Below are 56,503 nucleotides of genomic sequence, written 5' to 3' on the forward strand. Positions count from 1 at the left end.
CCCCCCGCCAAACGGGCAACACCGACGAATGCCTGCGCAACATCGAATCCATGGTTCTGGAGGCGAGTCAACGCGCCCAGATGGAGGCGGAATGCCGAAACCTGGTCAGCCCGCAGCCGGTTTATGCCCCCGTCGGCGTCCCCGCCTATCCGCAACGCCAGCACCTGCATCCGCAGCCCATGCCAGCGCCGGTGCCCAAGGTCGTGCCGCCCAGCGCACCGACAATTGCGATACAGCCCTTGAAAAAATAAGCGGACCAGTCCAGCACCACCGCTTTTCCGGGAACTGACCGGACTTCCACGGTCAACCGGAAATAACGGCCAATATTGAAATACCGAGCGGCGTCAGCCGTCGCCCCTACGCTCCCCAAGGCACACCATGACCGAGCTTCTCAAGCCCTACCCCGACACCGCCGCCAGCGAGAAAATCATTGCCCGCACGCAAACCTGGCTGGAGCGCGCCGTCATCGGGCTGAACCTGTGCCCGTTCGCCAAAAGCGTCTTCGTCAAAAAGCAGGTCCGCTACGCCCTGACCGCGGCGAGCACACCCGATGAATTGCTGGCCGAACTGGAGCACGAACTGGCGCTGATGGTCGACACCGACCCGGCCAAGCTGGATACGACATTGCTCATTCACCCGCTGGCAATGACGGATTTTCTCGACTTCCATTTTTTCCTCGGCGAAGTCGATGCACTGATCCGCAACCTCGGCTACGAAGGCGTTTTCCAGATCGCCAGCCTGCACCCGCAATACGAATTTGCCGGCAGCACCCCGGACGATATCGCCAACTACACCAACCGCTCACCCTACCCGACCCTGCACCTGCTCCGCGAAAGCAGCATCGACCGGGCGGTGGCAGCCTTCCCTGATGCCGAAGCGATTTTCGAGCGCAATATCGAAACGATGGAACGACTCGGCCATGAGGGCTGGAAGAAGCTCTGGCTGAGCTGAGCTATCGTTCGAAAAGGCTGCTGGTCAGTGCGACAGCTATGTACAGCCATACCAATTGCGGTATAGCCTAAGCTTTCAGGCAAACACGTCAATAGCCAGACAGGGATCCTCCGGGGAGGAGAAGACAAATGTCAATCAACAATAGTCATTCGCTAGCCAACGAACAGGGTGTTGGCATACAGCAGGAAAACGCGGCAAAACGGCCCACCGGCATCGTCAAGAGCGATGGCAATTGGCAGTTGCTCGATGAAGTCTTGCAAGGCAGCCCGGTTGCCACCTTCGTCATCGACACCAATTTCAAAGTCACCCACTGGAACCGGGCCTGCGAATACCTCACGGGGATCAACGCCAGCGAGATGGTCGGCAGCTCGGAACAATGGAAGGGCTTTTACCCTGCCCCGCGTCCCGTCCTGGCTGATCTGATCATTGCCGGCGAAATCGAAAAAGCCATGGCCCGCTATGAAGCCGGGCATTGCAAGCGTTCGCCGATCATCGAGGACGCCTACGAGGCCGAGGGCTATTTCCCCCATGCCGGCGGCGATGGACGCTGGCTTTACTTCACCGCCGCCCCCATTCGCAACAGCCAAGGCGAAATCGTCGCAGCGATTGAAACGCTGCAGGACATCACCGCCCGCAAGCTGGCCGAAGAGGCGCTGCAGGACCAGTTCGCCAATCTGGAAAAAGTAGTCGATCAACGCACGCTGGAGTTGCGCCAGCGCAACGACGAATTGCTTGAACTCAACGAGGTGCGCAGCCAGCTTGAAGAACGCGTCAGCTTTGCCAGCACGACGGCCATGACCGCCATGAGCAGCATGGGGGAAATGGGCGTTCTTCTGCAGGCATTGCAAAACTTCAACAACTGCCACACTCCGCGCGACATCGCTGAATCAATCATCAACAGCCTGGCCAATTTCTACATGAGCGGCGTGGCGCAGGTTCGCACTGCTGACGAAACAATCGAAGTCGGCAGTGCCGGCAAGGCATCGCCACACGACTCCGCCGTCTTCGCCCGCCTGGTCGACATGGGCCGAATCGTGCATTTCCACAGCCGGATGATCATCAACTACGACGGCGTATCGCTGCTCATACACGACATCCCGAAAGACGACAGCGAGAAAGTCGGCCGCATCCGCGACAACCTGGCAATCTTGGTCGAAGCCGCCGATGTTCGCCTGGCCGCCATCCTGGCCAACGCCGACATGCAACGTCAGCAAGCCATCATTGTCAGCACGATGCAGCAGATGAGCACCGTCCTCGGCGGCGTCGAAAAGAAACAACATGACTCGCTTGAGGCCAGCAGCCACGCCATCCACAACATGGTGCGCAATCTGGAGAAGCTTTTCGTACACCTCGGCCTGACGCAAACGCAGGAAGAAGAGTTGCTTGCCCTGATCGACGCCAGCATTGCTGAAATCTCCCAAGCACAGGCCGGACAGCTCAATTTCCAGGCTGAGCTATCGGAAATAACCGGCAAGCTGGAGCGCTTTTTACAACACCGATAGCCTGAACCGAGCGGTCAGCAGGCGCGACATTGCGCGCCTGCCACGGTCAACCGGGAAAAACGGCCAAAAATGAAATGCTGATCAGGCCGTTTCGTGCCCGGCGCCGTCCTTTTCCTGGCGACCCAGCGTCAGTTCGGTATTTTCGCTAAGGGCGAAGAAGAAGGCTTCGACGGCTTTCGGCTCGCCGGAGGCGGCGAAGGTGGTCTGGCCGCACTCGCACTGGCCGACCCAGATCGCTTCGATGCCGCGCAGGCCGCGCGTGCTGACCGGGTTGATGGTCGTCACATCACCGCCACAGCCATTGCAGACCAGCTTTTCCGGGCGCGTCGACTCGAGTTTGGCTTGCGCCAGAGCGATGCGTTCTGCCTGCGAACCCCGATTTTTAGCCTGTCCCATGTCTGTTCCCCGCGCTTTTAAAAGGCTGGCAGGATACAGGAATTCAAACCCGGCCGGCCAGCTCACTGGGCCAGGTGATAGCGCCGCTTGCCGGCCGCCTTGGCACGGTACATGGACTGGTCGGCGCAGCGGATGATAGCCTCGGACGTGCTTTGCTGGCCAACCTGCGGAAACAGGCAGATGCCGATGCTGGCGCTTATCGGCGGCATATCGGGAAGGCCGGTAACAGGTTCCTCGATGATCCGGATCAGCTTTTCAGCCAGATGGACAGCCGCATCGCAGGAGCCGATGTCCTGCACGAGCAGGAAGAACTCATCACCACCGAGGCGCGAAATGGTGTCCGTTTCACGCGTTGCGGCGACCAGGCGGCGGGCGATTTCACGCAGCACGGTGTCGCCGATTTCGTGCCCGAGTTGGTCGTTAACGTTCTTGAATCCATCGAGATCGACAAAAAATCCGGCATGCCGCTCGGAATCGCGCCGGGCCAGCGCCAACGCCTGATTCATCCGGTCATCGAGCAGATCGCGATTGGGCAGGCCGGTCAGCCGGTCATGCAGTGACCGCTGGAGGTGCAGCCGGCGCTCCCGATCGAGCTGCATCTCGCGCAGGAAAAGCTGGCGCCGCTGGTATTCGACCAGATAACCGGCAGCGCCGCCGATCAGGTTGGCCGAGATCATGAAAAAATTCTGGCTGAGCAACATCGGGGCGGGATAGACATGCACGTAGGCAAATAACAGGTTGTAGAGCAGCAGGACAAAAACGTTGATGGCCAGCGCCTGGATGAAACGGGTGCCGATCAGGTTGTAGGTATAAAACGTCGCCAGCATGAGCCCGGGGTAGTAGTAAGCGCTGCTTTCAACCGGCAGATGCCAGAGCATGGCGATCAGGCCAAGCGCCGCCGACAGACCGACCAGCGCCAGCAGGAACTGGTTGGCCTTCTCGAACCACGCGGTAAAGGTCAGGACAAGCACAGCCAGGGGCACGGCCAGCGCCAGCATGCGGATCAGCCAGACCAACCCGAGCTGACTGGGCGGCACGAAAAGGTGGTCCAGTGCGCCATAGACAAAGTACACAAAAACGCCCACGACGATGGCCGCCCGGCCTTGCAGACGCAGGCGCGGCAATAGCTGGCGGAGAAAGACACGCTCGGTTTCCGGATCATGGAAACGCAAAGTGAGCGGATGCATTCTGTTCATCGATGAAACGCCTCGAGAAAGCTTCACGTCGGCCATAACGAAGAACCCGGTAATGCAACCCAAGTATGATTTTAAGCATATGACAAGGTTCCGGTCGCCGACAACAAGGGTTTACACGGTGTCGCAAGCCCGATCGGCTATGGCAATATGCTTGGATGCATGCCTTGCCGCACCTCTCTCTCATCGACTGGATCTCACTGGCCATTTTCTTTGCCAGCTGGGCCGGCTACGCTTGGTATTCCGAACATAGCCAACGGGGCGCCAACGGCCTGATCCGCACCGCCCAGCGCTACCGCCTGGAATGGGCCTACCGCATGCTGGAGCGCGACTTGCGGGTGGCCGATTCGACGCTGATCGGCAACCTGGTGACCAGCGTTTCCTTCTACGCCAACACCACGATCTACATCATCGCCGGCCTCGTCGCGGCGCTCGGCGCCTCCGACAAGCTGCTCAGCTTCACCTCCGAACTGCCTTTCGGCGGCGCCGGCAACCGTGAACTGCTCGAAATCAAGCTAATGCTGCTGCTCGCCTCATTTGTCTTCGCCTATTTCAAATTCACCTGGTCGCTGCGCCAGTTCAATCTGCTCTCCATCCTCGTCGGCGCAGCGCCCCTGGGCAAACCCGGCGAGCCCAACATCGACACCTACGCCCAGCGCGTCGCCGGCGCCAACAACTTGGCCGGCGACGACTTCAACCGCGGCATCCGCGCCTATTATTTCGGCCTCGCCGCCTCCGGCTGGCTGCTCAACCCGGTCATCCTCGGCACCTTTGCCGTCGTCGTTCTGGTTGTGCTCTTCCGTCGCGACTACCGCTCGCCGGCACTGCAACTGCTGCGCGACTAAGCACATGCAACCGAAAAGCCAATTGGCCGGCATCGGATTCGGCCTGCTCGCCTACGGCATCTGGGGCTTCTTCCCGCTCTTCTTCCGCCAGCTGGCGCACGTTTCGCCGATGGACGTGCTGTCCAATCGCGCCGTCTGGGCCTTTGTCTTCGTCGGCCTCCTGCTCACCCTGCGCGGCAGTTGGGGCAAGGTGCTGGCCGTTTTCCACCGGCCGCGCCAGGTGGCCATGCTGGCACTCGCTGCGCTGCTTGTCGGCAGCAACTGGCTGGTGTTCCTGTGGGCCGTCGCCCACCAACAGGTCGTCGCCTCCAGCCTCGGCTATTTCCTGACGCCGCTGGTCAATGTGCTGCTCGGCCTGATCGTCCTCAAGGAAAAGCTCAACCGGCTGGAATGGATATCGGTCGGCCTCGCCGTCGCCGGTCTGGCCAACGAAGTCATTTCGCTCGGCAGCCTGCCCTGGGTATCGCTCTTTCTCGCTGCCACCTTCGGCACCTACGGTCTGGTCCGCAAGCAGGTGCCGGTCGATGCGCTGTCCGGCCTGTGGCTGGAAACCCTCGCCATGCTGCCGGTGTGCGGCATCTACGCGCTATGGATGGCGCAGAGCGGGCACCTGGTTTTTGCCGCCGAGGACACGTCGACCGCAGCATGGCTGATCGGTGCCGGCATCATCACTGCCCTGCCGCTCATGGCTTTCGCCGCCGCCACCCAACGCCTCGACTTGGCCACTGTCGGCATGCTGATGTACATCAACCCGACCATGCAGTTCGCCACGGCCATCTGGATTTTTGGCGAACCGCTGCAGATTGAGCGACTGGTCAGTTTCGGGCTGATCTGGCTCGGGCTCGGTTTCTTCAGCCTCAGCATGTGGCAGAAGCTGCACCGGACAGACCCCGGCTGAGGCCAACCTACCCGGCAGACGGCGCTGATTTTTCCTTTTTCTTGCGCTCGCTTGCCTTGCGGGCGCGCTGCATGCGCATCAGCCGCCGGTGGATTTCATCGGAATCCATCCAGAGATCGGACCCCTTGAGGATGTTGGTGATCTCGGTTTCCGTCAGGAAGGGCGAACAGAGCCGGCTCATCACCTTCTCGAACCAGTTGCCGAGGGCCAGCACTTCGGCCTGCTGTTCGTTGCCCTTGCCGGCAAAGATCCCCGAGTAGATGTGGAACATCAACTGACAGTTGTCGTGCACCACGAGTTCGTCACCGGACAGGAAAATCAGGGCCGCCATCGAATAGGCCCGCGCCTCGAGGATGGTCACCACCCGGGCATTCGAGGCCCGCACGTTGTTGATGATCTGCAGGCCGGTATTGAAGTCGCCGCCCGATGAATTGAGGTGGATATAGACCAGATCCGTCTCGGCGGCCGAGCGCAGGGTGTAGAACAGCTCGGTGTAATACTGCGGCTCGTGGATGTCGCCACACAGGTAGTACGACACCTGGCGAACCGGCAACTGCTGTTCGTAGCGGATCAAGCCGCGAAAGGATGCTGCCTCTTCAGCGATCATCTCGTCATCTCGACCGGTCGATTCTCGGTGCATGATCTCTCCTCAGCTGTTTCGGCTCATTATGAGCCTGTTTTTCACCTTCTGGATGGATTGCCGCGACCGGTATCATGAGGGTGTTGAATCCATCGTCCGGCACGACAGGGAGAGAACATGCGAATAGGCGTTCCCAGGGAAATCAAGAACCACGAATACCGGGTTGGTCTGACCCCGGGCAGCGTCCGGGAGGCTGTCGCCCACGGTCATCAGGTCATCGTCGAGAAGGGCGCCGGCCAGGCCATCGGGCTGAGCGACGAACTTTATCTGGCGGCCGGGGCTGACCTGGCCGATAGCGCCACGGAAGTCTTTGCCCGGGCCGACCTGATCGTCAAGGTCAAGGAACCGCAAGCCGAAGAGTGTCGCCTGCTGCGCCCGGATCAGGCCCTGTTCACCTATCTGCACCTGGCGCCGGATCGTCACCTGACTGAACTGCTCATGGCCTCCGGCGTTACCGCCATTGCCTACGAAACGGTCAGCGATGCCGGGGGTCGCCTGCCCTTGCTGGCACCGATGAGCGAAGTCGCCGGCCGGATGTCGATCCAGGTCGGGGCGGCCTGCCTGGAAAAACCGAAAGGCGGCTCAGGCGTGCTACTGGGCGGCGTGCCGGGCGTTGCGCCGGGCAAGGTCGTCATCCTCGGCGCCGGCGTTGTTGGCGCCAATGCGGCCATGATCGCCGTCGGCATGGGGGCCGAGGTGACCGTCATCAACCGCTCGCTCGACCGCCTGCGCTGGCTCGATGCGCATTTCGGCAACCGGATCAGGACGCTGCTGGCCACTGGCGAAGCGATCGAAACCAGCCTGCTCGATGCCGACCTGATCATCGGCGCCGCGCTGATTCCCGGCGCCACGACGCCGCACCTTCTGCGCCGCGAACAGCTCCGCCAGCTCCGTCCCGGCTCGGTGCTGGTCGATGTCTCGATCGACCAGGGCGGCTGTTTCGAGAGCAGCCGTCCGACCACCCATGCCGAGCCGACCTACATCGTCGACGACGTCATCCATTACTGCGTCGCCAACATGCCCGGCGCCGTGCCGCGCACCTCGACCTTCGCCCTGAACAACGCCACCCTGCCCTTTGTCCTGGCCATCGCCGACAAAGGCTGGCGGCAGGCCCTGCTCGACGACCGCCATTTGCGCGATGGCCTCAATATCCACCAGGGAAAAATCACCTGCGCCGCCGTCGCAGCAGTACACGGGTTTGCTACGGTCGACCCGGAAAATGTGCTGAAAATGAAAGACTGACATAGAAAATGGATGGCGCCGTTACCGCCACGCCGCGCATCACGATGGGACGGATTCTCCTGTTCCTGCTGCTGACCGTGCTCAACGGCTGCGCCAGCATGCGAAACACGCCTGCCGACACAACCTATCAGGATCGCCTCGGTCAGGTTACGGTCATTGCCATCGAGCAAGCACCCGAGCTCAAATTCGAAGGTTTCGTTCGCAGCAAGGGAGGCGGTGCCGCCTTCGCCGGCGGCGGCACATTCACCGCCTGCATGACCGGGATTGGCCACTGCAGCGGATCGATGTGCGGTGCGGCATTGCTCCTGATGCTGGGAGTCTGCGGCGTGGCTGGCCTGGTTGGCGGTGTCGCAGGCGCCGTCACGGCGCCCAGCGCTGAGCAGGTGGCGGCCAGCGAAGCGGCCATGGCGCGGGTATTCGAGGTACGGACGATTCAGGAATCGGTACGTCATTCCGTTGAAGAAGCGGCCCTCGCTGCCGGAATAGAGCTGCGTCAATTGCCCGAGCAGGAAATTCGTGCCGCTGCGGCGACCAAAGACTATCGGCTACTGGCGGCTCTTGGCATAGATACCGTTCTTGAAACTACGCTGCGCAAAGCGGGGACGACAGGCTCAGGTCTCAATGATCCCGTCACCGCCTACATGGAAGTGCATGTGCGCCTTGTCGATACCGCCAGCAATAGCGAGAGGTATTCAACCGACTACCTCTACCAAGGACGACGTCTTGACCTTGCGTCCTGGTCAGCCAATCAGGCGAAACCACTGATCGATGAACTGAACAGGGGCTACCGGACGCTCGGCAACCATATAAGCGAGAGCATTTTCAGCCTTTACACCTTTCCCGATCGAGCCTGGCGTTCGGCCGGTGGCCTGTTGTCCTCGTCATTTGGCCTGGCGCCGATTTATCCACCGACCCGCGGCACGCTGACCGGGGATCGATTCATTGGCGCAAAGTTCGAATGGTTTGCCGTCGAGGGATTACGACCACGGTTCAAATGGGAGGCCTTTCCCCGTCCGGGAGATGTTGCTGCTGCGCCAGAGGAGATGGCGCGGATCAGCAATGTCCGTTACGACCTGCTGATCTCGCGCGAAGAAAACATGGGCCCCGGGGAGCTGGTCTATCGCAGGGAAGGCTTGCCTAAACCCGAACACACGATCGCTATCAGCCTGCAACCGGACCGTCGCTACTTCTGGACGGTGCGAGCCCGGTTTGAACTCGATGGAAGAACAAGACTGACCGAGTGGGGTTCGACGCATTTTGCCGTGCGTGAAAAAATAACGGCACCGTCGCAGCATTCCTATCGTTTCAGGACGCCTGGCCTGGATTGAGGAAAGATCCAGCGATGTCGCGCCGGCTGCTCGACCTTATCGCCTTCAGCAAAGACCTCTGCTCACTCGGCGCCGACATCATCACCGCCCTGCCGCTCATGGCCTTTGCCACCGCCATCCGGACTTTCGGCCAAGCACTGCCCACGGCGCGACTCGTCAGTTTCGGGCTGATCTGGCTCTGACCGGGAATCTTCAGCGTCAGCATGAGGCACAACTTGCACCGCGCCTGAGCGACAAAGGGGGATAATTCCCTGACCGGATAAGCCGAGACACCGCATGCTCGAGAGTACCCTGATCATTCTGCTGCTGATCGCCGCCAGCGCCTTTTTTGCCACCTCCGAGATCGCCTTGGCCGCCGCCCGCCGGCTCAAGCTGCAACAACTGGCCGACGACGGCGAGGCGCGAGCCAAGCAGGCCCTGGCCTTGCAGGCGCAGCCCGGCCATTTCTTCACGACCATCCAGATCGGCCTCAACGCCGTTGCCATCCTTGCCGGCATCCTCGGCGAAGGCGCTTACGCGCCCCACTTCGCCGCCCTGCTCGCCCCGCATTTCGCCAGCACCGACACTGCCGGCACGCTGGCTACTGTGCTTTCCTTCCTGCTCGTCACCTCGGTCTTCATCCTTTTCGCCGACCTTGTGCCGAAGCGTATTGCCATCGTCGCCCCCGAGCGCATCGCGTTGCGCATTGCCGGGCCGATGACGTTGTGCATCCGCCTTCTGTCGCCGCTGATCTGGGCCTTCAACGGCATTGCCAGCCGCATCCTGGCGGCGCTCGGCCTGCCCCAGAAGCGCCCGGACGACGTCACGGCCGAGGATATCGTCGCCCTCGCCCAGGCCGGCGCCGATGCCGGCGTAGTTGCCGAGCAGGAGCAGCAGATGATCGAGAACGTGCTCGAACTCGACACGCGGACGGCGCCGTCGTCGATGACGCCGCGCGACGGTATCGTCTGGCTCGCGGTCGACGAGGACGAGGCCAGCCTGCGCGCCAAGCTGGCGACGCATCCGCACTCGAAATATCCGGTCTGCCGCGACGAGATCGACCAGCCCCTCGGCTATGTGGACGCCAAGGACCTGCTCAGCCGCATCATCGCTGGCCAGCCGCTGGCGCTCGACGCGCCGCTGCTCAATCCGGCCCTGATCCTGCCCGACACCCTGACGCTCTCCGAAATCCTCGGCCACTTTCGCGCCGGTCGCGAAGATTTCGCGCTGATCATCAACGAATACGCGCTGATCGTCGGCCTGATCACCCTCAACGACCTGACCAGCACGCTGGTAGGCGACCCGCTGATCGACAGCGACGAAGCCCAGATCGTCCGCCGCGACGCCGATTCGTGGCTGATCGACGGCCTGACGCCGATTGGCGATGTCGAGACCGAACTCGACCTGCCGCCCTTCCCGGACGATAGCCAGTACGAGACGGTCGCCGGTTTCATGATGTACATGCTGCGCAAGCTGCCCAAGCGCACCGACAGCGTGATCCACGGCGGCCTCAAGTTCGAGGTCATCGACGTCGACCGCAACCGCATCGACCAGCTACTCGTCACCCGCCTGCCGCCGACCGCGTAAAACCTGCCGCCGCGGGCGATAATCGGGTGATGTCCCGTTTCCTGATCTACGCCATCGTCTTCATCGAAGGCTTCTGCTCGCTCGGCGCCGAAGTCATCGCCCTGCGCCGACTGGTGCCGCACATCGGCAGTTCCATCGTCGTCACGGCGCCGACCATCGGCTTCTTCCTGCTCGCCCTGGCGCTCGGTTACGCCTCGGGCGCCAAGGTCGCCGGCAACTACCTCGCCATCGTCGCCCGCAACTTCCTGATCGCCGCCACGCTGGCCGGCATCGGGCTGGCCGGCATCAGCGTGGACTGGATGTTCGCCCACCTGCAGCCGGTGCTCGTCGCCTACCTCGTCTTCATCGGCGGCGTGCTTTGTCCGCTGGCCTGGCTGCTCGGTCAGACCGTGCCAATCCTGACCAACCTCATGAAAGCCGAACGCACCGGCGAGGCGAGCGGCCTGGCGCTTTACTGGTCGACGCTCGGTTCCTTCCTCGGGTCGATCAGCCTGTCGCTGCTCGTCATGCAATGGCTCGGGGTTTCGGCGGCCGTCTTCGCCTGCGCGCTGGGCCTGCTTGTCGGCGCCCTGTTGCTCGCCCGACGCAATTTCAAATTTTGGCTTTTTTCCGGGTTGACCGTGGCAATTGCCGCCGGACTCAATCTGCAGCACGAGGTCACCGCCGACACGGCCTACGCCGAATATGTCATCGGCGCTGTCGATCTCCCGGGCCAAAACAACCCGCGCGCCTTCTGGGTCAACAAGTCAGTCGCCTCGCTCATCGACGACAGCGACCCGCCCAACTACACGCGCTACATCAAACACCTGCGCCAGATTCTGCTCGACGACCTCGGCTTCACGGGCAAGGACATCCTCGTCCTCGGCGCCGGCGGCTTCACGCTGTCGCACCACGAACCGCTCAACCGCTACACCTACGTCGATATCGACCCGGCCATCAAGGCCATCGCCGAAAAGCACTTCCTGCGCGAACCAACCCGTGGCGAATTCATCGCCGACGATGCCCGCCGTTTCGTGGCGACCAGCGAACGTCGCTTCGACGCCGTCGTCGTCGACGTTTACAGCTCGCACACCTCGATTCCCAGCCACCTCGTCACCCGCGAATTCTGGGCTGGCACCCGCCGCGTGCTCAAGCCGGACGGCGTCCTGCTCGCCAACCTGATCCTCGACGGCAAGCTCGAAACGCCCTACGCCCGCAACCTGCTGGCCACCATCGACAGCGTTTTCGGCCGCTGCGCGGTCGACGTGCTGCACAAGGCCAGGACACAGGCCAACGTCGAGGTCAGCTGCTTTGCCAGCAGTCGCCCGGGCGAAACGGGCATTTACGTCGATGAAAGAAACCGGGCCGACCTCGACCGGGTTAGATAGTTTCAGGCATCCCCTGGCAACTGCGCTTTCGTTTCATCAAGGGCTACCGGCACGGCACGCCGGAGAACGCCGTTGCCATGCCAGAACAACAGCGCCCAGATCAACGAACCGAGAGGCAGGACCACGCCAACGCCGAAAAGGCCTATCTTGACCGAGCGCCCGAGTGAAGAGCGGGCAGCAAACATCTTTCCCGTCGCCTGCGGCAACTGGCGCATCCAACTGGCATAGGCGCGCAGCCATGCTGCGGCAGTTCGTGTCATGACGGGCATCCTCATCTGGTCGTGCCCGATTATCGAAGACGCGCATTGCCGCCAGATGACCGTATCGCGAATTGCTGAGCCCGGCCCTGAAGTATCTGCAGAAGTTGGCGCCCGCTATTCCGGGCTTGCCGTGCCATCCGGCTGCCTGCCGCGCACCGGCAGCATGACGCGGAAGGTCGTGCCAACGCCGACTTCGCTGCTCACCTCGATGCGGCCATCGTGCTTCCTGACGATGTCGTAGGACAGCGAAAGCCCCAGCCCGGTGCCCTTGCCCACCGGCTTGGTGGTGTAGAACGGCTCGAAAATGCGCTTCATGACGGCTGGCGTCATGCCCTTGCCGGTATCGGCCACCTCGATCCAGACCCAGGTATCGTCGTGGCCACTGCGCACCGTGATCGAGCCGTGGATCTCGATGGCATGAACCGCATTGACCAGCAGATTCATCACCACCTGGTTGATCTGCGCCGCAACACAAGGCACCGGCGGCAGGTCGCCGAGTTCGCGGATGACATCGGCCTTGTATTTCAGCTCGTTCCAGGCCACGTTGAGCGTACTTTCGATGGCGCTGTTGAGGTCGGCATCCTGCCAGGCGGATTCGTCGATGCGCGAATAATTCTTGAGATCGACGACGATCTTCTTGACCCGCTCGAGGCCTTCGCGCGATTCATCAAGCAGATCACCCAGGTCATCCTTCAGGTAATCAAAATCAATAGCCGCAAAATCGGCCTCACTGGCCTGGCCCTTGCGGCAACGCTCAAGCAGGGAAATTATCTGCTCGCTGTATTTCTTCAGCGACCCGAGGTTGGAATTGACGAAGCCGACCGGATTGTTGATTTCATGCGCCACGCCGGCCGCCAGTTGGCCGATGGAAGCCATTTTTTCCGACTGCAGCAACTGGCTCTGCGAGGCCTCCAGTTCATCCACCTTGCCAGCCAGATCAAACCAGCGGCGACGCAGAACTTCAAGCAGAAGCCAGCCGGCGGCAAGCACCAGCACAAAACCGATGCCATGAGAAATCAGCGCCTTGCGCACACCGGCGTGCACCACCTCCTCAATCGGCTCGTAGCGCTGCGAGACACTGAGGCCACCGCGCACATCGCCGACCTGATAACCCTGTTTGGCATGACAATCCATACAACTCCGCTTGACCGGCAACGGCGCCATGTAACGCAGCATCGCCCCCTGGGGACCGCGCTCGACGCCGGTCAATTCCTTCTTGCCTTGCTCAAAGGCCAACAGCGCCTGGCGCTCCCAGTCATCCGGCCCATTCCCCGGGCGGATCGGGCGCAGGCTGCTCAGGCGAAAGATCGCACCGGAAGCGGACTCGGCAGTCTCGCCAATCAGGCGCGTCATGTAAGCCGGGTTGATCATCGTCAAGGCCACACCATCCGTCGTCACAAGGTCACGACGAGGGTGCTCCAGATAGGGATTTGGCTGCGTCGTCTCAGTCACCGGCACATACACCCCGCCGTGGCTTGAATTCCAGTTGCGGGTCAGCAGAACCATCCGGAACATATTGCGGGCGCCTTCGATAGCCACCGCCGTCGCCTGCCGGCGAGTCTGTTCGATCTGCAACTGCAGAGAAAACCCGACAGCGACACCCCAGACAACAACCAGCAGCAACCACCAGCGACGCTCGCGAACAACACGCGGAATGGTTCGACCGGAAGCAGAGGCGACGAAAGCATCCAAAGGCTGAACTCCTGAACACGCAGGAATCCACAATACCGCAAGAGAGCGCCAAGTGCATCAGACCTAAATCAACGAAATTGGACCGTAAGCTTGGCGCTGAGGCGAGCCGAGGTCGATGCGTCCTGAACGCCGACTTAGCCCCGGCGGCGCAGCGCCATGTGCATCGTGATCATCGCCGGAATCCGCTTGTCGAGGTCCGAGCCCTTCTGGCAACCGAGCATCAGGTGCAGCAGACCGCTGGTGAAGGCCCAGGTATCGCGCGCCGTTGCTTCGGGGTCGAGGCCTTCACGCAACTTGCCCTTGTCCGCAGCCTTGCGGTAGAAGCGTTCCATTTTTTCGAGAAACTCGTAAGCCGGACGACCGGCCTCTTCCTGAACGGCGGCGAATTCATCAACGTACTCGCAGCGTGAAATCATGATTTCGAAAACTTCGCGCACCACCGGACAATCGTCGAGAACACGGAAAAACTCCTGCAGCGAGGCTTCGATCGCATCAAGGGGGTTGTCGTAGACTTCGGAAAAGAGCAAGGAGTCGGTCCGCTCCACCATCGGCGCGAAAACATCCTCGCGCATGGCGAAAAACAGCTCGGCCTTATCCTTGAAATGCCAGTAGATCGCGCCGCGCGTGACGCCGGCCTCTTTGGCAATTTTATCGAGCGTCGAGCGACTGACGCCGCACTCGTGAAACACCGTGCGCGCCGATTCGATGATGTCTTGACGGGTTTTTTCCGCGTCTTCCTTGGTTTTTCTGACCACTTTGTCCTCTCCCGGCCTGGCAACTTTCTGGCTTGGCCGCTGCCAATGTTAAGCCATCGACTTCGACATCGAAAATATTTTACATACATTCGTGTTTGTATATAATAGCCCAAACTTTTCTAAAATTGGAGTCCTTCCCCATGATTTCCGGAAATCTGCTGCGGCGTACCACGCTTTCGACCCTTCTCGGTGCAACGGTTCTTGGCACCGCCCTGCTCACCGGCTGCTCGGACAACAAGCCGGCTGGCGGCCCGCCAATGGGGCCGATGCCGGTCACCGTGCTGGAAGTTCAGCCGCAGAAAGTGCCCAGTTCCGTCGAGGTCATGGCGCAGACCGAAGGGGCGCGCGAAACAGAAGTACGCGCCCGCGTCGCCGGCATTCTGGTCAAGCGCCTCTATCAGGAAGGCGAGACGGTCAAGGCCGGCCAGCCGCTGTTCCAGATCGACCGCTCGAGCTACGAAATTGCCCTGGCCGAAGCCAAGGCCAAGGCCGAGCAGACCAGCCGCGAAATGAATCGCCTGAAAGGCCTGATCGAAGCCAAGGCGATCAGCCAGAAGGAATACGACGACTCCGCGTCAAACAACGCCATCGCCCAGGCCGCGCTACGTCAGGCCGAGCTGAATCTGTCATGGACGACGGTCACCGCGCCGGTTTCCGGCACCACTGGCCGCGCCGCCAAGTCCGAAGGCAACCTGATCACCGCCGGCGCCGACAGCCTGCTCACCTCGATCTACCAGAGCAACCCGATCTGGGTCCGTTTCAGCCTTGGCGACAGCGATCTGGCCAAGCTGGCCGGCGGTCGCGTGACCAACAAGAATGTCAGCGGCGTCGAGTTGATCCTGGCTGATGGCACGGTTTATCCGAAGACCGGCAAGCTCAATTTCCTGGCCAGCAACATTGACACCACACTCGGCACCCAGGCCCTGCGCGCCGAGTTCGACAACCACGACAACCAGTTGCTGCCCGGCCAGTTCGTCCGCATCCGCCTGCTTACCGGCGAACGCGATGGCGTTTTCCTGGTGCCGCAATCGGCCGTCGTGCAGACCGAACAAGGCCCGCTCGTCATGCTCGCCGGCGAAGGCGACAAGGTTACGCCGCGCCCGGTGCAAGCCGGCGAATGGCGCGGCAAGGACTGGGTCATTCTCGGCGGCCTGAAGGCGGGCGACAAGGTCATCATCGACAACCTGATCAAGCTGCGCCCCGGTGCGCCGGTCGCCCCGCACGGCCCTGGCGAAAAGCCGGGTGCTCCGGCCCCGGCCAAGGAAGGCGCCGCCGCGCCGGCGAAGGAAGCTGCGCCCGCCCCGGCCAAGCAGGGTTAAGGAGCAGCCATGTCCAAATTCTTCATCAACCGGCCGATTTTTGCGTCGGTCATCTCGATCATCATCGTTATCGCCGGGCTGGTTGCCTCGCAGGTGCTGCCCATCGCGCAGTATCCGCAGATCGCCCCGCCGACCGTGCTGATCACCGCAACCTACCCGGGCGCTTCGGCTGAAACGCTGGCCAAGACGGTCGCTGCACCGATCGAGGAGCAGTTGAACGGGGTCGAGAATCTGTCCTATTTCACCTCGTCGGCGGCCGCCAACGGCGTCGTCACCATCACGGCGACCTTCGATGTCGGCACCAATGTCGACATCGCTGCGGTCAACGTCAATAACCGGGTAAAAGCGGCCGAACCGCGCTTGCCAGCCGAAGTGCGGACCAATGGCGTGCTCGTCCAGAAGCGCTCGAACGACATTCTGCAGGTCGTCGCCCTGGAGTCCGAAAAGGGCAAGTACAGCACCCTCTACCTCTCCAACTACGCCAGCTTGAACATTGCCGACGAGTTGAAGCGGGTCAAGGGGGTTGGTGACGTGACCATTTTCGGCGCCCAGGACTATTCGATGCGCGTCTGGCTCAAGCCTGACCGCATGGCGCAACTGGGCCTGACGACCAATGACATTTCGACCGCCATCAAGGCCCAGAATGCCCAGAATGCGGCCGGCAAGATCGGCCAGGAGCCGGCGCCGAGCGACCAGCAACTGGTCTACACGGTGACCGCCAAGGGCCGCCTGCTGACGCCGGAGGAATTCGGCAATATTGTCATCCGCGCCAGCGGCCCGGGCGGCCTGCTGCGCCTCAAGGACGTCGCCCGCATCGAGCTTGGCGCCTACAGTTACGAGCAGAGCGTGACGCTGGACGGCCAGCCGACCATCGCCATGGGCGTTTTCCTGCAGACCGGCGCCAACGCGCTGGAAGTGGCAGAAAAAGTGCGTCAGAAAATGGACGAGCTCAAGAAGAAGTTCCCGGAAGGCATGGGCTACGTCATCCCCTTCGACACGACGCGCTTCGTTTCGGCCTCGATCAATGAAGTGGTCAAGACGCTGATCGAAGCCATGATCCTGGTGCTGGCAGTCGTCTATATCTTCCTGCAAAGCTGGCGCGCCACCCTGATTCCGATGGTCGCCGTTCCGATTTCGCTGATCGGTACCTTCGCCGGCCTGTGGCTGTTCGGTTTCTCGATCAACACGTTGACGCTGTTTGCCATGGTGCTGGCCATCGGTATCGTCGTCGATGACGCCATCGTCGTGCTCGAGAACGTCGAACGCCTGATGGCCGAAGAAAAGCTGTCGCCCAAGGATGCGGCAATCAAGGCCATGCAGCAGGTGCAGGGCGCGCTGATCGCCATCGTCCTCGTGCTGGTCTCGGTCTTCGTCCCGGTCGCCTTCCTCGGCGGCATTGCCGGCCAGCTTTACAAGCAGTTCGCCGTTACCGTCGCCGTCGCCGTGGTGCTCTCCGGCGTCGTCGCGCTGACCCTGACGCCGGCGCTGTGCGCCCTGCTGCTCAAGGCGCAGCACACCGAGCACAAGCTTTTCCGCCCCTTTAACCGCCTGTTCGAGAAATTCACCCGCTCCTACACGACGACGGTCGGCTTCACGCTCAAGCACGGTATCGTCGGCGGCCTGATTTTCGCGCTGGTGATCGGCATCACCGTCTTTTTCTTCCGCACCCTTCCGGGCAGTTTCGTGCCGGCCGAAGACCAGGGCTACCTGATTTCGGCCCTGATGCTGCCGGACGGCGCGACGCTCAAGCGGACGGCCGCCACCGGCGAAAACATGCGCCAGATGCTGAGCCACGACGAGGCGGTCAAGCACACCTTCGTCGTTTCCGGTTTCGACCTGATCGGCGGCGGCAGCAAGCCGAATGCCGGCACCATCTTCATTCCGCTCAAGGACTGGAGCGAACGCCAGGGCAAGGCGCAGGATCTGGCCGGCAAGTTCATGGGCATGGGCATGATGCAGTCGGATGGCATGGCGCTCGTTTTCAACCCGCCGCCGATCATGGGCCTGGGCACCGCCGGTGGTTTCGAGGTGTATTTGCAAAACCGCCTCGATGGCGACACCCGAAAGCTCAATGAAGTCACCCAGCTGTTCATCGCCGAACTGCAGAAGCACCCGGAATTCACCCGGATCAGCACCTTCTTCCGGCCAACCGTGCCGCAACTGTTCGTTGAGGTCGACGAGCCGAAGGCGCTGGCGCTTGGCATCCCGCTTGCCCACATTTACGAAACCCTGCAGAGCACGATGGGCGCCTTGTACGTCAATGACTTCAACAAGTCCGGCCGGGTCTATCGCGTCCAGTTGCAGGCCGAGGCCAACTACCGGACCAAGCCGGAAGATCTCGGCAAGGTCTATGTGCGCAGCTCGACGACCAATGCCATGATCCCGCTGTCGGCGATCAGCAAGGTCAAGAACGTCGTCGGTCCGGAACAGGTTGAACGCTTCAACGGCTTCGTCGCCGCCAAGGTGATGGGCGATAGCAAGCCGGGGATCAGCTCGGGCGACGCCATCAAGATCGTCGAGGAAGTTGCGGCAGCCACCCTGCCCAGCGGCTTCGAGATTTCCTGGACCGGCCAGGCCTTCCAGGAAAAGCGCAGCTCCGGCTCGTCGATGCAGGCTTTCGTCTTCGCCATCATCATGGTCTTCCTGATCCTCGCCGCCCAGTATGAAAAATGGTCGCTGCCGCTGGCCGTCGTCATGGCCGTGCCCTTCGCATTGATGGGCGCCCTGACGGCGATCTGGCTGCGCGGCATGCCGAACGACATCTACTTCCAGATCGGCCTCGTCGTGCTCATTGGTCTGGCGTCGAAAAACGCCATCCTGATCGTCGAGTTCGCCGCCCAGAAATACGCCGAAGGCATGAACGTGGTCGATGCCGCTATGGAAGCCGCCCGCCTGCGTCTGCGCCCCATCGTCATGACCTCGCTCGCCTTCGTGCTCGGCGTCTTCCCGCTCGTCAAGGCGACCGGCGCCGGCGCCGCGGCCCGCCAGTCGATGGGAACCGGCGTCTTCGCCGGCATGATCGCGGCGACTTTCATCGCCACCATATTCATCCCGCTCTTCTTCATGTGGCTGGAGCGCGGCAAACAGATGCGGCCGGCCGGCGACGCCGATGACCACCAGTCGGAGGAAAACCAACATGCGTAAGCTCCCCCCCAAACATTTCAAATTTGGCCCAATTTTCGGGTTGACCGTAGCAATCGCCCTGAGCGGCTGTGCCATCGGCCCCAACTACTTCCGCCCGGCGTCAACGCTGCCGGAAGCGGCGCCGGCCGTCGCCACGGCTGAAGCACCGGTCAACCCGACGTGGTGGACGCTGTTCGGCGATGCTGACCTGAATACGCTGGTCGACCAGACACTGGCCGCCAACCAGGATCTGCAAGCCGCCATCGCCCGCCTCGACGCGGCCGAAGCGGCGGCCCGCGAAGCCGGTGCCGACTACTTGCCGCGCATCGGTCTGGAAGCCAGCACCGGGCGCAGCAAAAGCAGCGGCGATACCTTCAACGGCCGCAAACAGGGTGGCGCCACCTACGACAACAACCGGATTGCCGCGATACTGAGCTACGAGCTCGACCTCTGGGGCCGCATCCGGCGCAACAACGAAGCGGTGCGTGCTGAAGCGCTGGCCAGCCGTTTCGGCCGCGACAGCCTGCGTCTGACGCTGGTCGGCCAGGTAACCAACGAGTACCTCAACCTGCGCAGCCTCGACGGCCAGATTGAAGTTACGGCCCAGACGCTCGAATCGCGCAAGAAGGCGCTCAAAATCGTTCAGGCCCGGCTCGACGCGGGAAGTGCCTCGGGCCTCGAACTGGCCCAGGCGGAAAGTGCGCTGAATGGCGCCCAGGCCCAGTGGAGCCAGTTGCAACGGCTGCGCGCCCTGTCCGAAAGCCAGATCGGCCTGCTCAGCGGCCAGCCCGGCCTCAAGATCAGTGCCACCGGCCTCGACAAGCTGCCGTTGCCGCCGACCCCGCCGGCCGGTCTGCCCTCGGCCCTGCTTGAAGCCCGTCCGGACATCCGTCAGGCCGAGGAAAAGCTGGTCGCCGCCAATGCCCGCATCGGCGTCGCCAAGGCAGCCTACTACCCGACGATCAGCCTGACCGGGTTGTTCGGCAGCGAAAGCATGGCACTGTCCAATCTGTTCACCAGCAGCGCCGGCATCTGGTCGGCGGCAGCCGGCCTCGCCATGCCGATCTTCGACGCCGGCCGCACCGGCGCCCGGGTCGATCAGGCAACGGCCGTGCAGAAGGAAAGCCTGGCCAACTACCGGAAGACGGTGCAAACCGCCTTCAAGGAAGTAAACGACGCCATCGTCGGCCTGCGCGAATACAGCGAAGAAGAGGCCGCCTACTCGGCTCAGGTCGGTTCCTCCCAAAAAGCGCTCAATCTGGCCGAGAAGCGTTACGAGTCCGGCTATTCCGGCTACATGGATCTGCTCGACGCCCAGCGCACGCTGAACAGCGCCCAGTTGCAGTATCTGGCCAGCCGCAAGAGCCGACTCGGTGCAGCAGTCGATCTGTTCAAGGCATTGGGTGGTGGCTGGGTCGCCGGCTAACACCGTCGTCCCCACAGCCTGAGCACACCAGGTATTCCGCTTCGTGGCAAGCGAAGCGGAATACCATCGCCTTTGCCTCCATGAACTCCGGATTGCGCGGGAATCAGCGTGTCGGCAAGCCGAATCGTGATTGCTACGGTCTACCGGAAAAAATGGTCAAAAACAAAATGGCTGGCACAGCAAAGCCGTAGCGCTTTGACACGACCAAAGTCATAGCGTAAGGTTCTTCCTCCAACAGACCAGCCGATGATCAGGCCGGCGATATTCCCCAACGAGAACGCATTGTTATCCTCAGCAAGGAGAAGATCGTTGGACTTCGGCACTCAAACATTTGGCGGCGACATTGACCAGAGCATGGCGGTCCGCCTGATGCAACACTTGGTTGTTCCCACCTTCGTCCTTGATGCCGAGCGCCGGGTGACCATCTGGAACCACGCCTGCGAACGTCTTACCGGCATACCCGCTGCCGAAATGGTGGGCACCAGCGACCACTGGCGCGGCTTTTACAATGAACCCCGCCACTGCCTGGCCGACCTCATAGCGCTCGAAAAGTATGACCAGCTCGCCGAGCTCTATGCCGCCCACACCACGCCCGGAGAATTCGGCTTCGGCTTGCGCGCCGAGAACTGGTGCGTCATGCCGGTCAAGGGCGAGCGCCACTACCTTGCCGTCGATGCCGGTCCGATTTACGACGACCACGGGACACTGATTGCCATCGTCGAAACGCTACGCGATATGACCGACCAGAAGCTCGCCGAAATGGCGCTGCAGAGCCTGGCGACAAAAGACAGTCTGACCGGTCTGGCGAATCGCCGTTCGCTCGACGACAAGCTGGAACTCGAATGGAAATGCAGCCTGCGCGCCGGTACTTCACTGGCTTTCATTCTGGCCGATATCGATCACTTCAAGCACTACAACGATCACTACGGTCATCAGAAAGGCGACGAGTGCCTGCGCTCAGTGGCCGGCACCATTGGCGCAGCGGTATTCCGACCAGCCGACATGACAGCCCGCTACGGTGGCGAGGAATTCGCCATCGTCATGCCCAACACCGATCTGGCCGGGGCCCATGCCGTGGCCGAACGCGTCTGCGTGGCCATTCGCGCTCTGGCAATCCCCCATGCGGCCTCAGAAACTGCGCCGCATATAACACTAAGTCTGGGCGTCGCGGCCCTCGTGCCCGATCACAATAATAGCCAGGAAACACTGGTAGCAGACGCCGATGCGGCCCTTTACCGGGCAAAAAACTCAGGCCGAAACCGAGTCAGCATTGCCTCCGCTGTCTAGCTTTCAGCCCAGACGCCGACGCGCCTCGAACAGGCAAACGCCTGCAGCGACGGAAACATTAAGGCTCTCGACCGAGCCGTGCATTGGAATCTTGACCAACTGGTCGCAGTTCTCGCGGGTCAGGCGGCGCATGCCCTCGCCTTCGGCACCAAGCACCCAGGCCGTCGCCTTCGGCCATTCAGCAGCGTAAAGATCGCTCTCCGCCTCACCGGCCGTGCCGACTACCCAGATCTCGCGTTCCTGCAATTCACGCAGTGTCCGCGCCAGATTAGTGACCATCACGTAGGGCATCGTTTCCGCCGCCCCGCAGGCCGTCTTGGCGGCCACATCGGTCAGGCCGACGGCTCTGTCCTTCGGCGCAATGACGGCATGAACACCCGCCGCATCGGCCACGCGCAGGCAGGCGCCGAGGTTGCGCGGATCGGTAATGCCGTCCAGGACGAGCAGAAAGGCCGGCTCTTCGAGGGTATCGAGCACATCGTCGAGATGCGCCAGTTTGCGGTCCCCCTCGATCAAGGCCAGCACGCCTTGGTGTTTGGCCCCGGGCGCCATGCCATCGAGCCGCTTGCCATCGGCGCCGATCACCTTGACCCCCTGCAATTCGGCGTGCGCCAACAGGTCACGCGCCCGCGCATCGTGGCGGGTAGCATCGATGACAATTTCCTTGACCGATTCCGGGTCATGGCGAAGTTTGGCGGTAACGGCGTGAAAACCGTAGATCAGGCGGGTGGACATGGCTGCTTTCGAAAAACTGGAAGGCGAATTTTACCGCGCCGGCGCCACCGGCCGAAGATTCAGCGCAGCCTTACCAATCCTTGAGCAGCGAATCTTCGCGGGAAATCCAGCGCGACAGGATCAGGTCATGTAGCGCGATGTGATTGGTCTCCCAACGGGTGAGCAAGGCATCCAGTTCGCGGATTCGCGAAACGATATGTCGGGAGTCGAGCGAAGAAACAATTTGCTGCACGGTCGAAGAAATCGCCGCATGGTCTTCCATGTGCGCCTCGCAAACGTCGCGGTCGACCATCAACAGCAGCGAGTCACGCATGACCATTTCTTCAGTCTTGAAATGATCCAGGATAAAAGCGAAAACATCGCCAAGCATGGCAATCACCTCAGCCTCGCAATGCTGTTGCCGCTCATGACCGCAGCCTGTGCAATCCTTCAGATTGATGTGATCGAGGCATACCCGGCGCAAGTTGGCGATGGCGGAAATCAGGAAATGGTGCTCGGAGTCGATCAGTTTGTGACCAGTAATCAACTCAGCCGGCAACTCGCCAGTCGACAGCCAGTAGGCCGTACTTTCGGACAAATCATCGACAGCCGCGCCCGCCATGCGAGGAATGGAAACCACCCGCTGCTTCGTCATCCCTATTCCGAAAGTATTAGAAAACGCTATTCTACCGTTGCATATCGACTTGTTGATACCGTAATTTTTAATTTTAAGCATAAAATCCAGCAGCGAAACAACGGGGGAATCTCTTGCTGACGGAACACCAGAAACATTGGGGAGTTGATCAGTGGGCGGCCTACCTCAGCAGCCAGGAACTACCCTGTATGCCGCGCTCAAAAGCGCGCCTGCTCGAACTTGAAGCCGAGAAGGGCGAGCGACTGGCCGCCTGCGACCTGGCCGACATCGCCGCCGCCGACCCCTTCCTTTGCCTGCGCCTATTACGCGAAGCGGAAAATCATCGCGCCCAGCGCCTCGGACACGAAACCACCAACCCGCTTGGCACCGTCATGCAACTGGGGACCGACGCCGTACACGAGTTGATGCTCGCCTGCCCGGAAACCGATGAATCGAACCTCGGGCTCGCCGAATGCGAAGCCCGCGCCCATCTGGCCAGCCGATTGGCCCTGCGCTGGGGAGCGGCGCGCGCCGACATTTCGCCCGACGAAGTGGCGATGGCCGCCCTGCTTTCCGAAATCGGCGAGCTACTGCTCTGGTCCTTCGCCGAAGAGTTGCCTCTGGCCGCACTTGAGGCCCTGCATTCCGGTCGCTCGCCGCGGTCGCTGCAGGCCCAGGTCGACACCTGCGGCTTCCGCTTCAAGGATCTGACGCTCAAATGCGCCCTGATCTGGCACCTGCCGTCACTCCTGACGCAACTGATCCGCGGCATCGACAACACCCGTGCCAACCTGTCCCGTCTTTGTGTCGACACCGCTCGCCATATCAGCAGCGGCCCCGACGATCCCGCATTGCCGGCCGATATCGCCGCCGCCAAAAATCTCATCCCTGGTGTATCACTGGAATGGCTGGCCGAACAATTGCCCGGGCTCGATGAGGAACATGTCGCCGCCATCGTGCTCAAGGCAGCGGATCTTCTAGACCCGACCCACCACTGAGCGCGACAGCGCCGGTCAGCGCTTTTTTGGAGCCGCTTTTTTAACCGGCTTGGCAGCAGCGGTCTTGCTGCGTGGTGCGGCCGATTTTTTGGCAACCGGCTTTTTGGCAGCAGGTCTAGCTACGCCCTTGGCCGCCGGCTTTGCGGTTTTTTTGGCCGTTGTTTTTTTGACAATCGGCTTGGCTGCTGGTTTATCCGATTTCGCCGGTGCCTTGGCAACCGGCGCCCTGGCGGTGACCGCCTTGGCCACAGGCGGCTGACTCACCGGCTTGACGGCGATCTTCGGCACCGTTCTTTTCCCGGCATAGGCCTTCTCGCTACCCGCCAGAACAAAATCGATCCGGTTCGACTCGAGGTCGGCGCGCACCAGTTTGACCCGCACCCGGTCGCCTAGACGGAAGCGCTGCCCCGTCCGTTCGCCCAGCATCTGGTGCTTGATGTTGTCAAACTGGAAGTAATCGGCCCCCAGTTCGGAAACATGCACCAGACCTTCGATATAAACCGTATCGAGCGCCACGAAAATGCCAAAGGCGGTTACCCCGGAAATCGTTCCGTCAAACTCCTCGCCAATGCGCTCCTTCATGAAGAAGGTCTTCAGCCAGTTCTCGACATCCCGCGTCGCCTCATCAGCCCGCCGTTCGGTACTTGAACATTGCAGGCCGATGTCGTCCCAGGAACGGTCCGGTGTATAGGTTTCACCGGCCAGTACTGCCTTGATGGCGCGATGCACCAGCAGGTCGGGGTAACGCCGGATCGGCGAGGTGAAGTGGGTGTAATGCTCGTAGGCCAGGCCGAAGTGGCCGACATTGTCCGGGCTATACATCGCCTGGCGCAACGAACGCAACATCACAGTCTGCAGCAACTGAAAGTCAGGCCGCAGCTTGACCTTTTCGAGCAGGATGGCGTAATCCTTGGCCTGAGGATCATCGCCGCCACCAAGCGCCAAGCCGAATTCGCCGAGGAAGGCCCGCAGATTGGCCAGCTTTTCCTCCGACGGCGCAGCGTGGATCCGGTACAGGCAGGTCTGCTTGTGTTCGGCGAGGAAGTCGGAAGCACAGACGTTGGCGGCCAGCATGCACTCTTCAATAATCCTGTGCGCATCGTTGCGCACCACCGGCACGATGTTCTCGATCTTGCCCTGCTCGTTGAACAGCATTTGAGTTTCGGTCGTCTCGAAATCGATCGCCCCGCGCTGTCCACGCGCCTTGTGCAAGGCGGCGAACAGTTTGTAGAGATTCTGCACATGCGGCAAAACGCTGTGATGGACGTCGGTTTCCGGCTTTTTTTCACCGGACAGCCAGGACCAGACGAGGTTGTAAGTCAAACGGGCGTGCGATTTGAACACCGCCGGATAGAATTTGTATTTGCCGATCTTGCCGGTAGAACTGATTTCCATGTCACAAACCATGGCCATCCGCTCGACATCCGGATTGAGCGAACAGATGCCGTTCGACAGCTTCTCGGGCAGCATCGGAATCACCCGACGCGGAAAATAGACCGAGTTGCCCCGCTCCACCGCCTCGCGATCAAGCGCCATGCCCGGCTTGACGTAATGCGACACATCGGCAATCGCCACAACCAAGCGCCAGCCGCGGCTCTTTTTCTCGCAATATACGGCATCGTCGAAATCGCGTGCCGTCTCACCATCGATGGTAACCAGCGCAATGTCGCGCAAATCGACTCGCCCTTTGAGGTCGGCCTTGGTTACCTTGTCCGGGAGTGATTTGTTTTCCTCAAGCGCCGCCTTCGAAAACTCGAAGGGCAAATCGTGCTTGCGCAGGGCAATCTCGATCTCCATGCCCGGATCGGCATAATTGCCCAGCACCTCGATGATCTTTCCTATCGGCTGCGAGAATTTGCTCGGCTGCTCGATGATCTCTACCATCACCACCTGGCCGGACTGCGGCTTGTTCTTGGCCTTCGGCTGGGGTGGCACCAAGATGTCCTGCGAAATACGCTTGTTTTCCGGCGCCACGACGACAACGCCATGCTCAACTAAAACCCGGCCAACAATTCGCGTATTGACCCGCTCGGTCACTTCGACAATGCCGCCCTCGGGACGCCCCTTGCGGTCTATGCCGGTAACCCGGACCAACGCCCTGTCGCCATGCAGAACCTTCCCCATCTGGTGTTGATCGAGAAAAATATCGGCACTGCCATCATCCGGAATCAGGAAACCATAGCCATCCGGATGCCCCTGGATACGCCCCGGCGTCAGGCTGGCCCGCTCGGGCAGGATGTAGGCACCCTTGCGGTTGCGCATCAACTGCCCCTCACGCTCCATCGCTCCCAGGCGACGCTGGAACATCTCGCGTTCAGTGTTGGTGATATCCAGCAACTCAGTCAGTTCATTGAATTCGACAGGCCGACCTTCGTCAGCCAGCACCTGCGAAACATACTCACGCGAAGGCAACGGGAATTCGTAGCGCGCCAATTCACGCTCAAAGAAGGGATCGGCACGACGAATTTTTGATAGTTTTTTTCTTGACATCAGTTCTTCTTTCTCTATAATGGCGGCTCTTCGCACCTGTGCCCAGGTGGCGGAATTGGTAGACGCACTAGTTTCAGGTACTAGCGGGTAACTCCGTGGGGGTTCGAGTCCCTTCCTGGGCACCAGCGATTTTGATAGAAGGCCTTGCTAAAACAAGGCCTTTTTTCATTTCTGCCGCCGGGCTTCGGTAACCGGCCAACACGGCCGATTGCCAATTGCGAATGCATTGTCTCATAGCAGATGCCTCACAGCACTGCCGTAACAATTGCTAACACTTGGGTACACAGCACCGGTCATCGCTCGGCCAGATATCGCGTTATTTTGGTTATCGAAACGACAAATACGAGCCGAACCATGAAAAAAATTGCTGCCCTGTTTCTCGCTGCCACACTGGTCATGACCGCCACCACTCCTGCGCAGGCCGACTGGGGCCGCCATCATGGTGGCCATGGCTACGGTCACCATGGCCACCGATCCGGTCCAGGCTGGGTTGGCCCGGCCGCCATACTGGCCATCACTGGTCTGGCCATTGGCGCTGCCGTAGCATCCCAGAACAACTACGCTCCGGCACCGGTCTACAGCGCCCCACCCCGCCCGATGCCCAGCGCCAACTACGGCACTTGGTACTACTGCGGTTCGTCCGGTCAATACTATCCGTACACCAACGCCTGCCCCGAAGGCTGGCAAGCTGTACCGGCACAATAAAAACGAAAACGGGCCCCAAAGGCCCGTTGACCGCAGCAATCCGGCTTTCGCTCAATTATTGAACGGGTGTTGCTTGAGGATGGTTTCATCGCGCTCCGGACCGGTCGACACGATGGCGATCGGCACTTCGCACAGCACTTCCAGACGATTGAGGTAGGCGCGTGCCTCAGCAGGCAGGTCTTCCCAGCGCTTGACGCCGAAAGTGGTCGCACTCCAGCCCGGCATTGTTTCGTAGATCGGCTCGCAACGGGCCACCTCATCAGCACCGATGGGCAGCAGGTCGATAATCTGGCCATCCAGCTTGTAGCCGGTACAGATACTCAGTTCCTTAAGACCATCGAGCACATCCAGTTTTGTGATGCATAGCCCGGTCAGACCGTTGATACGGCCCGAACGACGCAGAGCCGCGGCATCGAACCAACCACAACGACGCTTGCGACCGGTAACAGTGCCAAACTCACGACCAACCTGCGACATCTGGTAACCCGGCACGCCTTCGGTCTCGATATCCAGCTCACTGGGGAAGGGACCACCACCGACACGAGTACAGTAGGCCTTGGTAATGCCCAGCACGTAATGCAGCATGCCCGGGCCGATGCCCGAACCCGCTGCAGCTTGGCCAGCAACACAGTTCGACGAGGTAACAAAAGGATAAGTACCATGGTCGATGTCGAGCAAGGTACCCTGCGCGCCTTCGAACAGCAGGTTGGAACCGGCCTTGTTGGCGGCGTAAAGCGCCGCAGAAACGTCGGTCACCATCGGCCGGATCTGCTCGGCATCGGCCATTGCCTGATCGTAAACCATCTGAAAATCAACGGCTGGCGCCTTGAAATACTGAGTCAGAACGAAATTGTGATATTCCAGAACTTCCTTCAGTTTTTCGGCAAAACGTTCAGGATGGAATAGGTCATAGACGCGCAGACCACGGCGGGAAACCTTGTCCTCATAAGTCGGGCCAATACCCTTGCCGGTCGTGCCAATCTTCTTGTCATCCGACTTGGCGCCTTCGCGAGCTTGGTCAATGGCTGAGTGGTAGGGCAGGATCAGCGGGCATCCCGGGCTGATTTTCAGGCGCGAGCGAACGTCAATACCGCCCTTTTCCAGCTCGGCGATCTCCGAGAGCAGATGATGAATATCCAGCACGACGCCATTGCCGATATAGCATTCGACGCCATCACGCACGATGCCTGAAGGCACCAGATTGAGCTTGTAAACCTGTTCACCAACCACGAGCGTATGACCGGCATTGTGGCCGCCCTGAAAACGTACGACCCCCTTGGCGTGATCGGTCAACCAGTCGACGATCTTGCCTTTACCCTCGTCGCCCCATTGCGTACCCACCACGATGACATTCTTTGCCATTTTTTAGTCCTCTTGTATTGCTTCAATAATCCAGTGTTCGCCAACCAGTGCCAGTTTTCGGTCGCAGACCGGGCCCTCACAGGCCGTTTCGCCTGGCAGCAACTGGACAACAATTTCGCCCTGTTCGCGCAGCGCGGCGACATGGGCGGCGAGACGCGCATCATGTCCGGCATGCGGCGCCAGAATTGCACCGTGCAACTTGCCTGTGGGGGCCAGACGCGCCACTTCGCGTAAATCCATCGAAAAGCCTGTGGCCGGACGAGCGCGACCAAAGGCCTTGCCAGCGCCATCGTAGCGGCCGCCCATGGCGATCGCCGCGGGGTAGCCCGGACAATATGCAGCGAACACAACACCGTTGTGATAGTGGTAACCGCGCAGGTCTGAAAGATCAATCGAGAAAGGCAAGTCAGGCGCACAGGCCAACAGATGCCGCAAGCCATCGAGGGCAGCCGAAATGGCCGGCAAGGCGGGTAACTCTGCCGCCGCCCGCGCCAGAACTTCGGCCCCACCATAGAGCTGCGGCAGGCGGAGCAGTGCTTCACGGTATGGTGACGGCACATTAACGCAAGCCTCTTCCAGACCCGGCACATCCTTGGCCTGAAGCAGACTGAGGACGGTATCCTCGGCTTCCTGCGGCAATCCAGCGGCCTCAGCCAGCGCCTGGAAGATACCAACGTGACCAAGATCAATACGACTGATCGGCAGTTTTACGCACTCGAAAGCACCAGCCATCAGACGAATAACGTCAAGGTCGGCCTCAATCCCGCTATAGCCGTAGAGTTCAGCACCAATCTGCACCGGCTCGCGACCAGCTGAAATTGTCGCTGGCAGCGTATGCAACACGCTTCCACAATAACTCAGCCGGGTAACGCCTTGATGATTGAGCAGATGCGCATCGATGCGCGCAGCCTGCGGCGTTATATCGGCGCGAACGCCCATGGTCCGGCCTGAAAGCTGATCGACCAGCTTGAATGTCCGCAATTTCAAATCCTGACCGGCACCGGTCAGCAGCGATTCCAGATACTCCAGCATCGGCGGCATGACCAGTTCGTAACCACGGCCGCGAAAATGATCAAGGACGGTTCGACGCAGGTTCTCAATGCGCGCCGCTTCAGCTGGCAGCGCATCGGCAAGGTATTCAGGTAACAGCCAGTTCATGAGAAAACAATCAGGAGGATCAGGCCAATCAGCATCGACGTCAGGCCAACGAAGCGAATTTGCCCATCCGAAAATTGAACAAGGCGACGGAAGGTTTCACGCCAGGCCGCCGGGGCAATAAAGGGCATGAGGCCTTCGAGCACCAGCATCAGCGCGAAGGCCATCAGCAGCGTCGAGGTCATTTGCCTTTGTCTGCCCCACGCCCACCATTCTTCATGTATTTGAAGAAATCCGAGCTGGGTTCGATCACCAGCAAATCGCTCTTGTTCTTGAAGCTGCCGCGATAAGCTTCAAGGCTGCGATAAAACGCGTAGAACTCGGGGTTCTGGCCAAACGCCTGACCATAGGTATTAGTGGCCTTGGCGTCCCCCTCACCCTTGATTTTCTGCGCATCGCGATACGCATCAGCAACGATGATTTCACGCTGGCGATCGGCATCAGCGCGGATTTTTTCAGCCTCGGCGGAGCCTTCCGAACGCAATTCATTGGCAACCCGTTTGCGCTCTGCTTCCATTCGACGATAAACGGCTTCGCTGACCTCAGTCGGTAGCTCCACGCGCTTAACCCGAACGTCAACAATCTGAACACCAATCTTGCGTGCATCGGTGTCCGCTTTCTCGCGCATCTGATTCATGATCTTGTCGCGCTCACCCGAAACCACATCATGCACGGTACGCTTGCCGAATTCCTCACGCAGACCAGCGTTGACCGTCTGATTCAGACGGGTCTTGGCGCGCGACTCATCACCGCCCACCGATATGTAATAAAGCTGCGGATCGACAATGCGCCACTTGATGTAAGAATCGACCAGCACGTTCTTCTTTTCGGAGGTAATGAAACGCTCCGGCTCTGCGTTATCCAGCGTGATGATGCGCTTTTCGAAATAACGGACATTCTGGACCATAGGAATCTTGAAATAGAGTCCCGGCTCACTGATGGCCCGCTTTACCTCACCCAGTTGAAAAACCACAGCGTACTGGCGCTGATCGACGGTAAAAATCGACATGGCCATAACCACCAGTACTGTGGCGAGAACAGCACCCAAAAAATTGATACGCGGACTCATCAACGCCCCTCCCGATCACGCGAACGCAGCGAACCATCGCGCGAACTTGAAGAATACGAACCACCACCGACCTTCGGCGCATTTTCAAGCTGTGGCGGTGCGTCGGCCGACAACGGCGTAGCCGGCCTGGCCGTCGACGGCGCGATGGAAGCCTCCGGTGCAGCCTGGGCAGCTGTTGCGGTACTGGCCGCCTGCATCAGCTTGTCAAGCGGCAGATATAGAAGGTTACCCTGCCCCTTGGTGTCCACCATCACCTTGCTAGTGTTGGCGTAAATCTGCTGCATGGTTTCCAGATACATGCGTTGACGCGTCACCTCCGGTGCCTTGGCATACTCGGTCAGCACCTGCTTGAAGCGGGATGCATCACCCTCGGCCGACGAAATGACTCGCTGTTTGTAACCATTCGCCTCTTCAAGCAGCCTCGCTGCCGTACCCTTGGCCTTTGGAATCACGTCGTTGGCGTAGGCCTGGCCTTCATTTTTCTGGCGCTCCCGATCCTGCCCTGCCTTCACGGCATCATCGAAAGCAGCCTGAACCTGTTCGGGAGGCTGCGCATTCTGCATGGTCACCTTTGAAATCATGATGCCACTTTGATAGCGGTCCAGAATATCCTGCATCAGCTTCGCTGCCTGGGTAGCAATCTGCTCGCGACCTTCATAGAGCACGTAGTCCATTTTGCTCTTGCCGACGATTTCGCGAACCGCTGTTTCAGCGGCCCCCATCACCGCCTCATCCGTCGAGCGGTTGTTGAACAAATACTCAACAGGATCTTTCAGGATGTACTGGACAGCAAACTGGATGTTCACGATGTTTTCGTCATCAGTCAGCATCAGTGCTTCCTTCAGCACCTTGTTGCGTTCGCTTCCACGGTAGCCAATTTCAATGGTGCGTACCCCGGTCAGGTTTACCAGTTCATGTGACTGGATCGGGTACGGTAAGCGCCAGCGCAGACCAGGATCAGTCGCTTCCTTGAAGCTGCCGAACTGGAGCACAAGACCACGCTGCGAGGCATCAACGATGTAGAAGCCCGACGCCAGCCAGACAATAGCCACCAAACCGACGAGCAATCCGACGCCACCACCGATGAATTTCGGATTGAAGTCGATATTCGGCATACGAGGGCCATCACCGCCGCCATTGCCGCCTCCACCGCCCTTTTTGCCAAACATGCCAGTCAGCTTGCGGTTGAAATCGCGCCAGAGTTCTTCCAGATCCGGCGGACCGTCATTGGGTCGGCGAGGGCCGCTGCCGTTGGATTTATCGCCATCACTGCCACCGCGATTACCCCACTGGGGATCATTGAGCGACATAAAAATACCTAGGGTCGGAATCATGGGTGTTGGGAATTCAGTCAATGTAATCGTGTTTTGCTTCATCTTCAGCTTCAGCAATCGCCTTCTGACGGGCTTCTGCTTTCGCTCGGGCATATTCGGCCAAGGATTCACGCAACAAATCCACGCCTTCTCCTGTACGCGCACTAACTCGAACGCGCGCGATATTATCATACTCGCCCCGCTCGATGCCCGGCACGGCTTCTGTCAGGTCTATCTTGTTCCAGACAATCAATTGCCTGACTCGGTCGGCACCAATTTCCCTGAGCACCTTGTTGACTTCGTCGATCTGCTCGTCACGAGCGTGACTGGCACTATCCACCACATGCAACAGCAAATCCGCATGCGTTGCCACTTCCAAGGTTGCATGGAAGGCATCAACCAAAGAATGAGGCAGGTCACGAATAAAGCCAACAGTATCGGATATCACGATATTTCCGGCACCTTGGATCCACAGTTTGCGCGAAGTTGTATCGAGCGTAGCAAATAGCTGGTCGGCCGCAAATACGCCGGCATGGGTAAGCGCGTTGAATAACGTGGACTTTCCTGCATTGGTGTAACCGACCAGAGAAACATTCAGGACATCACCGCGCATCCGCGCTTTACGCTGAACGCCTCGTTGCCTTGAGAGCTTCCCAAGCCTGTCCTTCAACAACTTGACGCGGTTGCCAAGCAAGCGGCGGTCTGTTTCCAGTTGCTTTTCGCCTGGACCACGCATACCAATACCACCACGCTGCCGCTCGAGGTGAGTCCAGCCACGCACCAGGCGCGTAGACAAATGTTCAAGTTGAGCCAGTTCTACCTGCAGCTTGCCCTCCGCACTGGTAGCACGCAAAGCAAAAATATCGAGTATCAGACTGGTTCGGTCGATCACACGGCATTTAAGCTCCCTCTCTAGATTGCGCTCCTGCGCGGGGGAAAGCTCATGATTAAAAATCACCAGATCCGCCTCACCCGCCGCAACCATCGATCCGATTTCGTCAACCTTGCCTTTGCCGGCAAACGTCTTGGGATCGGGGCTCTGGCGCTTGCCAAATACTTCAGAAACAACCACGCCACCAGCCGACTCGGCCAGCAAACGAACTTCGTCCAGTTGATCTTCGAGATCAGGCTGGCCAAAATCAAGTTGAACGATCACCGCACGTTCACCGGCGGCGGGTCGTTCAATCATGGGCGTTTCCGGGAAGGAGAAGCGCAAACCCACCATAACGGCGGGTCGCTGGACAGGATTCGATTATTCCGCAGCCTGTTCCTGCTGGAGGTTGACCGGACGGGCCGGAACCACCGTTGAGATGGCATGTTTGTACACCATCTGGGTAACGGTGTTCTTGAGCAGCACAACGTACTGATCAAACGATTCAACCTGGCCCTGCAGTTTGATCCCGTTCACCAGGTAAATTGAGACAGGAACATGCTCACGACGAAGAGCGTTGAGGAAGGGGTCTTGTAAAAGTTGCCCTTTGTTACTCATGGTGTGGACTCCATGTAATTGTTATGAGGGTCCTAATGTACCCAAATTTATAAAGTGCTGCCAAAGATTTTGCAGTTTATTTCTTGTCTTTGTCGGCGAACGGATTTTTTGCGCTTACGCACTGGATGCGCAACGGGGTTCCCTGCAATTTGAAGGCTTCACGAAAAGTATGCTCGAGGAAACGTCGATAACTGTCCGTGATCTTGTCGACCGCATTGCCGTGAATGACGATGATCGGCGGATTCGACCCCCCTTGGTGAGCATAGCGCGGCTTGGGCCGGAACAGGCCATGCTTGGCCGGCGCCTGCTTGGCGACAGCATCAATCAGGACACGGGTCAGGCGCGGGGTGGTCATTTTGGCCATCGCTGCGGCATAGGCTGAGTCAACCGAGCGGAAGAGCGATTCCAGGCCGATATTGTCGCGCGCTGAAATGAAATGGAACTTGGCAAAATTGAGGAATTGCAACTTGCGTTGCAGGATCAGGCGAGTCTGTTCACGAACGTAGGAATCGAGACCATCCCATTTATTGACTGCAACGACCAGTGCCTTACCGGACTGGACGATAAAATCGGCAATATGGGCATCCTGGTCGGACACATCGGCTTGGGCGTCGACCATCAGGATGACGACATTGGCGTCCTCGATGGCTTGCAGAGTCTTGACCACCGAAAATTTCTCGATCGATTCAAAAACCTTGCCGCGCTTGCGCATCCCTGCTGTATCAATCAGCACATATTTTCGGCCGCCTCGCTCGAAATCGATTTCAATCGAGTCGCGCGTCGTTCCCGGTGCATCAAAGGCGATGACCCGCTCTTCACCGAGCAAAGTGTTGATCAGGGTCGACTTTCCAACATTGGGACGCCCGACGATGGCAACGCGAATCGCGTCGGAGTGCCATTCATCATCTTCGGGCTCGGGAAAACTTTCGAGTGCCAGTTCGACCAGACCACGCACCCCTTCGCCATGGGCCGACGAGATGGCATTGGGCTCGCCGAGGCCAAGTTCATGGAACTCCGCCTCGACCATGCCGGAATTCATGCCTTCGGCCTTGTTGACCGCAACAATGACCGGGCAGTCGACGCGGCGCAGTTTGTTGGCGATTTCCTTGTCGTGTGGCGTCAGGCCAGCGCGACCATCGACGACAAAAATGATGGCGTCGGCTTCGGCAATCGCCTGTTCCGTCTGGCGAGCCATTTCGTGCAGAATGCCTTCCTTGACCAGCGGTTCAAAACCGCCCGTATCGACCACCAGATGGGGCTTCTTCCCCAGTTTTCCATGGCCATAGTGACGGTCGCGAGTCAGCCCAGGGAGATCGGCGACGATAGCGTCTCGCGACTTGGTCAGGCGGTTGAACAGCGTGGATTTGCCGACATTGGGTCGGCCGACCAGAACGAGCGTAGGTTTCATTGAGCCTCTATTGCGCTCACGCTGCCACCCGTGGTCTGAACCAGAACGGCATTACCGAGCATCTGAAGTGGCGCGCGAACCGGCGTGCCATCGGTTTTCTGGCGCGCGGCAAAGCTGCCATCGTCACGGGAAAGGAAGTGAACAATGCCTTCAGCGTCCGCCACGGCGACCAGACCGCGCTGCACAACAGGCGCGGAGAGTCGCCGGTTTTTGAGTTTGTCCTGTTTCCACAGGCTGCTGCCGGACTGACGGTCCAGTGCATAGACGACACCCTTGTCGTCTGCGACGAACAGATAACGGCTATCCATCGCCAATCCAGCCACGGATGACAAGTCACGTGACCATATCAATGCCCCGCCTTGCCCCATATCGAAACAAGCCACGCGCCCCTGAAAAGCGACCGCGCAGATCTGACGGCCATCAACGACAGGCGGCGCAACGATATCAGCCACCCGGTCAAGTTCGGTAGCGCCCTTGGGCAAGGCAACCGCGCCTTCCCAAACCGGAGCACCATTTTGTACCGCCAGGGCGACAAGCTTGCCGCCGGGGTATCCGACAAAGATATAGCGGTCAGCAAACACTGGCGAGCCAGCACTGCGCACGGACAAAGAAGGCGTCGACCGTTGATAGACCCATTTGCGCCCACCGTCGCCAGCATCAAGCAGATGAATGCGGTTGTCACCGCTCTTCACCGCGACGCCATCATCACCGATGACTGGGGCGGCAAGCACCTCACTCGAAACCTTGGACTGCCAAAGCGCTTTGCCATCTTCGGCCGAGAAGGCTAGTACATCACCCTTCGAAGTACCAACGACCAGCAAGCGGCTATTTGCGCCTACGCCAGCCGACAGGGGCTGGCCGGCTTCGACTTTCCAAACGAGCTTGCCGTCTTCCAATTTGGAAACCGTGCCGCTCCGACTGGCCACATAAGCAACGCTACCGACCACGGCTGGCGTGAAGGTATAGTCGCCGGCCTTGCCAACACTGACAGACCACGTCGTACGAACTTCGGCTGTTGCGGTAAACGGCCCCAACGGAGCCATTTTCGGGCCGGCACTGGCAAACGGATTGATCGAATCGATCGTATCCGACACGGTCGCGCAACCGCCAAGGAGAAGGCCGGCGACGGCGAACAGGGCAGCAAGTTGACGTGACATCAGACGGCCTCACCCAGATTGTCGAGTTTCTGTTGCAGCAATTCGCGACCGGCGCCCTGCTTGCCGGTCATTTTTTCCAGTGCTGCCTTGTAGGCCGTCCGCGCTTCAGCTTTTTTGCCTTGAGCTGAAAGCACGTCGCCCTTCAATTCCTGAAAGCGTGCCTCAAAAGCTGGTGCATGAGCGGCTTCGAGCTGCTTGAGCGCATCGTCGTAGGCTTGCTCGTCAACTTGGACGGCAGCCAGCCGCAGACGAGCCAGATCCCTGATTTCGTCCTTGCCATTTTCGGCCACCCAGCCAAACTGGGTCTTCGCCGTCTTCAGGTCACCTGCCTCAAACGACTGCTTGCCAGCCAGCATTGCACCTAGGGAGGCATAGCTGGTGCTGCCGAATTTCTCGGCCAGTTCACCTGCTGCCGCTTTGACCTTCTGGACATCACCGATGGCTGTCGCCTGCTCCAGTACGCCATAGATGGCTGCAGCTTGCGCCGACTGCCCGCGCTGATACCAGTTCCAACCTTGCCATCCGATAACCCCCAGCGAAGCAGCAACAACCACGCTCGTCACGAGGTTGCCGTACATCTTCCACCAGGTTTTCAGGGTATCGATCTGTTCCTGTTCTTCGAGGTCGTAATGCGCCATGCTGCTTATTCCTCTTCGTCCGAATCAATAATTTGATCGATGATGGCTTCTGCCAGTTCATCGACTTTCAGTTTACGTTGTTCGATGCCAGCCTGACGTAGCGACTTCAACTGGACTTCTCCGCTAGACGCTTCGTCATCGCCAATAATCACCGCGAAAGTCGCGCCGCTGCCATCGGCTTTTTTCATCTGCGACTTGAAGCTTCCACCACCGCAATGCTGGAGCACATCGACGCCTTGATCACGCAAGCCTTCAGCGACACGGAAGGCAAGGCGAGCCGCCTCTTCGCCCTGATGGACCAGGTAGACATCCGGCGCAGGGGCTGTCGGCTCGCCACCGGAATCCTTGATCAATGCGATCAGGCGTTCGATACCCATGGCAAAACCACAGGCTGGCGTTGGCTTGCCGCCGAGTTGCTCGACCAAGCCGTCGTAACGGCCACCAGCGCAAACCGTACCCTGGGCACCCAGTTTGTCGGTCACCCATTCGAAAACCGTCAGGTTGTAATAGTCCAGACCGCGGACCAGACGCGGATTGATCGAGAAGGGGACGCCTGCATCACGCAAAACGCGCTGCACGCCTTCGAAGTGAGCCAGCGACTCGGCACCCAGGTAGTCAATCAGCTTCGGCGCAGCGGCGCACAGCTCCTGCATGGCCGGATTTTTGGTATCGAGAATGCGCAGTGGATTGGTGTGCAGGCGACGCTTGGCGTCCTCGTCAAGCAACTCGGCGTTTTCCTCGAAGTAGGTAATCAAGGCGGCGCGATGTTGGGCCCGCTCGTCGGACTGACCGAGGCTGTTGAGCTGCAGTTCAATACCATCCAGCCCGAGGTCGTTCCACAAACGTGCACCCATCAGGATCATTTCGGCATCGATGTCCGGGCCGGTCATACCGAAGGCTTCGACACCAACCTGATGAAACTGGCGATAACGCCCCTTTTGTGGACGCTCGTGGCGAAACATCTGACCGATGTAGTAGAGCCGCTGGGTCTGGCGGGCTGCCAGATTGTGCTCGATGACGGCACGCACACAACCAGCCGTACCTTCGGGACGCAGGGTCAGAGCTTCACCGTTCAAACCATCGATGAAGGAGTACATTTCCTTTTCGACGATATCGGTAACTTCGCCGATGGCGCGCTTGAAAAGCGGTGTCGGCTCGACGATGGGCATGCGAATCGGGCGATAGCCGTAGCTTTTGAGCCACGACCGGATGGTGTCCTCGAACAGTTCCCAGAATGCGGCTTCGTCCGGCAGGATGTCGTTCATCCCGCGGACTGCTTGCAATGTTTGACTCATGACTTCAGTTTCTTGGTGTAGGTGCGCTCGACATAGCGCTCGATGATTTGCTTGAATTCGTTGGCGATGTTGTCCCCCTTGAGGGTGACGGTCTTCTGGCCATCCTCGTAAACTGGTGCCGATGGGGCCTCGCCGGTCCCCGGCAGGGAAATTCCGATATTGGCGTGCTTCGATTCGCCGGGGCCATTGACGATGCAACCCATCACAGCCAGAGTCATGTTCTCGGCCCCGTCGTAGCGCAGCTTCCATTCCGGCATCTTGGCACGCACGAAATCCTGGACTTCGCCGGCCAGTTCCTGAAATAGCGTACTGGTCGTCCGACCGCAGCCGGGACAAGCCGCAACCATCGGGGTAAAGGCACGCAGGCCCATCGTTTGCAGGATTTCCTGGCCAACGATGACTTCCTGGGTACGCGAACCACCGGGTTCCGGGGTTAACGAAATACGAATGGTGTCGCCGATGCCCTCCTGCAACAAAACGGAGAGCGCGGCGGTCGACGCGACAATTCCCTTCGAACCCATGCCCGCTTCGGTCAAACCGAGGTGCAGCGCGTAGTCGGCGCGCTTCGAAAGCTCGCGATAAATGGCGATCAGGTCCTGAACGCTGGAGACCTTGCAGGACAGAATGATCTTTTCGCCGGGCAAGCCAACTTCCTCGGCTTTGGCTGCGGACTCGAGGGCCGATGTGACCATCGCGTGGCGCATGATCTCGGTCGCATCCAAAGGCTGCGGTCGACCGGAATTTTCATCCATTATTCGAGCCAGCAGTTCCTGATCGAGACTGCCCCAATTGACGCCAATGCGGACCGGCTTGTCGTACTTGCAGGCCAGTTCAACCATCTGGGCGAACTGTTCGTCCTTTTTCTTGCCGAAACCAACGTTGCCCGGGTTGATCCGGTACTTGGCCAGCGCCTCGGCGCAGGCCGGATGCTCGGTCAGCAAGCGGTGGCCGTTGTAATGAAAATCACCGATCAGCGGCACATTACAGTTCATCCGGTCAAGGTGCTCGCGGATTTTCGGCACTGCAGCGGCTGCCTCCGGCGAATTCACCGTGATGCGCACCAACTCTGAACCGGCACGGGCCAGTTCGGCCGTTTGCAAGGCCGTGGCTAGATAGTCGGCGGTATCGGTGTTGGTCATCGACTGGATAACTGTCGGGGCATCGCCTCCCAGTTTCACATGGCCGACGAAACACGACCGGGTCAAGCGTTTGGCAACAGCGCTCACGATTTACTCCAGAACCAGACGAGCCACGTCGCCGCGCGTATATGGCGCCAGATCAACGGCCTCGCCATGCCAGAAGACACGGACGCCCGGCGCGTAGCCGATGGTGACCGAGAGCGGTCCCTGTCCGGACAGCGATTGTTCCGTACCAGCCGTCAGCTTCTGGGAAAACACGACCTTGTTGTCGCGATCGCGAACCTCAAGCCAGGAATCCTTCTCGAACAGAAAACGCATTTGGGGAGCGTTAGCTGGCGCCGCTCCGGGCGCTCTCCCATCCGGGTTAGCTGGCAGAGCCGGGGGGGCCGACTGGAGACCCTGCAGTTCAGCCGGCGCGAGCACCTGCGGATTCATGACCTGTTGCGGCGTCGCTCCGGGCGGGAATACCGGCTCTGCAACAGGTGAAACTGGCGCCGACGTCGACACTTCGGGATCCTTGCGAGCCAAAGAGTCGAGCAGCGATTGGGTACTTTCGCGCAAAGACGAAAGATCGCCTGGCATCAAAAAATATGCCAAGGCAGCCAGAACGACAGCACCTACCCCAACCAACACAACCAGCTTGCTGCGCCGGGATCCGGCACTACCGGAATGTGGCATCGCTGCCGGCGCCATCTCGGATACGCCGAGGTTATTAACCGGCGTTTCCAGTACATCATCGAGTTGCGCCATCAGCGGGGCCGGATCAATCTGTATCAGGCGGGCATAATTGCGAACAAAGCCACGAATGAAGGTATTGCCCGGCAAACTTTTCCAGTCGCCGCGCTCAAGTGCTTCCACCTGCCGCGGCCCGAGCTTGAGCGTCTGCGCGATATCAGCCACCTCTAACCCACGTGCTTCGCGCGCCACACGCAATTGCTCGCCGACTTGGGGCACGAACATCACAACAACCTCTTCTGCGACGCCGTCCTGAATATTCACCTGCTCACTCATTCAAAATTGCCTTTTAGGAATTCCTGATACTCCGACGATGTCGGATATCGCCCACGCAGTTGCGAAGCGTAGCCCGCTTCACCCCCGCGGTTACCCTGCTTGCGCTCAAGGCGCAACCCAAGCCAAAGGGCATCAGCCGTTGGCGGCTCCATCATTTTCAAGGCTTCCGCCAAATAAATGCGAGATTCTTCGAAATTGCCGCGCTTGTAAAAAATCTTGGCCAGTTGCAGGCGAGCCGACATCGCACCATCGCGTGAAAGCTGCAAGGCTTTGAGCAGGTAATCCTGCGCACCATCGAGATCACCTGCTTTGAAAGCGCAGGTGCCGGCGTTGGTGTAAGCCCTGTCCGGCGTTTCGTACAACGGGCTCTTCAGCGCATTGAGAAAATAGGCGATGGACTGGCGCTCCCTGCCCGTTTCACAGAGATACCAGCCGTAGTTGTTATTGACTTCAGGATCGTTCGGCGCGAGGTTCAACGCCTGCCGAAAATCGTCTTCCGCCTTGTCGTATTCCTTCAGCGAGAGGCGGACCAAGCCGCGCACGCTGTACGCCTGAAAATAACTGGAGTCCGCACTCAGCGCGATACGCAACTCATCCAGCGCAACCCCCGGATTTCCGGCCTGAAAATACATGGCACCGAGCTCGGTGTGAATCTTGGCTCGATTGCGCGGATCTGTTGTGCCTTTTGACTGACCGGTTGCAGAGGGATTGAAATCGTATTGAGCCTGAACGGACAAAACACAGAGTGCGCCCAAAAGAACACCCGCGATTCGATTTTTCAGCGAAAAGATTTTCACGATCTTGCCTCCACTAAGGGAATCACTCGTCCGGCGGTGCGTTTGGTTTTATCCAGCACTTGCCCGGCCAACTGGCCACAGGCGGCATCGATGTCGTCACCGCGCGTCTTGCGCGTCGTTGTCACGATTCCGGCCTGCATCAGAACATCAGCAAACCGGCGCACCCGCTCGGCCGGGGAACGCTTGAACGGTGAGCCCGGGAAGGGGTTGAACGGGATCAGGTTGAACTTGCAATGCACATGCTTGACCAGCGCCAGCAGTTCGCGGGCGTGGGCGTCGCTGTCATTGATACCGTCGAGCATGATGTACTCGAAGGTGATGAAATCACGCGGCGCCTTGTCCAGATAACGCTGGCAGGCCGCCATCAGTTCTTTCAATGGATATTTCTGGTTGATCGGCACGATCTGGTCGCGCAGCTTGTCGTTCGGCGCATGCAGCGAAACAGCCAGAGCGACCGGACACTCATCGCCCAGACGATCCATGACCGGCACCAGACCCGAGGTGGACACGGTGACGCGGCGGCGCGATAAACCGTAAGCGTTGTCGTCGAGCATCAGCTTCAAGGCGGCAACGGAATTTTCGAAATTGGCGAGCGGCTCGCCCATACCCATCAGGACGACATTGGAAATAACCCGTTCGTCGCCGTGGACCGCACCCAGTGCGTGATTGGCCTGCCAAAGCTGGCCGATGATTTCTGCCACCGTCAGGTTGCGGTTGAAACCTTGCTTGCCAGTCGAGCAGAAAGCGCAGTCAAGCGCACAACCAGCTTGCGTCGAGATGCACAGCGTACCGCGGTCGTCTTCCGGAATGAACACCGTTTCGACGGCGTTGCCGTTGCCAACGTCGATTAGGAACTTGCGCGTACCATCGTCCGACAGCTTGTCGGAGACGACAGCAGGCGGCGCCACGACCGCCTTCGCCTTGAGCTTCTCGCGAAGACTCTTGGCGATGTCGGTCATGGCATCGAAGTCCGCCACGCCGGAACGATGGATCCAGCGCAAGACCTGCCTGGCGCGGAAGGGCTTCTCGCCCTGCTCGGCAAACCAGGCAGTCAGGCTTTCGCCATCGAAATCCAGCAGATTGACGGTCATTCGGTATTGATTAGCGACCAGCGTAAACGTTCAGACCCGGGAAGAAGAAAGCAACTTCCACGGCGGCGGTTTCCGGAGCGTCAGAACCGTGCACGGCGTTGGCGTCGATCGATTCAGCAAAGTCGGCGCGAATGGTGCCCGGAGCAGCTTCCTTCGGGTTGGTAGCGCCCATCAGTTCGCGGTTCTTGGCGATGGCGTTTTCGCCTTCGAGCACTTGAACCATGACCGGACCGGAGGTCATGAAGGAAACCAGATCCTTGAAGAAAGGACGAGCTTTGTGCACAGCGTAGAACTGGCCGGCTTCCTGCTCGGACAGCCAAACCATCTTGGAAGCAACGATCTTCAGACCATTGGTTTCAAAACGGGAGTAAATCTTGCCGATAACGTTCTTGGCAACAGCGTCGGGTTTGATGATGGAGAGGGCGAGTTCGATAGCCATTTAATTGCTCCGCAAAAGCTAGTCAGTTGAAAAACGGGCAATTTTAGCAGATTCAGAACACGAACGCCCGAATCACTGCGCTGGCGATTTCTCGCCTTCGAGCTTGTTCAACGGTTCGCGCAACTCGGCGAAATTGCGCGGCGCGACGTATTGCAGCAGTTCTTTGCCGTCGCTATCGACCACGACATCAAGTCCCTTTTCGGGATAGAGCAGATGGACCCGCTTTTCCGAGACAGCCAGCCGTTCGCCCGGCGGCCCAAAACGCTGGATCACCGTCGCTTCATCAAGATTGACCGACGGAATGACGCTGATCGCCTTGACCGGCATTTTTTCAATTGCAGCCAGATCATCCGGGCTCAATGTGATCTTGCGCGTCATGCTTTCCATGTGCTTGGCCTTGAGGGCACGATCACGCATTTCCAGAATCAGCTCATTTTTCGCGTCGACCGTGACAATCACCTTGGCCAGAACAAAACCAAGCGCCACCTGCGAGTAATAGCCTTCGAGCGTACCCATTTCGTTTGGCTCGGCGACGATCGCCACGTCCATCTCGCTACCAAACTTCTGGCGCACCTCACCGATGGTGCTGCCCCCCGGGTGCAGACCGAAGACTGAGCTGCCACCCTGGGCATCGAGTTCGATTTGCCAGGGCAGGTTGGCATTGGGATCGACGCCTTCCTGTTTCCCCAGCCCCGGAACCAAAAAGGGAACAATCAAAGCAATGGCGATCAGCGCGATCATCGAGAGTGCGAATTTCATGATTTCCTAACGGACTTTCCGGGGACAGGATTGTGCCACACCCACCCCACAAAAAAACAAGCCCCGAACAGGGTCGGGGCTTGTCAATTACGGGAAGGCCAGCCTTAAATCATGCCCATTGTCCGCGGCAACCAGAGCGAAAGATCCGGCCAGTAGGTAACAACCATCAGGAAGCAGAGCATGGAGAGCAGCCACGGCCAGACGGCTACGGTCAACTCGGTAATGCCCATCTTGGTTATTCCCGACGCGACATAGAGATTCAAGCCGACCGGCGGATGGCACATGCCGACCTCCATATTCACCACCATCAGGATGCCGAAATGCACCGGATGGATGCCGAGGGCAATCGCCACCGGGAAGAGAATCGGCGCGAAGATCAAAACAATGGAAGACGGCTCCATGAAGTTACCGGCGAGCAGCAGAATCACGTTGACCGCGAGCAGGAAGGTGATGATGCCCAGCCCGTTGCCCAGCATCCAGTCAGCCAGCGCTTGCGGGATGTTCTCGTTGGTCATGATGAACGAGAAGAGCACGGCATTGGTGATGATGTAGAGCAGCATTGCCGACATGTTGGCCGAATTGAGCAACACCTTCGGCACATCCTTCAAGCCCAGATCCCTGTAGATGAAAACAGCACAAATAAAGGCGTAGACCGCAGACATTGCCGCCGCTTCAGTTGGCGTAAAGATGCCGGAATAAATCCCGCCCATCACGACAACGATCAACAGCAAGCCCCAGACTGAGGCGCGGAATGCCTTCCAGCGCTCGCCCCAGGTCGCCTTCGGCTGACGCGGATAATCAAACTTCTTGGCGCGATACCAGGTAACACCGCCCAGCGTCGCCGCCAGCGCCAGCCCCGGAATCACCCCGGCCATGAACAAGGCACCAACCGAGGTATTGGTCGCCACCGAGTACATCACCATGACGATGGACGGCGGAATCAGGATGCCAAGCGCCCCGGAAGTTGCGATCACGCCAGCCCCGAACTTGTTCGGGAACCCCGCCTTGACCATCGCCGGCAGCAGAATGGAACCAATCGCTACGACCGTCGCCGGGCTGGAACCAGACACCGCAGCGAACAGCGCGCAGGCCAGCACGCCAGCCAGACCCAGACCGCCGTACCAGTGACCGACCATCGATGTGGCGAAATTGATCATCCGTTTCGCCACCCCGCCGTGGGTCAGGAAATTGCCGGCGAGGATGAAGAACGGAATCGCCATGATTTCGAACTTCTCGATGCCGGTAAATAGTTTGAGCGCCACCGATTCAAGCGGCACCTCGGTCATCGTGAACAGGAAGGTCAGCACCGTCAGGCCAAGCGAAATCGAAATCGGCATGCCGGTCAGCATGAGCACGGCCAGCAGGCCAAAAATCACCAGGGCGTTCATTGCTGACCTCCTTTGTCGCCGTCATTGCGGCGTTCAGCCGCACGACGTTCGTTTTCCTGCGTGCTGCTCTCGCCACGCCGGCGATCCTCACCCGTACGGCGCTCGCCAATCATCGGGTGCTTGAGGTCATGCATGTGCAGGTTGTCATCCATGCCATAAAGATTGACATCGACCGGTGGCGTCTCATCCTCCAGACCATCGACATGACCATGGTCATGGTGCGGCAATTCGCCAGTACGAATGAACGAGACACAGACCTGCAGAAATCGGAAGCACATCAGCGAAGAACCAAGCGGAATGGCGCTATAAACGATCCACGTCGGCCATTCGAGATCAGGCGTCGTCGGTCCTTCATAGTTGTCGCCGGTATCGATGCCAAGGAACTGGAAGATGGCGTAATGCGCCCCGTTTTCCCAGACGAAATGACCGCCCAGCGTTGCCACGATGCCGGTAAACAAGGCGCCGGCCAGCAATCCGAACACAATGGCCTTGCCGCGGGCGCTGTCGTCAAGCCGGTTGATCAGCACATCGACCCCGACGTGGATACCGGTACGCACCCCGTAAGCCGCACCGAACTTGGCCATCCAGACAAACATGATGATGCAGAGCTCCTGAGCCCAGCCGAAATTGAGTGTCAGCAACCAGTCCTGCAGGCCGGGAATATCCATCCCCGCCAGATAACGGTGCATGACTGAGACGAAAATAATGAGTGTGGCCGCTCCCATCAGGAAGGTGACCAGCAACTCTTCAAGGTGATTCAACGCCTTGTTGATCATGACGAGTTCCCCCGTTGTGACGCGGGGGCCGTAGCCCCCGCGTTCATGTTGCAGCTACGGTTAGAGGCTGTCCGGCTTGAAACCGATATCCTTGTAAACCGCCTGGATCACTTCCTTGCCAACGCGGCCTTCCATTTTTTGATGGACCGGCACCAACGCCTTCTTGAAAGCCAGGCGCTCTTCCTTCGTCGGCGCATAGACCGTCGTCTTGCCGCTCTTCTTCACCGCATCCAGCGCGCCGTCGTTTTCAACCTTGGCGATCTGGTTGGCGTAACGCGTTGCCTGCTCCATGGCGTCTGTCAATTGCGCCCGAACGTCAGCCGGCAGGCCATCCCAGAACTTCTTGTTAACAATGACCGCATAGCCCAGATAACCGTGCTCGGTCAGCGTCAGATGCTTCTGCACTTCATGCATCTTCTGGGTGTAGAGATTCGAAATCGGGTTCTCGGTACCGTCAACCACACCGGTCTGCAGCGCCTGATAGACCTCGGAGAACGCCATCACCTGCGGCAAACCGCCCAAGGCACGGACCTCTTCTTCGAGCACCTTCGACGACTGGATGCGCAACTTTTTACCCTTGAGGTCAGCCGGTGTCTTGATCGGCGTATTCAGCGAGAACGACTTGAACCCATTGTCCCAGTAGCCCAGACCACGAATACCCTTGGGCTCAAGCTTGGCCAGCAACTGCTTGCCAACTGCACCGTTGGTTACTTTGCGTAAGTCGTCATAGCCGCTGAAGATAAAAGGCAGATCGAAGACCTCGAACTCCTTGACACCTAGCGGACCAAACTTGGCGAGCGACGGAGCAAGCATCTGAACTGCGCCCAACTGCAGCGCTTCCATTTCTTCCTTGTCCTTGTACAGCGTCGAGTTGGCATAGACCTCGACCTTGACCTTGCCCTTGGTCAGTTCGCCTGCTTTCTTGGCAAACATTTCGGCAGCCTTGCCTTTCGGCGTATCGGCTGCCACTACGTGGCTGAACTTGATGACGATGGGGGCTTGGGCATAGGCGGCCAGCGACAGCGCGCCGGCAAACAGGGCAACCAAAAGCTTGGATACTTTCATTGTTTTCTCCTCCGGATATGGAATAGCGAAATTTATAAAATTTCCGCTGAGTGAAATTATTACGAAAGATATAACTACTGTGTATTGTGGTTTTCCACATACCAGTCGCCCATAAAAAAACCGCCGGACCAGCCGACGGCTTTTTGCAACGATCTTCGCGATCAGTGATGCTCGACGATAGGCCGCGGAACGTGGGGAATGATCATGTCCGGAGCATCGTCCAGAACCAGTTCCGGATTGTCTGCCTCGTCTGCAGTTTCGTTGTTGAGGACAGCATTCATCCGCTTGGTATCCAGCGCATTGCACCACTTGGCTACCACCAGCGTAGCAACGCTATTGCCAATGAAGTTAGTCAGAGCACGGGCTTCTGACATGAAACGGTCGATCCCGAGAATCAGGGCCAACCCGGCCACCGGCACGGTGCCTACGGCCGACAGCGTTGCTGCCAATACGATAAAACCACTGCCTGTCACTCCGGCGGCGCCCTTGGAGGTCAGCAACAAAATGACCAGCAGGGTAATTTGCTGTCCGATATCCATCGGTGTATTGGTCGCCTGAGCGATAAAAACGGCAGCCATGGTCAGGTAGATCGAGGTGCCATCGAGATTGAAGGAATAGCCGGTCGGCACGACCAGACCAACGACTGACTTCTGCGCCCCGGCATTTTCCATCTTGGCCATCAGGCGCGGCAATGCGGACTCCGAAGACGAAGTGCCAAGCACAAGAAAAAGCTCCTCCTTGATGTACTTGATCAATTTGATGATCGAAAAGCCGTGGGCCGCAGCAATACTACCCAGCACGCCAAGAATGAAGATCAGACAAGTCAGGTAGAACGCCCCCATCAGGCTGGCCAACTGGGTCAGGCTACCGACACCGTGCTTGCCAATGGTGTAGGCCATCGCACCGAAAGCACCGACTGGAGCCACCTTCATGATCACGCCAACGATACCGAACAGCACATGGGACAATTTCTCGATCAACTCGAAGACCGGCTTGCCACGCTCACCGAAGGCATGCATGGCATAGCCGAAGAGGATCGAGAAAAACAGCACCTGCAGCATGTCACCCTTGGCAAAGGCATCGACGACGCTGGTCGGGATGATGTTCAACAGGAAATCAACCGTGGACTGCATCTTGCCCGGCTCGGCGTATTTGGCAATACCCTTGGTATCGAGCGTCGAAACATCGACATTCATCCCGACGCCCGGCGCCCAGACATTAACGACGACGAGGCCGATGATCAGCGCGATCGTGCTCACCACCTCGAAGTAAAGGACGGCCAGGCCACCGGTCTTGCCGACCTTTTTCATGTCTTCCATACCGGCAATGCCGACGACGATGGTGCAGAAGATAATCGGGGCAATGATCATCTTGATCAGCTTGATGAAACCGTCGCCCAGTGGCTTCATCGCCGCGCCGGTTTCGGGATAGAAATGGCCGAGAGCCACGCCAATGACGATCGCGACGATCACTTGAAAATAGAGACTCTTGAATATCGTTTTTTTGGCCATGGTATTTGCGTTGGTCCTCGAATGCGTACTCCGGAGAATTCCAGAAAACGGGCCGCAGTATCTCCAACACGATATCGGGCGGCCATTGTGGATATCCGAATTGTGGAAAGCCACAATCAACCGGCCCGAAAAAACGTGGTGTACCATTTTGCAAATGAATCACACGCTTCCGATCCCGCCCGGCAGTTCGCGCCGGCTACGCTGGCTGCTGGCCCTGCCCAAGCTGGGTATCGTCCTGTTACTCGTCGCCGTGCTTACCCTGATCTGGCTGCTGCACCGCAACGAAGTGGAAGAAGAACGCTCAGCCCTGATCAAGGACGTGCTCTGGCTGGAACAGAATCTGCGTTTCCACCTCGACGGCAACGAAGAACAAATGCAGCAGCTGGCGCTGGACATGGCCAACTCGACCAATCGCCAGAAGCTGTTCCGGCTGCGCGCCGAGCACATATTGAAAAACTCGCCGGATATTGCCCAGGTACTCTGGCTGGATGCCGCCCGACAGGTGCTTGACGCCTTGCCGACCACAACGCCACCGGATAGCGAAATCGAATCATTCGGCCCCTCCGTCACAGCCAAGGCTTTCGAATTAGCCAGCCGGCTGGGTAAACGGCAATACACCGAACCTTTCTTTCTTGACGGAAAACGCGCCTTCGTCGAGCTGCTCGTTCCCGTCTTCAATGAGCGTCGCATAACAGGCATGCTCGTCCTCTTGTATCCACTGGACACCCTCCTCGCCAATCAGGTGCCATGGTGGTTTACCGAGAAATACAAAGTCGAGATTGTCGACGACAACGATCTCCAATTCGCCACAAAAACCCATATTTCCGGCAATCGCAGCCAGAGCTACGAAATCCCCTTCGACCCGCCTGGCTCCGGTCTGCTGCTCCGGGTAACAAACTACAACGCCCCGGATAACTCACTACAACGCCTGCTGGTCGCCGCCATCATATTGCTCGCCGCTGGCGTCTTCTGGAGTTTGTGGCTGGTCCGCGACCTGATGAAAAAACGCTCTCTTGCGGAGGACGCGTTGCGCGAAGAGCACGCCTTCCGGGCCGCCATGGAGGATTCGCTGACCGTCGGCATGCGCGCTAGAGACCTGCTTGGACGCGTCATCTACGTTAACCCCGCCTTCTGCAGAATGACCGGATTCAGTGCAGCTGAACTGGTCAACAAGGCACCGCCCATGCCCTATTGGGCACCAGAACAGCTCGAAGAAACCTATGCCATGCACCAGACGGTTCTGGCCGGCGAGGCACCACCGGATGGCTTCGAAATCACCTTCATGCGCAAAAATGGGGAGCGCTTCCAGGCTCTTGTCTATGAAGCCAAGCTAATTGATGGCAGTGGAAGACATACCGGCTGGATGGCCTCGGTGCTTGATATAACTGAACGTAAACACGCCGAAGAGTTGGCTCGCCAGCAACAGGAACAACTGCAATTCACGTCTCGCCTGGTCACCATGGGCGAAATGGCATCCACCCTGGCCCATGAGTTGAATCAGCCACTTGCTGCCATCGCGAGCTACAACACGGGTTGCCAGAACTTGCTGAGCAGCGGCAAGGTCACACCACAAGAAATTCTGCCGGCCCTCGAAAAAATCGGGGTGCAAGCCCAGCGCGCTGGCAAAATCATTCGCCGCGTCCACGACTTCGTTCGGAAAAGCGAACCCAAACGCGCCCCCTGTCTGCTCGGCGAAGTCATAGAAGACTGCCTCGGCTTCGTCGAAGCTGAGGCGCGCAAGCGGCATGTCCGGATCGAATGCGAAATCCCGTCGCTACCGCCGATCCCGGCTGACCGACTGATGCTCGAGCAAGTCCTTCTGAACCTGATCAGGAACGGCATGGAAGCGATGGCCAGCAACGATGAAGCCGACCGCGTCTTGCATATTGCGACCGAAATCAGCGGCAGCGAACTGCATGTCAGCGTCAGTGACCGAGGCTGCGGCATCTCGCCGGAAATCCGCGACAAGTTGTTCACCGCGTTTTTCACTACCAAGCCAGAAGGCATGGGAATCGGGCTGTCGATCTGCCGCTCCATCATCGAATTTCACCGCGGCCGATTGTGGGCTGAAGACAACCAGCAATCGCCAACCGGAAGCGGTACGATATTTATTTTCACCCTGCCTATGGAAGCCGCATGAACGCCCCCCAAGCCCATCTAGTTGATGACGACGATGCCATTCGCGACGCCTTGGCCTGGTTGCTGAAATCACGCGGCATTCCCTACGCCACCTACGACTCAGCAGAAAGCTTCCTGGCTGCCTGGACACCCGCCACCAGTGGCTGCGTGGTCCTTGACATGCGGATGACCGGCATTAGCGGCCTCGATTGTTTTGATCAATTGCTTGAAAGAAAATCGATGCTGCCCGTAATATTTCTCACGGGTCACGGAGATGTCCCGCTCGCCGTCAGCACGCTCAAGAAAGGCGCTTTCGACTTCTTCGAAAAGCCGCTCAACGACAATGAACTGGCTACTCGCATTGAGGAAGCAATGGGACTCGATGCGGGCCAGCGAGCGGCAAATGCCACGGTCGACTCGGTAAAAGCACGAATTTCGACATTAACCACCCGCGAGCGCCAAATCATGGAACTTGTTCTGCTTGGCAAATTCAACAAGGTTATCGCCGACGAATTGAACATCAGCATGCGCACCGTCGAGGTGCATCGCGCCAACCTTTTCGACAAAATGAAGGTGAAAACCGCAGTCGAACTAGCCAATCTACTTAAACCCTGACACCGATGCTTCCCTAGCGCTTCATTTTTCGCTAGCATCACGCAACATTCACGTCGCCACTCCGGCGCAACCTTACCCATTCGTTTCACCCATCCCATGAGGCAACCATGAGCGAGCACATCCATTACGTAACCGACGACACATTTGAAGCGGAAGTGCTGCAATCGCAGCAACCCGTTCTCGTCGACTACTGGGCAGAATGGTGCGGCCCCTGCAAGATGATCGCTCCGATCCTGGACGAAGTGGCAACCGAATACGCCGGCAAGCTCAAGGTGGCCAAGGTCAACATTGATGACAATCAGGCAACCCCTGCCAAGTACGGTATCCGCGGCATTCCGACGCTAATGATTTTCAAGAACGGCAATATCGAAGCAACCAAGGTTGGCGCACTGTCCAAGTCGCAACTCGCTGCCTTTATTGACAGCAACCTGTAATCTCCGTAGTCTCCCGCCCTGAAGGTGCGTCCTGCACCTTCAGGCAGATGCCTCCGGCCCAGAGCCCACGCATCACTCCCCACCCAAAAGCTCCCAAGCTCTTGCGCCCCGGTTTCGGGCAGCAGCCCGGCCCATAATTTACTGGCGCCACACACTCCTACATGCAACTTTCCGAACTAAAAACACTACACGTCAGCAAATTGCTGGACATGGCTACCGAACTAGCCATCGAAAACGCCAACCGCATGCGCAAGATGGAGCTGATCTACGCCATCCTGAAAGCCAAGGCCAAGAATGGCGAAACCATCTACGGAGATGGCACACTGGAAGTACTGTCGGATGGCTTCGGCTTCCTGCGCTCCGCCGACACATCCTACCTCGCCAACCCGGATGACATCTACGTCTCCCCGTCGCAAGTCCGCCGGTTCAACCTGCGCACCGGTGACACCGTCGAAGGCGAAATTCGTACGCCGAAGGATGGCGAACGCTACGTCGCACTGACCAAGCTCGACCGCATCAACGGATTCCCGCCGGAAGCCAACAAAAACAAAATCATGTTCGAGAACCTGACGCCGCTGCATCCGACGCGTCACTTGAAACTCGAACGCGACATCAAGTCGGAAGAAAACATTACCAGCCGGGTCATCGACATGGTCGCGCCGATCGGCTGCGGCCAGCGCGGCCTGCTAGTCGCACCGCCGAAGACTGGCAAGACAGTAATGCTGCAGAACATCGCCCACGCCATCACCGCCAACCATCCGGAAGTGACCCTCATTGTCCTGCTCATTGACGAGCGCCCGGAAGAAGTCACCGAAATGACCCGCACCGTCAAGGGTGAGGTCGTTGCCTCGACTTTCGACGAACCGGCCACCCGCCACGTCGCGGTTGCCGAGATGGTCATCGAAAAAGCCAAGCGCTTGGTCGAACACAAGAAGGATGTCGTCATCCTGCTCGACTCCATCACCCGTCTCGCCCGCGCCTACAACACCGTTCAGCCTGCTTCCGGCAAGGTGCTGACCGGTGGCGTCGACGCCAACGCCCTGCAGAAGCCGAAGCGCTTCTTCGGCGCTGCGCGCAACATCGAGGAAGGCGGCTCGCTGACCATCCTGGCCACGGCCCTGATTGATACCGGCTCGCGTATGGACGAGGTCATTTACGAAGAATTCAAGGGCACCGGCAACTCGGAAATCCACCTCGACCGCCGCATGGCCGAGAAGCGGATGTACCCGGCAGTGAACGTCAACCGCTCCGGCACCCGCCGCGAAGAATTGCTGCTCAAACCCGACGTGCTGCAGAAAATGTGGGTTCTGCGCAAGCTTTGCTACCCGATGGACGATCTCGAAGCGATGGAATTCCTGCTCGACAAGGTCAAATCGACCAAGGGCAATCAGGAGTTTTTTGACGCCATGCGTCGCGGCTAATATATATATTGCAAGCCGGTAACTATTCAACGATAATGACCGGCTTACTAGATCGGCCACATCCGCCGGTCGCTTGACTTAAGGACTAAAGATGAAAGCCAATATCCATCCGGATTACAACGAGATTCAGGTGACCTGCTCCTGTGGCAGCACCTTCACGACCAAGTCGACCATGAAGAAGGCGCTTCACGTCGAAGTTTGCTCGCTCTGCCACCCGTTCTATACCGGCAAGCAAAAGATCGTCGACACCGCCGGCCGTGTCGAACGCTTCAACCAGAAATTCGGCGCGATGCGCGGCAAGGCTGCTGCCTGATCTGCCCGAATTACGGTATAAAAGGCAGCCTTATGGCTGCCTTTTTCATTTCTGGCTGACATGTCTGATCCCCTCTCCATGATTCGCGATACGCTGCGTCGCGGCATTCGCCTGCCTCCCGCCGGCTGGGTACTCGCCGCGATCCTGGCATTCTACGTGTTGGCCGGACTGTTCGGCCGCGATCCGTGGAAGGGTGAGGACGCGATCCACATCGGCGCCGCCTGGCACATGCTGAACTTTGGCGACTGGCTATCGCCCGACCTGGCTGGCCGCCCTTTCCACGAACCACCGCTCTATTACTGGAGCGCTGCCCTGACCGGCAAGCTGTTCGGCTGGCTGCTGCCGCTGCACGAAGCGATGCGCCTGGCCAGCGGCATTTGGGTTGCGCTGGCACTGATGGGGCTCTACTACGCCGGTCGCGAGTTATACGGCGAAGAAAGCGCAGCAGCCAGCCCGCTACTGCTTGCCGGCTGCGCCGGCCTACTTTTCCACGCCCACGATGCGCAGCCGATGTTGATCGCACTTGCCGCCTACGCGGGAGGCCTTGGCGCGCTCGCCACGATTGGCCGAAAACCACGCTTGACCGGCATTTTCTACGGCCTCGCAGTAGCCGGCTGCCTGCTTGGTACCGGCATCGCGCCGACATTGCCGCTTCTGGCCATGGCCCCCATCGCCTGGTGGCTGTCTCCGGATCGCCCGAAAGCCCTGCACACCCTGCTCATCGGCCTTGCCCTGGCCACTGTCCTGATTCTGCCGTGGCCACTGCTGCTGCTCAATCTGGAGCCGAGCCGCTTCCACGGTTGGTTGGCTACCGAACTGGCGCCGCTCAAAACACCTTTTTCGCTCGCTGGCGGCGGCCGCTTTCTTGCCATGGTGCCTTGGTTCGCTTTCCCTGCCCTGCCGCTCGCCGGATGGACGCTGTGGATCAGGCGCAAGAACCTGAAGTCAGCCGAGCAGTTGCTGCCCCTTGCATTTTTCCTGATTACCTTGTTGTTGCTGGCCTGGGCCTACCGCCCACGGCAAATTCCCGCATTGCTGCTGTTGCCACCGCTGGCACTTCTCGCCACGCCCGGTGCCTTGGCCTTGCGCCGCGGTTCGGCCAATGCCTTCGACTGGTTTGCGATGTCGACCTTCAGTGTCTTTGTCGGCATCGTCTGGCTGGGCTGGTCGGCGATGGTTCTCGGCTGGCCGGGACAGATGGCCAAGCGGGCCCTGGTGCTGCGCCCGGGCTTCACCGGACACTTCGATCTGCTGGCGCTGGTTATCGGCTTGGCGGCAACGGCCTGGTGGATCTGGCTGATCATCACAGCCCCGCGCTCTCCCTACCGCAGCCTGACCCATTGGACCCTGGGCTGCACGACGCTCTGGTTGCTGGCGACGACGCTGATCATGCCATGGTTCGATTTCAACAAGTCCTATCGCCCGGTCGCCCAAGCCATAGCCCAGGCATTGCCGGCCGATCATGGCTGCCTGGCCGAGCGCAAACTGAATGAAACCCAGCTCGCTTCGCTGTCCTATTTCGTCGGCATCGAACCGTCGGCCGAAGAGTCAAAGGCTGGACAGGCATGCAACTGGTTGCTGGTCGTTGGCGACACCCGCCGTGAGCTATCAGCGCCAAATGGCCAGTGGACCAAGGTCTGGGAAGGCAACCGCCCCGGCGATCGCAAGGAAACCTTCCGTCTTTTCCGGCGCTGACGACAGCGCCGAAAAAACGATTACCCCTTCAGGAAGTGCTCGCGGTAATACTTCATTTCGTCGATGGACTCGTAAATATCGGCCAGCGCCGTGTGCTTGCTCTTTTTCTTGAAGCCCTTGTAGATTTCCGGCTGCCAGCGCTTGCACAGTTCCTTGAGGGTGCTGACATCGAGATTCCGGTAGTGAAAGAAGGCTTCCAGCGTCGGCATGTAGCGGGCCATGAAACGGCGATCCTGGCCGATCGAGTTGCCGCACATCGGCGAGTGACCGGCCAGCGAATATTTCTTCAGAAATTCCAGCGCCTCGGCCTCGACTTCAGCCTCATTCATCGTCGACGCCTTGACCTTGTCGATAAGACCGGAACGTCCGTGGGTTTTCTGGTTCCAATCATCCATGCCGGCCAGAACTTCATCGCTCTGATGGACAACCCAGGCAGGCGATTCGGCGACCATTTCGAGCTCCGAATTGGTGACGACCATGGCCATTTCGATGATGCGGTCGCCATCCGGGTTCAGACCGGTCATTTCCATGTCCAGCCAGACGAGGTTGTTTGCAGTGCCTGCCATATAATTGCCCGAATCCTTGAAAACCGCGATTTTCGCACAGCTTTGGTCCCCCATCCGTGACACCTGACTTCACTTTCATTTTTCTGCTTTTTTTCGGGTTGACCGTGGCAGTCCGCCTGTGGCTCAAGCTGCGCCACATCCGCTTCGTCGCCACCCATCGCAATGCCGTGCCGGCTGATTTCGCCGAACGGATTGCCCTGACGGCGCATCAAAAAGCGGCTGATTACACCGTCGACCGCAGCAAAACGGCCATTGTCGGCACGCTGATCGAGGCAGTGCTGCTTCTGGCCTTCACCCTGGGTGGCGGCCTCGCTGCCCTGCACGATTTCTGGTCACTCCGCCTGGACGACCTCTCCTACGGTCTGGCGATGATCTTCAGCGTCATGGTCATTTCCGGCCTGATTGATCTGCCGCTCTCGCTGTACAGCCAGTTCGTCATCGAAGAACGGCACGGCTTCAACCGGATGACCCTCGGCCTGTTCGTTACCGACCTGCTCAAGCAAACCCTGCTTGGCATCGCCATCGGGGCCCCTGTCATCACCGCCGTTCTGTGGCTGATGGGCGCCATGGGCCAGTATTGGTGGCTTTACGTCTGGCTGTTCTGGAGCGGCTTCAACCTGCTCATCATGTTCGTTTACCCGACCTGGATTGCGCCGCTCTTCAACAAGTTCTCACCGCTCGAAGACGGCGAAATGAAATCGCGCATCGAAGCCCTGCTCACCCGTTGCGGCTTCCGCTCATCCGGCCTTTTCGTCATGGATGGTTCGAAGCGTTCAAGCCACGGCAACGCCTATTTCACGGGCTTCGGCAACACCAAGCGCATTGTCTTCTTCGACACCCTGCTTTCCCGCCTCGAACCGCCCGAGGTCGAAGCCGTGCTCGCCCACGAACTCGGCCATTTCCGCAAAAAGCACGTCGTCAAGCGCATGGTGCTCATGTTCGCCGGCTCGCTCGCTTTCCTCTGGCTGCTCGGCCAGCTGATCGATGCCCCGTGGTTCTACACCGGCCTCGGCGTACCGGCCCAAAGCACAGCGCTGGGGCTGATCCTTTTCTTTCTGGTCATGCCGGTGTTCACCTTTCCGCTCAGCCCGCTGATGAGCAACCTGTCCCGTCGCCACGAATTCGAGGCCGATGCCTACGCCGCTCAA

Annotated in this window: 54 protein-coding genes and 1 tRNA gene (2 of these 55 cut by a window edge); 24 read left to right on the top strand and 31 right to left on the bottom strand. The window is 59.2% G+C overall.

Annotated features, from left to right (window positions below; genetic code table 11):
• From AC07TV_RS07000 to AC07TV_RS07010, 3 genes are all read left to right on the top strand, one after another.
• Positions 1 to 251 carry the end of a DUF4124 domain-containing protein gene (locus tag AC07TV_RS07000; RefSeq protein WP_494647680.1) on the top strand. The gene continues 310 nt to the left of window position 1, outside the view, so 251 of the gene's 561 nt are visible here — the last part of the coding sequence; its start codon lies off the left edge, out of view; the stop codon is at positions 249 to 251.
• 127 nt (positions 252 to 378) lie between these two features.
• Positions 379 to 951 carry a DUF1415 domain-containing protein gene (locus tag AC07TV_RS07005; RefSeq protein WP_494647681.1) on the top strand — a complete coding sequence of 191 codons (573 nt, stop codon included), beginning with the start codon at positions 379 to 381 and terminating at the stop codon, positions 949 to 951.
• 128 nt (positions 952 to 1,079) lie between these two features.
• On the top strand, positions 1,080 to 2,453 hold the full coding sequence (locus AC07TV_RS07010; protein WP_494647682.1) for a PAS domain-containing protein: 1,374 nt from the start codon (positions 1,080 to 1,082) through the stop codon (positions 2,451 to 2,453).
• Between the two features lie 81 nt (positions 2,454 to 2,534).
• Here AC07TV_RS07010 and AC07TV_RS07015 read toward each other — a convergent pair whose 3' ends face one another.
• Positions 2,535 to 2,849, bottom strand: a complete 315-nt coding sequence (locus tag AC07TV_RS07015) for a hypothetical protein (protein ID WP_494647683.1) — start codon at positions 2,847 to 2,849, stop codon at positions 2,535 to 2,537.
• A 62-nt stretch (positions 2,850 to 2,911) separates the two neighbouring features.
• Positions 2,912 to 4,045 carry a diguanylate cyclase domain-containing protein gene (locus tag AC07TV_RS07020; protein WP_494647684.1) on the bottom strand — a complete coding sequence of 378 codons (1,134 nt, stop codon included), beginning with the start codon at positions 4,043 to 4,045 and terminating at the stop codon, positions 2,912 to 2,914.
• Positions 4,046 to 4,209: 164 nt separating this feature from the next.
• On the opposite strand from AC07TV_RS07020, the gene AC07TV_RS07025 reads away from it, so the two are divergent.
• Entirely contained in the window at positions 4,210 to 4,887 is a 678-nt protein-coding gene (locus AC07TV_RS07025; protein ID WP_494647685.1) for a DUF599 domain-containing protein, read from the top strand.
• 4 nt (positions 4,888 to 4,891) lie between these two features.
• A complete protein-coding gene (gene rarD, locus AC07TV_RS07030) occupies positions 4,892 to 5,785 on the top strand; it encodes an EamA family transporter RarD (RefSeq protein WP_494647686.1) in 894 nt (297 codons plus the stop codon).
• Between the two features lie 7 nt (positions 5,786 to 5,792).
• Here rarD and AC07TV_RS07035 read toward each other — a convergent pair whose 3' ends face one another.
• Complete coding sequence (locus AC07TV_RS07035) at positions 5,793 to 6,425, bottom strand: Clp protease ClpP (protein WP_494647687.1); 633 nt, start codon at positions 6,423 to 6,425, stop codon at positions 5,793 to 5,795.
• 117 nt (positions 6,426 to 6,542) lie between these two features.
• Here AC07TV_RS07035 and ald point away from each other — a divergent pair, with 117 nt between their 5' ends.
• The 5 genes from ald to AC07TV_RS07060 all read left to right on the top strand — a co-directional run bounded on the left by ald (position 6,543) and on the right by AC07TV_RS07060 (position 11,928).
• Positions 6,543 to 7,667 (top strand): alanine dehydrogenase, encoded by a 1,125-nt coding sequence (ald, locus tag AC07TV_RS07040; protein WP_494647688.1) that lies wholly within the window; start codon positions 6,543 to 6,545, stop codon positions 7,665 to 7,667.
• 8 nt (positions 7,668 to 7,675) lie between these two features.
• Positions 7,676 to 8,995, top strand: coding sequence for a hypothetical protein (locus AC07TV_RS07045; protein ID WP_494647689.1), 1,320 nt, complete (start codon positions 7,676 to 7,678; stop codon positions 8,993 to 8,995).
• 14 nt (positions 8,996 to 9,009) lie between these two features.
• On the top strand, positions 9,010 to 9,177 hold the full coding sequence (locus AC07TV_RS07050; protein WP_494647690.1) for a hypothetical protein: 168 nt from the start codon (positions 9,010 to 9,012) through the stop codon (positions 9,175 to 9,177).
• A gap of 94 nt (positions 9,178 to 9,271) precedes the next feature.
• The gene (gene paeA, locus AC07TV_RS07055) at positions 9,272 to 10,561 is read left to right on the top strand and encodes a polyamine export protein PaeA (protein ID WP_494647691.1); all 1,290 of its coding nucleotides are present in this window, start codon (positions 9,272 to 9,274) and stop codon (positions 10,559 to 10,561) included.
• 29 nt (positions 10,562 to 10,590) lie between these two features.
• Entirely contained in the window at positions 10,591 to 11,928 is a 1,338-nt protein-coding gene (locus tag AC07TV_RS07060; RefSeq protein ID WP_494647692.1) for a fused MFS/spermidine synthase, read from the top strand.
• A 2-nt stretch (positions 11,929 to 11,930) separates the two neighbouring features.
• Here the strand turns inward: AC07TV_RS07060 and AC07TV_RS07065 are convergent, their stop codons facing one another.
• The 3 genes from AC07TV_RS07065 to AC07TV_RS07075 form a co-directional block, all read right to left on the bottom strand.
• Positions 11,931 to 12,188, bottom strand: a complete 258-nt coding sequence (locus AC07TV_RS07065; protein WP_494647693.1) for a hypothetical protein — start codon at positions 12,186 to 12,188, stop codon at positions 11,931 to 11,933.
• Positions 12,189 to 12,302: 114 nt separating this feature from the next.
• Entirely contained in the window at positions 12,303 to 13,880 is a 1,578-nt protein-coding gene (locus tag AC07TV_RS07070) for an ATP-binding protein (protein WP_494647694.1), read from the bottom strand.
• Positions 13,881 to 14,014: 134 nt separating this feature from the next.
• Positions 14,015 to 14,635 (bottom strand): TetR family transcriptional regulator, encoded by a 621-nt coding sequence (locus AC07TV_RS07075; protein ID WP_494647695.1) that lies wholly within the window; start codon positions 14,633 to 14,635, stop codon positions 14,015 to 14,017.
• Between the two features lie 140 nt (positions 14,636 to 14,775).
• Here AC07TV_RS07075 and AC07TV_RS07080 point away from each other — a divergent pair, with 140 nt between their 5' ends.
• From AC07TV_RS07080 to AC07TV_RS07095, 4 genes are all read left to right on the top strand, one after another.
• Entirely contained in the window at positions 14,776 to 15,954 is a 1,179-nt protein-coding gene (locus AC07TV_RS07080) for an efflux RND transporter periplasmic adaptor subunit (RefSeq protein ID WP_494647696.1), read from the top strand.
• A gap of 9 nt (positions 15,955 to 15,963) precedes the next feature.
• Positions 15,964 to 19,098: an efflux RND transporter permease subunit gene (locus tag AC07TV_RS07085; protein WP_494647697.1), complete on the top strand. Its 3,135-nt coding sequence runs from the start codon at positions 15,964 to 15,966 to the stop codon at positions 19,096 to 19,098.
• Positions 19,091 to 20,503: an efflux transporter outer membrane subunit gene (locus tag AC07TV_RS07090; RefSeq protein WP_494647698.1), complete on the top strand. Its 1,413-nt coding sequence runs from the start codon at positions 19,091 to 19,093 to the stop codon at positions 20,501 to 20,503. The genes AC07TV_RS07085 and AC07TV_RS07090 overlap by 8 nt, the downstream gene beginning before the upstream one ends.
• Positions 20,504 to 20,812: 309 nt before the next feature.
• Positions 20,813 to 21,790: a sensor domain-containing diguanylate cyclase gene (locus AC07TV_RS07095; RefSeq protein ID WP_494647699.1), complete on the top strand. Its 978-nt coding sequence runs from the start codon at positions 20,813 to 20,815 to the stop codon at positions 21,788 to 21,790.
• Positions 21,791 to 21,793: 3 nt separating this feature from the next.
• Here the strand turns inward: AC07TV_RS07095 and rlmB are convergent, their stop codons facing one another.
• Both rlmB and AC07TV_RS07105 read right to left on the bottom strand, forming a co-directional pair.
• The gene (gene rlmB, locus AC07TV_RS07100; RefSeq protein ID WP_494647700.1) at positions 21,794 to 22,525 is read right to left on the bottom strand and encodes a 23S rRNA (guanosine(2251)-2'-O)-methyltransferase RlmB; all 732 of its coding nucleotides are present in this window, start codon (positions 22,523 to 22,525) and stop codon (positions 21,794 to 21,796) included.
• Between the two features lie 70 nt (positions 22,526 to 22,595).
• Positions 22,596 to 23,159 carry a hypothetical protein gene (locus AC07TV_RS07105; RefSeq protein WP_494647701.1) on the bottom strand — a complete coding sequence of 188 codons (564 nt, stop codon included), beginning with the start codon at positions 23,157 to 23,159 and terminating at the stop codon, positions 22,596 to 22,598.
• 188 nt (positions 23,160 to 23,347) lie between these two features.
• Between AC07TV_RS07105 and AC07TV_RS07110 the strand changes: the two genes are divergently transcribed.
• On the top strand, positions 23,348 to 24,136 hold the full coding sequence (locus tag AC07TV_RS07110) for an HDOD domain-containing protein (protein ID WP_494647702.1): 789 nt from the start codon (positions 23,348 to 23,350) through the stop codon (positions 24,134 to 24,136).
• 15 nt (positions 24,137 to 24,151) lie between these two features.
• On the opposite strand, the gene rnr is transcribed toward AC07TV_RS07110, so the two are convergent.
• Positions 24,152 to 26,626: a ribonuclease R gene (gene rnr / locus AC07TV_RS07115; protein ID WP_494647703.1), complete on the bottom strand. Its 2,475-nt coding sequence runs from the start codon at positions 26,624 to 26,626 to the stop codon at positions 24,152 to 24,154.
• 40 nt (positions 26,627 to 26,666) lie between these two features.
• Between rnr and AC07TV_RS07120 the strand changes: the two genes are divergently transcribed.
• Both AC07TV_RS07120 and AC07TV_RS07125 read left to right on the top strand, forming a co-directional pair.
• Positions 26,667 to 26,751: transfer RNA gene (locus tag AC07TV_RS07120), tRNA-Leu, on the top strand.
• A 229-nt stretch (positions 26,752 to 26,980) separates the two neighbouring features.
• Positions 26,981 to 27,331 (top strand): hypothetical protein, encoded by a 351-nt coding sequence (locus AC07TV_RS07125; RefSeq protein ID WP_494647704.1) that lies wholly within the window; start codon positions 26,981 to 26,983, stop codon positions 27,329 to 27,331.
• 51 nt (positions 27,332 to 27,382) lie between these two features.
• Here AC07TV_RS07125 and AC07TV_RS07130 read toward each other — a convergent pair whose 3' ends face one another.
• The 21 genes from AC07TV_RS07130 to AC07TV_RS07230 form a co-directional block, all read right to left on the bottom strand.
• Positions 27,383 to 28,693 (bottom strand): adenylosuccinate synthase, encoded by a 1,311-nt coding sequence (locus tag AC07TV_RS07130; RefSeq protein WP_494647705.1) that lies wholly within the window; start codon positions 28,691 to 28,693, stop codon positions 27,383 to 27,385.
• A 3-nt stretch (positions 28,694 to 28,696) separates the two neighbouring features.
• Positions 28,697 to 29,851, bottom strand: a complete 1,155-nt coding sequence (locus AC07TV_RS07135; RefSeq protein ID WP_494647706.1) for an ATP phosphoribosyltransferase regulatory subunit — start codon at positions 29,849 to 29,851, stop codon at positions 28,697 to 28,699.
• Complete coding sequence (locus AC07TV_RS07140) at positions 29,848 to 30,033, bottom strand: DUF2065 domain-containing protein (RefSeq protein ID WP_226400677.1); 186 nt, start codon at positions 30,031 to 30,033, stop codon at positions 29,848 to 29,850. Before AC07TV_RS07140 ends, AC07TV_RS07135 begins: the two co-directional genes overlap by 4 nt.
• On the bottom strand, positions 30,030 to 30,917 hold the full coding sequence (gene hflC, locus AC07TV_RS07145; RefSeq protein WP_494647707.1) for a protease modulator HflC: 888 nt from the start codon (positions 30,915 to 30,917) through the stop codon (positions 30,030 to 30,032). Before hflC ends, AC07TV_RS07140 begins: the two co-directional genes overlap by 4 nt.
• Entirely contained in the window at positions 30,917 to 32,227 is a 1,311-nt protein-coding gene (hflK, locus tag AC07TV_RS07150; RefSeq protein WP_494647754.1) for an FtsH protease activity modulator HflK, read from the bottom strand. The genes hflC and hflK overlap by 1 nt, the downstream gene beginning before the upstream one ends.
• A 37-nt stretch (positions 32,228 to 32,264) precedes the next feature.
• Positions 32,265 to 33,419 (bottom strand): GTPase HflX, encoded by a 1,155-nt coding sequence (gene hflX / locus AC07TV_RS07155; protein ID WP_494647708.1) that lies wholly within the window; start codon positions 33,417 to 33,419, stop codon positions 32,265 to 32,267.
• A 63-nt stretch (positions 33,420 to 33,482) separates the two neighbouring features.
• Complete coding sequence (gene hfq / locus AC07TV_RS07160; protein WP_011288708.1) at positions 33,483 to 33,719, bottom strand: RNA chaperone Hfq; 237 nt, start codon at positions 33,717 to 33,719, stop codon at positions 33,483 to 33,485.
• A 76-nt stretch (positions 33,720 to 33,795) separates the two neighbouring features.
• Positions 33,796 to 35,127: a ribosome biogenesis GTPase Der gene (der, locus tag AC07TV_RS07165; RefSeq protein ID WP_494647709.1), complete on the bottom strand. Its 1,332-nt coding sequence runs from the start codon at positions 35,125 to 35,127 to the stop codon at positions 33,796 to 33,798.
• Positions 35,124 to 36,284, bottom strand: coding sequence for an outer membrane protein assembly factor BamB (gene bamB / locus AC07TV_RS07170; RefSeq protein WP_494647710.1), 1,161 nt, complete (start codon positions 36,282 to 36,284; stop codon positions 35,124 to 35,126). The genes der and bamB overlap by 4 nt, the downstream gene beginning before the upstream one ends.
• Positions 36,284 to 36,922 carry a YfgM family protein gene (locus AC07TV_RS07175; protein ID WP_494647711.1) on the bottom strand — a complete coding sequence of 213 codons (639 nt, stop codon included), beginning with the start codon at positions 36,920 to 36,922 and terminating at the stop codon, positions 36,284 to 36,286. The genes bamB and AC07TV_RS07175 overlap by 1 nt, the downstream gene beginning before the upstream one ends.
• A gap of 5 nt (positions 36,923 to 36,927) precedes the next feature.
• On the bottom strand, positions 36,928 to 38,217 hold the full coding sequence (gene hisS, locus AC07TV_RS07180) for a histidine--tRNA ligase (RefSeq protein WP_494647712.1): 1,290 nt from the start codon (positions 38,215 to 38,217) through the stop codon (positions 36,928 to 36,930).
• A complete protein-coding gene (gene ispG, locus AC07TV_RS07185; RefSeq protein ID WP_494647713.1) occupies positions 38,214 to 39,443 on the bottom strand; it encodes a flavodoxin-dependent (E)-4-hydroxy-3-methylbut-2-enyl-diphosphate synthase in 1,230 nt (409 codons plus the stop codon). The genes hisS and ispG overlap by 4 nt, the downstream gene beginning before the upstream one ends.
• 3 nt (positions 39,444 to 39,446) lie before the next feature.
• Positions 39,447 to 40,367, bottom strand: a complete 921-nt coding sequence (locus AC07TV_RS07190; protein WP_494647714.1) for a helix-turn-helix domain-containing protein — start codon at positions 40,365 to 40,367, stop codon at positions 39,447 to 39,449.
• Positions 40,364 to 41,164 carry a type IV pilus biogenesis/stability protein PilW gene (pilW, locus tag AC07TV_RS07195; RefSeq protein ID WP_494647715.1) on the bottom strand — a complete coding sequence of 267 codons (801 nt, stop codon included), beginning with the start codon at positions 41,162 to 41,164 and terminating at the stop codon, positions 40,364 to 40,366. The genes AC07TV_RS07190 and pilW overlap by 4 nt, the downstream gene beginning before the upstream one ends.
• Positions 41,161 to 42,255 (bottom strand): dual-specificity RNA methyltransferase RlmN, encoded by a 1,095-nt coding sequence (gene rlmN, locus AC07TV_RS07200; protein WP_494647716.1) that lies wholly within the window; start codon positions 42,253 to 42,255, stop codon positions 41,161 to 41,163. Before rlmN ends, pilW begins: the two co-directional genes overlap by 4 nt.
• Positions 42,256 to 42,265: 10 nt before the next feature.
• Positions 42,266 to 42,694 (bottom strand): nucleoside-diphosphate kinase, encoded by a 429-nt coding sequence (gene ndk, locus AC07TV_RS07205; RefSeq protein ID WP_117608283.1) that lies wholly within the window; start codon positions 42,692 to 42,694, stop codon positions 42,266 to 42,268.
• Between the two features lie 72 nt (positions 42,695 to 42,766).
• Positions 42,767 to 43,453, bottom strand: a complete 687-nt coding sequence (locus AC07TV_RS07210; protein WP_494647717.1) for a hypothetical protein — start codon at positions 43,451 to 43,453, stop codon at positions 42,767 to 42,769.
• Between the two features lie 104 nt (positions 43,454 to 43,557).
• Positions 43,558 to 44,841 (bottom strand): TRAP transporter large permease, encoded by a 1,284-nt coding sequence (locus tag AC07TV_RS07215; RefSeq protein WP_494647718.1) that lies wholly within the window; start codon positions 44,839 to 44,841, stop codon positions 43,558 to 43,560.
• Positions 44,838 to 45,617: a TRAP transporter small permease gene (locus AC07TV_RS07220; protein WP_494647719.1), complete on the bottom strand. Its 780-nt coding sequence runs from the start codon at positions 45,615 to 45,617 to the stop codon at positions 44,838 to 44,840. Before AC07TV_RS07220 ends, AC07TV_RS07215 begins: the two co-directional genes overlap by 4 nt.
• Positions 45,618 to 45,677: 60 nt before the next feature.
• Positions 45,678 to 46,682 (bottom strand): TRAP transporter substrate-binding protein, encoded by a 1,005-nt coding sequence (locus AC07TV_RS07225; RefSeq protein WP_494647720.1) that lies wholly within the window; start codon positions 46,680 to 46,682, stop codon positions 45,678 to 45,680.
• Between the two features lie 161 nt (positions 46,683 to 46,843).
• Positions 46,844 to 48,193, bottom strand: a complete 1,350-nt coding sequence (locus AC07TV_RS07230; protein ID WP_494647721.1) for a dicarboxylate/amino acid:cation symporter — start codon at positions 48,191 to 48,193, stop codon at positions 46,844 to 46,846.
• Between the two features lie 154 nt (positions 48,194 to 48,347).
• Here AC07TV_RS07230 and AC07TV_RS07235 point away from each other — a divergent pair, with 154 nt between their 5' ends.
• From AC07TV_RS07235 to AC07TV_RS07260, 6 genes are all read left to right on the top strand, one after another.
• Complete coding sequence (locus AC07TV_RS07235; protein WP_494647722.1) at positions 48,348 to 50,333, top strand: sensor histidine kinase; 1,986 nt, start codon at positions 48,348 to 48,350, stop codon at positions 50,331 to 50,333.
• Positions 50,330 to 50,926, top strand: coding sequence for a response regulator transcription factor (locus AC07TV_RS07240; protein ID WP_494647723.1), 597 nt, complete (start codon positions 50,330 to 50,332; stop codon positions 50,924 to 50,926). Before AC07TV_RS07235 ends, AC07TV_RS07240 begins: the two co-directional genes overlap by 4 nt.
• A 107-nt stretch (positions 50,927 to 51,033) precedes the next feature.
• Positions 51,034 to 51,360: a thioredoxin TrxA gene (gene trxA / locus AC07TV_RS07245; RefSeq protein WP_226400708.1), complete on the top strand. Its 327-nt coding sequence runs from the start codon at positions 51,034 to 51,036 to the stop codon at positions 51,358 to 51,360.
• A gap of 161 nt (positions 51,361 to 51,521) precedes the next feature.
• Positions 51,522 to 52,781, top strand: a complete 1,260-nt coding sequence (gene rho, locus AC07TV_RS07250) for a transcription termination factor Rho (protein ID WP_494647724.1) — start codon at positions 51,522 to 51,524, stop codon at positions 52,779 to 52,781.
• 91 nt (positions 52,782 to 52,872) lie between these two features.
• Positions 52,873 to 53,094, top strand: coding sequence for a 50S ribosomal protein L31 (gene rpmE / locus AC07TV_RS07255; protein ID WP_117608274.1), 222 nt, complete (start codon positions 52,873 to 52,875; stop codon positions 53,092 to 53,094).
• A 60-nt stretch (positions 53,095 to 53,154) separates the two neighbouring features.
• Positions 53,155 to 54,789: an ArnT family glycosyltransferase gene (locus AC07TV_RS07260; protein WP_494647725.1), complete on the top strand. Its 1,635-nt coding sequence runs from the start codon at positions 53,155 to 53,157 to the stop codon at positions 54,787 to 54,789.
• A 20-nt stretch (positions 54,790 to 54,809) separates the two neighbouring features.
• Here AC07TV_RS07260 and orn read toward each other — a convergent pair whose 3' ends face one another.
• Entirely contained in the window at positions 54,810 to 55,355 is a 546-nt protein-coding gene (orn, locus tag AC07TV_RS07265) for an oligoribonuclease (protein ID WP_494647726.1), read from the bottom strand.
• A 104-nt stretch (positions 55,356 to 55,459) separates the two neighbouring features.
• Between orn and AC07TV_RS07270 the strand changes: the two genes are divergently transcribed.
• Positions 55,460 to 56,503 carry the 5' portion of a M48 family metallopeptidase gene (locus AC07TV_RS07270; RefSeq protein WP_494647727.1) on the top strand. The gene runs 159 nt beyond the window's last position, so only the first 1,044 of its 1,203 coding nucleotides appear in the window; it begins with the start codon at positions 55,460 to 55,462; its stop codon lies off the right edge, out of view.

The organism is Azonexus sp. GW821-FHT04F04, from assembly GCF_059420025.1.

What these genes read in the sequence shown, in the direction of transcription:
- rlmN (WP_494647716.1), bottom strand. Translation starts at nt 42,255, where the DNA reads ATGACCGTCAATCTGCTGGATTTCGATGGCGAAAGCCTGACTGCCTGG.
- hflC (WP_494647707.1), bottom strand. Translation starts at nt 30,917, where the DNA reads ATGAGTCCGCGTATCAATTTTTTGGGTGCTGTTCTCGCCACAGTACTG.
- AC07TV_RS07240 (WP_494647723.1), top strand. Translation starts at nt 50,330, where the DNA reads ATGAACGCCCCCCAAGCCCATCTAGTTGATGACGACGATGCCATTCGC.
- orn (WP_494647726.1), bottom strand. Translation starts at nt 55,355, where the DNA reads ATGGCAGGCACTGCAAACAACCTCGTCTGGCTGGACATGGAAATGACC.
- AC07TV_RS07175 (WP_494647711.1), bottom strand. Translation starts at nt 36,922, where the DNA reads ATGGCGCATTACGACCTCGAAGAACAGGAACAGATCGATACCCTGAAA.
- rlmB (WP_494647700.1), bottom strand. Translation starts at nt 22,525, where the DNA reads ATGTCCACCCGCCTGATCTACGGTTTTCACGCCGTTACCGCCAAACTT.
- rnr (WP_494647703.1), bottom strand. Translation starts at nt 26,626, where the DNA reads ATGTCAAGAAAAAAACTATCAAAAATTCGTCGTGCCGATCCCTTCTTT.
- AC07TV_RS07225 (WP_494647720.1), bottom strand. Translation starts at nt 46,682, where the DNA reads ATGAAAGTATCCAAGCTTTTGGTTGCCCTGTTTGCCGGCGCGCTGTCG.
- AC07TV_RS07110 (WP_494647702.1), top strand. Translation starts at nt 23,348, where the DNA reads ATGCCGCGCTCAAAAGCGCGCCTGCTCGAACTTGAAGCCGAGAAGGGC.
- rho (WP_494647724.1), top strand. Translation starts at nt 51,522, where the DNA reads ATGCAACTTTCCGAACTAAAAACACTACACGTCAGCAAATTGCTGGAC.
- trxA (WP_226400708.1), top strand. Translation starts at nt 51,034, where the DNA reads ATGAGCGAGCACATCCATTACGTAACCGACGACACATTTGAAGCGGAA.
- der (WP_494647709.1), bottom strand. Translation starts at nt 35,127, where the DNA reads ATGAAACCTACGCTCGTTCTGGTCGGCCGACCCAATGTCGGCAAATCC.
- bamB (WP_494647710.1), bottom strand. Translation starts at nt 36,284, where the DNA reads ATGTCACGTCAACTTGCTGCCCTGTTCGCCGTCGCCGGCCTTCTCCTT.
- AC07TV_RS07130 (WP_494647705.1), bottom strand. Translation starts at nt 28,693, where the DNA reads ATGGCAAAGAATGTCATCGTGGTGGGTACGCAATGGGGCGACGAGGGT.
- rpmE (WP_117608274.1), top strand. Translation starts at nt 52,873, where the DNA reads ATGAAAGCCAATATCCATCCGGATTACAACGAGATTCAGGTGACCTGC.
- AC07TV_RS07125 (WP_494647704.1), top strand. Translation starts at nt 26,981, where the DNA reads ATGAAAAAAATTGCTGCCCTGTTTCTCGCTGCCACACTGGTCATGACC.
- hflK (WP_494647754.1), bottom strand. Translation starts at nt 32,227, where the DNA reads ATGTCGCTCAATGATCCCCAGTGGGGTAATCGCGGTGGCAGTGATGGC.
- paeA (WP_494647691.1), top strand. Translation starts at nt 9,272, where the DNA reads ATGCTCGAGAGTACCCTGATCATTCTGCTGCTGATCGCCGCCAGCGCC.
- AC07TV_RS07235 (WP_494647722.1), top strand. Translation starts at nt 48,348, where the DNA reads ATGAATCACACGCTTCCGATCCCGCCCGGCAGTTCGCGCCGGCTACGC.
- AC07TV_RS07215 (WP_494647718.1), bottom strand. Translation starts at nt 44,841, where the DNA reads ATGAACGCCCTGGTGATTTTTGGCCTGCTGGCCGTGCTCATGCTGACC.
- hflX (WP_494647708.1), bottom strand. Translation starts at nt 33,419, where the DNA reads ATGATTGAACGACCCGCCGCCGGTGAACGTGCGGTGATCGTTCAACTT.
- AC07TV_RS07230 (WP_494647721.1), bottom strand. Translation starts at nt 48,193, where the DNA reads ATGGCCAAAAAAACGATATTCAAGAGTCTCTATTTTCAAGTGATCGTC.
- AC07TV_RS07080 (WP_494647696.1), top strand. Translation starts at nt 14,776, where the DNA reads ATGATTTCCGGAAATCTGCTGCGGCGTACCACGCTTTCGACCCTTCTC.
- AC07TV_RS07015 (WP_494647683.1), bottom strand. Translation starts at nt 2,849, where the DNA reads ATGGGACAGGCTAAAAATCGGGGTTCGCAGGCAGAACGCATCGCTCTG.
- AC07TV_RS07140 (WP_226400677.1), bottom strand. Translation starts at nt 30,033, where the DNA reads ATGACCTCGACGCTGCTGATGGCCTTCGCGCTGATGCTGGTGCTCGAA.
- AC07TV_RS07210 (WP_494647717.1), bottom strand. Translation starts at nt 43,453, where the DNA reads ATGAAATTCGCACTCTCGATGATCGCGCTGATCGCCATTGCTTTGATT.
- AC07TV_RS07050 (WP_494647690.1), top strand. Translation starts at nt 9,010, where the DNA reads ATGTCGCGCCGGCTGCTCGACCTTATCGCCTTCAGCAAAGACCTCTGC.
- rarD (WP_494647686.1), top strand. Translation starts at nt 4,892, where the DNA reads ATGCAACCGAAAAGCCAATTGGCCGGCATCGGATTCGGCCTGCTCGCC.
- ald (WP_494647688.1), top strand. Translation starts at nt 6,543, where the DNA reads ATGCGAATAGGCGTTCCCAGGGAAATCAAGAACCACGAATACCGGGTT.
- AC07TV_RS07035 (WP_494647687.1), bottom strand. Translation starts at nt 6,425, where the DNA reads ATGCACCGAGAATCGACCGGTCGAGATGACGAGATGATCGCTGAAGAG.
- AC07TV_RS07105 (WP_494647701.1), bottom strand. Translation starts at nt 23,159, where the DNA reads ATGACGAAGCAGCGGGTGGTTTCCATTCCTCGCATGGCGGGCGCGGCT.
- AC07TV_RS07010 (WP_494647682.1), top strand. Translation starts at nt 1,080, where the DNA reads ATGTCAATCAACAATAGTCATTCGCTAGCCAACGAACAGGGTGTTGGC.
- AC07TV_RS07190 (WP_494647714.1), bottom strand. Translation starts at nt 40,367, where the DNA reads ATGAGTGAGCAGGTGAATATTCAGGACGGCGTCGCAGAAGAGGTTGTT.
- AC07TV_RS07060 (WP_494647692.1), top strand. Translation starts at nt 10,591, where the DNA reads ATGTCCCGTTTCCTGATCTACGCCATCGTCTTCATCGAAGGCTTCTGC.
- AC07TV_RS07045 (WP_494647689.1), top strand. Translation starts at nt 7,676, where the DNA reads ATGGATGGCGCCGTTACCGCCACGCCGCGCATCACGATGGGACGGATT.
- AC07TV_RS07020 (WP_494647684.1), bottom strand. Translation starts at nt 4,045, where the DNA reads ATGAACAGAATGCATCCGCTCACTTTGCGTTTCCATGATCCGGAAACC.
- AC07TV_RS07135 (WP_494647706.1), bottom strand. Translation starts at nt 29,851, where the DNA reads ATGAACTGGCTGTTACCTGAATACCTTGCCGATGCGCTGCCAGCTGAA.
- ndk (WP_117608283.1), bottom strand. Translation starts at nt 42,694, where the DNA reads ATGGCTATCGAACTCGCCCTCTCCATCATCAAACCCGACGCTGTTGCC.
- AC07TV_RS07005 (WP_494647681.1), top strand. Translation starts at nt 379, where the DNA reads ATGACCGAGCTTCTCAAGCCCTACCCCGACACCGCCGCCAGCGAGAAA.
- AC07TV_RS07090 (WP_494647698.1), top strand. Translation starts at nt 19,091, where the DNA reads ATGCGTAAGCTCCCCCCCAAACATTTCAAATTTGGCCCAATTTTCGGG.
- AC07TV_RS07065 (WP_494647693.1), bottom strand. Translation starts at nt 12,188, where the DNA reads ATGACACGAACTGCCGCAGCATGGCTGCGCGCCTATGCCAGTTGGATG.
- hisS (WP_494647712.1), bottom strand. Translation starts at nt 38,217, where the DNA reads ATGAGTCAAACATTGCAAGCAGTCCGCGGGATGAACGACATCCTGCCG.
- AC07TV_RS07260 (WP_494647725.1), top strand. Translation starts at nt 53,155, where the DNA reads ATGTCTGATCCCCTCTCCATGATTCGCGATACGCTGCGTCGCGGCATT.
- AC07TV_RS07220 (WP_494647719.1), bottom strand. Translation starts at nt 45,617, where the DNA reads ATGATCAACAAGGCGTTGAATCACCTTGAAGAGTTGCTGGTCACCTTC.
- hfq (WP_011288708.1), bottom strand. Translation starts at nt 33,719, where the DNA reads ATGAGTAACAAAGGGCAACTTTTACAAGACCCCTTCCTCAACGCTCTT.
- AC07TV_RS07085 (WP_494647697.1), top strand. Translation starts at nt 15,964, where the DNA reads ATGTCCAAATTCTTCATCAACCGGCCGATTTTTGCGTCGGTCATCTCG.